Annotated in this window: 52 protein-coding genes (1 of these 52 only partly in view); 32 read left to right on the top strand and 20 right to left on the bottom strand. The window is 65.6% G+C overall.

The features are described 5' to 3' along the window. Positions 1 to 563: 563 nt before the first annotated feature. Positions 564 to 1,232, bottom strand: coding sequence for an LON peptidase substrate-binding domain-containing protein (locus HZB53_02165; protein ID MBI5876430.1), 669 nt, complete (start codon positions 1,230 to 1,232; stop codon positions 564 to 566). Positions 1,233 to 1,488: 256 nt separating this feature from the next. Here HZB53_02165 and HZB53_02160 point away from each other — a divergent pair, with 256 nt between their 5' ends. Both HZB53_02160 and HZB53_02155 read left to right on the top strand, forming a co-directional pair. Then, the gene (locus tag HZB53_02160) at positions 1,489 to 4,374 is read left to right on the top strand and encodes a PBP1A family penicillin-binding protein (GenBank protein MBI5876429.1); all 2,886 of its coding nucleotides are present in this window, start codon (positions 1,489 to 1,491) and stop codon (positions 4,372 to 4,374) included. 208 nt (positions 4,375 to 4,582) lie between these two features. Then, the gene (locus HZB53_02155) at positions 4,583 to 5,056 is read left to right on the top strand and encodes an Hsp20/alpha crystallin family protein (protein ID MBI5876428.1); all 474 of its coding nucleotides are present in this window, start codon (positions 4,583 to 4,585) and stop codon (positions 5,054 to 5,056) included. Positions 5,057 to 5,138: 82 nt separating this feature from the next. On the opposite strand, the gene HZB53_02150 is transcribed toward HZB53_02155, so the two are convergent. The 4 genes from HZB53_02150 to HZB53_02135 all read right to left on the bottom strand — a co-directional run bounded on the left by HZB53_02150 (position 5,139) and on the right by HZB53_02135 (position 9,146). Further along, positions 5,139 to 5,393 (bottom strand): NifU family protein, encoded by a 255-nt coding sequence (locus HZB53_02150; protein MBI5876427.1) that lies wholly within the window; start codon positions 5,391 to 5,393, stop codon positions 5,139 to 5,141. Between the two features lie 123 nt (positions 5,394 to 5,516). Continuing rightward, positions 5,517 to 7,274 (bottom strand): hypothetical protein, encoded by a 1,758-nt coding sequence (locus tag HZB53_02145; protein MBI5876426.1) that lies wholly within the window; start codon positions 7,272 to 7,274, stop codon positions 5,517 to 5,519. A 60-nt stretch (positions 7,275 to 7,334) separates the two neighbouring features. Beyond that, positions 7,335 to 8,105, bottom strand: a complete 771-nt coding sequence (locus HZB53_02140) for an SDR family oxidoreductase (protein MBI5876425.1) — start codon at positions 8,103 to 8,105, stop codon at positions 7,335 to 7,337. A 153-nt stretch (positions 8,106 to 8,258) separates the two neighbouring features. Beyond that, a complete protein-coding gene (locus HZB53_02135; protein MBI5876424.1) occupies positions 8,259 to 9,146 on the bottom strand; it encodes a hypothetical protein in 888 nt (295 codons plus the stop codon). Positions 9,147 to 9,449: 303 nt separating this feature from the next. On the opposite strand from HZB53_02135, the gene HZB53_02130 reads away from it, so the two are divergent. Further along, positions 9,450 to 10,118 carry a hypothetical protein gene (locus tag HZB53_02130; protein ID MBI5876423.1) on the top strand — a complete coding sequence of 223 codons (669 nt, stop codon included), beginning with the start codon at positions 9,450 to 9,452 and terminating at the stop codon, positions 10,116 to 10,118. A 662-nt stretch (positions 10,119 to 10,780) separates the two neighbouring features. Here the strand turns inward: HZB53_02130 and HZB53_02125 are convergent. After that, positions 10,781 to 12,124, bottom strand: a complete 1,344-nt coding sequence (locus tag HZB53_02125) for a B12-binding domain-containing radical SAM protein (GenBank protein ID MBI5876422.1) — start codon at positions 12,122 to 12,124, stop codon at positions 10,781 to 10,783. A gap of 49 nt (positions 12,125 to 12,173) precedes the next feature. Here HZB53_02125 and HZB53_02120 point away from each other — a divergent pair, with 49 nt between their 5' ends. From HZB53_02120 to HZB53_02020, 21 genes are all read left to right on the top strand, one after another. Next, positions 12,174 to 13,205: an LLM class flavin-dependent oxidoreductase gene (locus HZB53_02120; protein ID MBI5876421.1), complete on the top strand. Its 1,032-nt coding sequence runs from the start codon at positions 12,174 to 12,176 to the stop codon at positions 13,203 to 13,205. Positions 13,206 to 13,309: 104 nt separating this feature from the next. Beyond that, on the top strand, positions 13,310 to 13,681 hold the full coding sequence (locus tag HZB53_02115; GenBank protein ID MBI5876420.1) for a hypothetical protein: 372 nt from the start codon (positions 13,310 to 13,312) through the stop codon (positions 13,679 to 13,681). 212 nt (positions 13,682 to 13,893) lie between these two features. Beyond that, a complete protein-coding gene (locus HZB53_02110; GenBank protein ID MBI5876419.1) occupies positions 13,894 to 14,667 on the top strand; it encodes a protein phosphatase 2C domain-containing protein in 774 nt (257 codons plus the stop codon). After that, positions 14,664 to 16,574 (top strand): hypothetical protein, encoded by a 1,911-nt coding sequence (locus HZB53_02105; GenBank protein ID MBI5876418.1) that lies wholly within the window; start codon positions 14,664 to 14,666, stop codon positions 16,572 to 16,574. Before HZB53_02110 ends, HZB53_02105 begins: the two co-directional genes overlap by 4 nt. A 7-nt stretch (positions 16,575 to 16,581) precedes the next feature. Continuing rightward, positions 16,582 to 17,637: a potassium channel protein gene (locus HZB53_02100; GenBank protein ID MBI5876417.1), complete on the top strand. Its 1,056-nt coding sequence runs from the start codon at positions 16,582 to 16,584 to the stop codon at positions 17,635 to 17,637. Positions 17,638 to 17,642: 5 nt separating this feature from the next. Then, on the top strand, positions 17,643 to 18,635 hold the full coding sequence (locus tag HZB53_02095) for a thiamine pyrophosphate-dependent dehydrogenase E1 component subunit alpha (protein MBI5876416.1): 993 nt from the start codon (positions 17,643 to 17,645) through the stop codon (positions 18,633 to 18,635). Between the two features lie 60 nt (positions 18,636 to 18,695). Beyond that, complete coding sequence (locus tag HZB53_02090) at positions 18,696 to 19,586, top strand: DNA adenine methylase (protein MBI5876415.1); 891 nt, start codon at positions 18,696 to 18,698, stop codon at positions 19,584 to 19,586. Then, positions 19,514 to 20,635 (top strand): restriction endonuclease, SacI family, encoded by a 1,122-nt coding sequence (locus HZB53_02085; protein MBI5876414.1) that lies wholly within the window; start codon positions 19,514 to 19,516, stop codon positions 20,633 to 20,635. The genes HZB53_02090 and HZB53_02085 overlap by 73 nt, the downstream gene beginning before the upstream one ends. Before the next feature lie 33 nt (positions 20,636 to 20,668). Next, positions 20,669 to 21,652, top strand: coding sequence for an alpha-ketoacid dehydrogenase subunit beta (locus tag HZB53_02080; GenBank protein MBI5876413.1), 984 nt, complete (start codon positions 20,669 to 20,671; stop codon positions 21,650 to 21,652). 415 nt (positions 21,653 to 22,067) lie between these two features. After that, positions 22,068 to 23,351, top strand: a complete 1,284-nt coding sequence (locus HZB53_02075; GenBank protein MBI5876412.1) for a 2-oxo acid dehydrogenase subunit E2 — start codon at positions 22,068 to 22,070, stop codon at positions 23,349 to 23,351. Next, positions 23,344 to 24,606: a 2-isopropylmalate synthase gene (locus HZB53_02070; protein MBI5876411.1), complete on the top strand. Its 1,263-nt coding sequence runs from the start codon at positions 23,344 to 23,346 to the stop codon at positions 24,604 to 24,606. The genes HZB53_02075 and HZB53_02070 overlap by 8 nt, the downstream gene beginning before the upstream one ends. Continuing rightward, positions 24,603 to 25,409, top strand: a complete 807-nt coding sequence (locus tag HZB53_02065) for an MOSC N-terminal beta barrel domain-containing protein (GenBank protein MBI5876410.1) — start codon at positions 24,603 to 24,605, stop codon at positions 25,407 to 25,409. The genes HZB53_02070 and HZB53_02065 overlap by 4 nt, the downstream gene beginning before the upstream one ends. Before the next feature lie 60 nt (positions 25,410 to 25,469). After that, positions 25,470 to 26,336 carry a metallophosphoesterase gene (locus HZB53_02060; GenBank protein MBI5876409.1) on the top strand — a complete coding sequence of 289 codons (867 nt, stop codon included), beginning with the start codon at positions 25,470 to 25,472 and terminating at the stop codon, positions 26,334 to 26,336. 41 nt (positions 26,337 to 26,377) lie between these two features. Further along, positions 26,378 to 26,848, top strand: a complete 471-nt coding sequence (locus tag HZB53_02055) for a DinB family protein (protein MBI5876408.1) — start codon at positions 26,378 to 26,380, stop codon at positions 26,846 to 26,848. A gap of 13 nt (positions 26,849 to 26,861) precedes the next feature. Continuing rightward, positions 26,862 to 27,635, top strand: a complete 774-nt coding sequence (locus HZB53_02050) for an enoyl-CoA hydratase/isomerase family protein (protein ID MBI5876407.1) — start codon at positions 26,862 to 26,864, stop codon at positions 27,633 to 27,635. 77 nt (positions 27,636 to 27,712) lie between these two features. Continuing rightward, a complete protein-coding gene (locus HZB53_02045; GenBank protein ID MBI5876406.1) occupies positions 27,713 to 28,123 on the top strand; it encodes a hypothetical protein in 411 nt (136 codons plus the stop codon). A gap of 77 nt (positions 28,124 to 28,200) precedes the next feature. Beyond that, complete coding sequence (locus HZB53_02040; protein MBI5876405.1) at positions 28,201 to 28,926, top strand: class I SAM-dependent methyltransferase; 726 nt, start codon at positions 28,201 to 28,203, stop codon at positions 28,924 to 28,926. A 182-nt stretch (positions 28,927 to 29,108) separates the two neighbouring features. Beyond that, the gene (locus tag HZB53_02035; protein MBI5876404.1) at positions 29,109 to 29,657 is read left to right on the top strand and encodes a hypothetical protein; all 549 of its coding nucleotides are present in this window, start codon (positions 29,109 to 29,111) and stop codon (positions 29,655 to 29,657) included. 458 nt (positions 29,658 to 30,115) lie between these two features. Then, a complete protein-coding gene (locus HZB53_02030; GenBank protein ID MBI5876403.1) occupies positions 30,116 to 33,196 on the top strand; it encodes an AAA family ATPase in 3,081 nt (1,026 codons plus the stop codon). A gap of 254 nt (positions 33,197 to 33,450) precedes the next feature. Continuing rightward, a complete protein-coding gene (locus HZB53_02025; GenBank protein ID MBI5876402.1) occupies positions 33,451 to 34,032 on the top strand; it encodes a polyisoprenoid-binding protein in 582 nt (193 codons plus the stop codon). A 270-nt stretch (positions 34,033 to 34,302) separates the two neighbouring features. After that, the gene (locus HZB53_02020; GenBank protein MBI5876401.1) at positions 34,303 to 34,479 is read left to right on the top strand and encodes a hypothetical protein; all 177 of its coding nucleotides are present in this window, start codon (positions 34,303 to 34,305) and stop codon (positions 34,477 to 34,479) included. A gap of 300 nt (positions 34,480 to 34,779) precedes the next feature. On the opposite strand, the gene HZB53_02015 is transcribed toward HZB53_02020, so the two are convergent. The 9 genes from HZB53_02015 to HZB53_01975 all read right to left on the bottom strand — a co-directional run bounded on the left by HZB53_02015 (position 34,780) and on the right by HZB53_01975 (position 40,767). Further along, positions 34,780 to 35,049, bottom strand: coding sequence for an AbrB/MazE/SpoVT family DNA-binding domain-containing protein (locus tag HZB53_02015; protein ID MBI5876400.1), 270 nt, complete (start codon positions 35,047 to 35,049; stop codon positions 34,780 to 34,782). Between the two features lie 53 nt (positions 35,050 to 35,102). Continuing rightward, the gene (pdxH, locus tag HZB53_02010) at positions 35,103 to 35,738 is read right to left on the bottom strand and encodes a pyridoxamine 5'-phosphate oxidase (protein ID MBI5876399.1); all 636 of its coding nucleotides are present in this window, start codon (positions 35,736 to 35,738) and stop codon (positions 35,103 to 35,105) included. Positions 35,739 to 35,836: 98 nt separating this feature from the next. Then, positions 35,837 to 37,039 (bottom strand): aminopeptidase P family protein, encoded by a 1,203-nt coding sequence (locus tag HZB53_02005; GenBank protein ID MBI5876398.1) that lies wholly within the window; start codon positions 37,037 to 37,039, stop codon positions 35,837 to 35,839. A 620-nt stretch (positions 37,040 to 37,659) separates the two neighbouring features. After that, positions 37,660 to 38,223 (bottom strand): dihydrofolate reductase, encoded by a 564-nt coding sequence (locus HZB53_02000; GenBank protein ID MBI5876397.1) that lies wholly within the window; start codon positions 38,221 to 38,223, stop codon positions 37,660 to 37,662. A 1-nt stretch (position 38,224) separates the two neighbouring features. Continuing rightward, positions 38,225 to 38,794, bottom strand: coding sequence for a dihydrofolate reductase family protein (locus HZB53_01995; GenBank protein MBI5876396.1), 570 nt, complete (start codon positions 38,792 to 38,794; stop codon positions 38,225 to 38,227). Positions 38,795 to 38,825: 31 nt separating this feature from the next. Continuing rightward, positions 38,826 to 39,302 (bottom strand): SRPBCC family protein, encoded by a 477-nt coding sequence (locus HZB53_01990; GenBank protein ID MBI5876395.1) that lies wholly within the window; start codon positions 39,300 to 39,302, stop codon positions 38,826 to 38,828. Beyond that, positions 39,299 to 39,793, bottom strand: a complete 495-nt coding sequence (locus tag HZB53_01985; GenBank protein ID MBI5876394.1) for an SRPBCC family protein — start codon at positions 39,791 to 39,793, stop codon at positions 39,299 to 39,301. The genes HZB53_01990 and HZB53_01985 overlap by 4 nt, the downstream gene beginning before the upstream one ends. Positions 39,794 to 39,887: 94 nt before the next feature. After that, positions 39,888 to 40,418, bottom strand: coding sequence for an SRPBCC domain-containing protein (locus HZB53_01980; GenBank protein ID MBI5876393.1), 531 nt, complete (start codon positions 40,416 to 40,418; stop codon positions 39,888 to 39,890). Then, complete coding sequence (locus HZB53_01975; protein ID MBI5876392.1) at positions 40,402 to 40,767, bottom strand: winged helix-turn-helix transcriptional regulator; 366 nt, start codon at positions 40,765 to 40,767, stop codon at positions 40,402 to 40,404. The genes HZB53_01980 and HZB53_01975 overlap by 17 nt, the downstream gene beginning before the upstream one ends. A 382-nt stretch (positions 40,768 to 41,149) precedes the next feature. Here HZB53_01975 and HZB53_01970 point away from each other — a divergent pair, with 382 nt between their 5' ends. The 8 genes from HZB53_01970 (at position 41,150) to HZB53_01935 (ending at position 50,142) form a co-directional block, all read left to right on the top strand. After that, positions 41,150 to 42,376, top strand: coding sequence for an MFS transporter (locus HZB53_01970; protein ID MBI5876391.1), 1,227 nt, complete (start codon positions 41,150 to 41,152; stop codon positions 42,374 to 42,376). Between the two features lie 97 nt (positions 42,377 to 42,473). Further along, positions 42,474 to 43,838: an aminotransferase class III-fold pyridoxal phosphate-dependent enzyme gene (locus HZB53_01965; GenBank protein ID MBI5876390.1), complete on the top strand. Its 1,365-nt coding sequence runs from the start codon at positions 42,474 to 42,476 to the stop codon at positions 43,836 to 43,838. Between the two features lie 101 nt (positions 43,839 to 43,939). Further along, on the top strand, positions 43,940 to 44,221 hold the full coding sequence (locus HZB53_01960; protein MBI5876389.1) for a hypothetical protein: 282 nt from the start codon (positions 43,940 to 43,942) through the stop codon (positions 44,219 to 44,221). After that, the gene (locus HZB53_01955; protein ID MBI5876388.1) at positions 44,218 to 46,287 is read left to right on the top strand and encodes a thioredoxin domain-containing protein; all 2,070 of its coding nucleotides are present in this window, start codon (positions 44,218 to 44,220) and stop codon (positions 46,285 to 46,287) included. The genes HZB53_01960 and HZB53_01955 overlap by 4 nt, the downstream gene beginning before the upstream one ends. 182 nt (positions 46,288 to 46,469) lie before the next feature. Next, positions 46,470 to 47,798 (top strand): exo-alpha-sialidase, encoded by a 1,329-nt coding sequence (locus HZB53_01950; GenBank protein MBI5876387.1) that lies wholly within the window; start codon positions 46,470 to 46,472, stop codon positions 47,796 to 47,798. Positions 47,799 to 47,823: 25 nt separating this feature from the next. After that, positions 47,824 to 48,498 carry a class I SAM-dependent methyltransferase gene (locus tag HZB53_01945; GenBank protein MBI5876386.1) on the top strand — a complete coding sequence of 225 codons (675 nt, stop codon included), beginning with the start codon at positions 47,824 to 47,826 and terminating at the stop codon, positions 48,496 to 48,498. Next, positions 48,491 to 49,348 (top strand): hypothetical protein, encoded by an 858-nt coding sequence (locus tag HZB53_01940; protein MBI5876385.1) that lies wholly within the window; start codon positions 48,491 to 48,493, stop codon positions 49,346 to 49,348. Before HZB53_01945 ends, HZB53_01940 begins: the two co-directional genes overlap by 8 nt. A gap of 86 nt (positions 49,349 to 49,434) precedes the next feature. Then, positions 49,435 to 50,142 carry a PIG-L family deacetylase gene (locus tag HZB53_01935; GenBank protein MBI5876384.1) on the top strand — a complete coding sequence of 236 codons (708 nt, stop codon included), beginning with the start codon at positions 49,435 to 49,437 and terminating at the stop codon, positions 50,140 to 50,142. 236 nt (positions 50,143 to 50,378) lie between these two features. On the opposite strand, the gene HZB53_01930 is transcribed toward HZB53_01935, so the two are convergent. The 5 genes from HZB53_01930 to HZB53_01910 all read right to left on the bottom strand — a co-directional run. Beyond that, positions 50,379 to 51,314, bottom strand: a complete 936-nt coding sequence (locus HZB53_01930; protein MBI5876383.1) for a pseudouridine-5'-phosphate glycosidase — start codon at positions 51,312 to 51,314, stop codon at positions 50,379 to 50,381. A 3-nt stretch (positions 51,315 to 51,317) separates the two neighbouring features. Beyond that, entirely contained in the window at positions 51,318 to 52,535 is a 1,218-nt protein-coding gene (locus HZB53_01925; GenBank protein MBI5876382.1) for a hypothetical protein, read from the bottom strand. Then, the gene (locus tag HZB53_01920; protein MBI5876381.1) at positions 52,532 to 53,773 is read right to left on the bottom strand and encodes an SPFH domain-containing protein; all 1,242 of its coding nucleotides are present in this window, start codon (positions 53,771 to 53,773) and stop codon (positions 52,532 to 52,534) included. Before HZB53_01920 ends, HZB53_01925 begins: the two co-directional genes overlap by 4 nt. Positions 53,774 to 54,443: 670 nt before the next feature. Then, positions 54,444 to 54,722 (bottom strand): DUF4404 family protein, encoded by a 279-nt coding sequence (locus HZB53_01915; protein ID MBI5876380.1) that lies wholly within the window; start codon positions 54,720 to 54,722, stop codon positions 54,444 to 54,446. Between the two features lie 41 nt (positions 54,723 to 54,763). Then, positions 54,764 to 54,895 carry the 3' end of a nuclear transport factor 2 family protein gene (locus HZB53_01910; protein MBI5876379.1) on the bottom strand. Its footprint extends 273 nt past the window's final position, so only the last 132 of its 405 coding nucleotides appear in the window; the start codon falls outside the window, past its right edge — the gene reads right to left on this strand; it ends in the stop codon at positions 54,764 to 54,766.

Below are 54,895 nucleotides of genomic sequence, written 5' to 3'. Positions count from 1 at the left end.
ATCTCGCCCCCTCCCAACGAAGTTGGGAGGGGGTCGGGGGGAGGGCAACGCCGCTTTCTTGGCGAGCCAGCATGCGTGACAAGCACCAGGGGGCCAGTTCATAGCAAGCCGGCATTGGAAAGTACCCGCCCAAGGCCAAAATGAGAATTGCTGATCCCGGAGGGACTTGTGGTTTCTAGCGCGCTGTGCAGCATAAACGGGCACGGGCGCAAAAGCATCATTGCGAGACGGCGTTAGCCGCCGAAGCAATCGCATGATTCGTGACATTGAGACAGCGAAGCGGTGCTTCAGCATTGCTTCGCGCCCTGTGGGGGCCGCTCGGGAACTTCGACACGCGAGGTTGTCATGCCGGCATGTCGTTAGCCGGCATCCACGCCAGCATCTGGCGCGCATGCTGGCCCGTGTTGCGCCCGCTTGGATTCCGGCCTTCGCCGGAATGACGGCTTGGATATTCGGCGCATGAGTTTGTGCACTCACGCATCCTGCGCGGCGGGATGGAATTCTCGCAATGACAGCCCCACGGGGCAGAGCATTTGCGTATCAGATACTTCTAATTAGACGCCTTAGTTCTGCGAGAACGGGCCGATCTTGCCGCCGGCCGCTCGTTTGCGCGACTGCTTGACGGCAGCCAGCAGGTGCAGGTGCTTGATCTCGCGGGGCAGGCGGGCGGCTTCCTCGCACAGGATCGCCTCAAGTGATTCGGCGGCGAGCAGGCGCTGCTTGACGCTGTTATCGGCTTCCAGCGCGGCGGCCACGGCGTACGCCAGTCCGGCCTCGTCATCGGGCACCTGCGCGGTGTTAAACTCGCCCGTGACGATCTGGGCCATCGCCGCCATATAGTCCGCGAACAGCCGGCGCACCCGCGCGGCCGTCTCGGCCACCTGCGCCGGCTCGCCCAGCGCGTGCGGTTCCAGCTCGACCCGGCCGACGAGGTACGGGCGCTGGCGCACCACCTCCATCAGCCGGAAGCGCTGCCGTCCGCTGGCGATGATGTTCATGCGGCCTTCCAGCAGCTTCTCGACGCCGATGACGTGCGCGGTCGTGCCGATGTCGTACGGCTCTGCCGGCATGCCGACCTCGCTGCCTTCGCGGATCAGGACGACGCCGAACGGCGACTCTGCGGCGATGCAACGACCGATCATTTGCTTGTAGCGTTCCTCGAAGATGTGCAGGGCCAGCGGCATCTGCGGGAACAGCACCGTGTTCAACGGAAACAGCGGCAATTCCATCATGGTAGTTGCTAGTCACTAGCTGCTAGTCGTTAGTTGGTAGTCGCCAGCGCCACGGAACTATCGAGCCTGCACTGGCGTCTTGTTAGTGATGCCTAAAGTGTACGGCGCTCCGCGCCGCGTGCATTCCCGGCCGCTAGCTACTAGCCGCTAGCTGCTAGTCGCTAGTTGCCAGTCGCTAGCCGCTAATCGCTAATTGCTAGTTGCTAGCCGCTAATTGCTGGTTTGACGCCGCCCATGCGCGGTGATAGCATTTCGTATGCGTTCCAATACCCCGCAAGACCCCAATTTGCAGGAACTGTATGAGTATCGCGGCGAGCCAGTCGGCTGCGGCTACCAGTCGGCGCGGCTGTTCTTTGCCGGCGTCGCACTGTTTGTCGGCCTGTTCTTCGTCGGTTCGTGCGGGGCGCTGTTTGGCTACTTCGCCATCGCGCGCGACCTGCCGCCGGCCAGCGAACTGCGCCAGCGCGCCTCGTCGTTCAACTCGACACGCATCCTGGACCGCAAGGGTCGCCTGATATACGAGTTGAACGACCCCGACACCGGCCGGCGCATCGCCGTGCCGATCCAGCAGATCCCGCCCGTCTTGATCCAGGCCACGCTGGCCACCGAAGACCCGTCGTTTTACACCAACCCTGGCTTCGACGTGATCGGTATCGCGCGCGTGCTGTATAACGTGCTGATCCGCGGGCGCGAGATCGGGGGCAGCACCATCACCCAGCAGCTCATCAAGAACGTCTACAAGCAGAGCGAACGGACGGCCGAGCGCAAAGCGCGCGAGATCATCCTGGCGCAGGAGTTGACGCGCACCTACCCCAAAGACACGATCCTGGAAATCTATCTGAACGAGATTTTCTACGGCAACTTTGCCTACGGCATCGAGGCGGCCGCGCAGACCTACTTCGGCAAGAGCGCGCGCGACCTGACGCTGGCTGAGGCGTCGTTCCTGGCCGGCTTGCCGCAAGCGCCGGCGCTGTGGGACCCGTACGACAACTTCGACGACGCCAAAGAGCGCCAGCGGCAGGTGCTGAACCTGATGGTGCAGCACGAGGTAGTCATCAACGCCAACGGTGACAGGCGAGTGCTGACCATCGAGGAAGCGACCAAGGCGTACGAGACACCGCTGAAGCTGGTGCCGCCAAAGATGGTCACCAAGATTCAGGCGCCGCACTTCGTCTACTACGCGCGCCAGCAACTGGAAGACAAGTTCGGCGCGCAGAACCTCTACAAGCTCGGGCTGGTCGTCACGACCACGATCGACCTCGACTGGCAGGCCGCCGCGGAGCGCATCGCCAAGACGCAACTGGACAAGCTGAAGGCGCAGAACGCGACCAACACGGCGCTCGTCGCCATGGACGCCGGCACCGGCGACGTGCTGGCGATGCTGGGCAGCATCGACTTCGACAGCAAGGAGATCGGCGGGCAGCTGAACGTGGCGTTGCGGCCGCGCCAGCCCGGCTCGTCGATCAAGCCGGTCACCTACATCGCCGCCTTCGAGAAAGGCTGGACGCCGGCGACGCCGATCCTCGACAACAAGACGATCTTTGCGACCAGGCCGCAGGCGTACGAGCCGCGCAACTACGACGACAAGTATCACGGGCTGGTCACCGTGCGCGACGCGCTGGCCAACTCGTACAATATTCCGGCCGTCAAGACGCTCGATTTCGTCGGCGTGCCCGATATGATCAAGATGGCGGAGAAGCTCGGCATCCGCTCGCTGTCGGGCAAGAACTACGACAACAACTATCTCTCGCTGACGCTCGGCGGCGGCGAGGTCACGCTGATGGAGCTGACCGGCGCGTACGGTGTGTTCGCCAACGGCGGCAGGCGGGTCGCGCCGCGCGTCATCGTGAAGATCACGGACGGCGCCGGCAAGCCGGTGGCGTGGGAACAGGCCGCGCCGGTCGACGCGGTGCGGCCGCAACTGGCCTACCAGATCACCGACATTCTGAAGGACAACGCGGCGCGCACGCCGATGTTCGGTACGAACTCGGTGCTGAAGCTGTCGCGCCCGGCGGCGGTCAAGACCGGCACCACTAACGACTACCACGACAACTGGACGATCGGCTACACGGCCGACGGGCTGGTGGTCGGCGTGTGGGTCGGCAACAACAACAACTCGGCGATGAAGGGCACGTCAGGCGTGGCGGGCGCCGCGCCAATCTGGCGCGACTTTGTGGAAGAAGCGCTGAAGAACACTCCGGCCAAGGAGTTTGCCGTTCCGGCCGATATCGCGCGCCGCGACATCTGCGTCGACACCGGCTTCCTGGCGACCGAGCAGTGCCCGCGCAAGCGCAGCGAGGTCTTCTATGCGCCGACGCTGGACAAGGTCGAGCGCGCCGACTTCGTCTATCGCACGTACGCCGCCGACAAGTTGACCGGCCAGCCGTATGACAGCCGCTGTCCGCCCAACGTGCGCGAAGATCGCCCGGTGACGGCGTTCGTCGACGAGGAATTCCGCAAGTGGGCGCAGGCCGCCTGGCAGTTCCGGGCCGGCTACAGCGCGGCGAACTTCTACCCCGGCGACGACCTGCGCGAATGGGCGCTTGCGCGTAATCTGGCGCAGCCGCCCAAGGCGCTGACGATCGCGCTCACTGAACCGGCGATTGACGGCGCGGTGCAGGGGCTGGTCAATCTGATCGGCTCGGTGGACATTCCCGATTTCGCGTCATACTACACGGAGTTTGGCGTCGGTCCCGACCCGATCGGCTGGGGCGCCGTCACGCCGCCGAACGGCACGCTGGTGCGCAACAGCGTGCTGGCGCAATGGGATTCGACGAAGGCGCCAAACGGGCAGTACTCGCTGCGCGTGGTGGCGACGGACAAGAAAGGCAACAAGACCGCCGCGTGTACGCGCGTCATGGTGGCGAACGCCGATACGCCGACGCCGGAACCGAGCGCGACGCCGACCGTTACCGCGACGCCGACGCCGCGCCCGACCGGCACGATTACGCCGACCCCGACGGCGACCGCCACCGGCACGGCAACGCCGACCGTGCGGCCATCCGTCACGGCGACCCCCACGCCGACGCTGACCCCTACGCGCGGACCGACGAGCACGCCGACGCCAACCAGCATCCTGCCGACCCTCATCGGGCCGAAGGCGACCTCCACCCTGCGCCCGTCGCAAACGCCGCGGCCGTAGGGCGGTACCCGCACGCAAGCGCACCAGCCGGTTGGCGACCCGAAAGGTTTTGGAAACCCTTCGGGTCTTTTGTTGCCCACCGTGCTATCTGTCGCGCGTCCCGCCGGGAATGGGACGAATGCCCCATGCGGACCGCGGCCGCATATGATACGCTCAAGGGCGCAGGCAGTTGCGTCCATGCGTGGTACGGCACTGAAAGGAGACCGCCATGCCGAATATTGTCCGCTGGGATCCATTCAATGAGATGACGACATTGCGCGACGCGTTTGACCGCGTGGTCGACGAGGCCTTCCTGGCCCCGCGCTGGATCACGCCGCTGCGCGAGGGCCTGTTCGATATGATCGCGATCGATTTGATCGAGCAGGACGACGCACTGGTCGTCAAGGCGTCGGTGCCCGGGTTCAAACCCGACGAGATCGACATCAGCGTGGTTGACAACATGCTGACGATCAAGGGCGAAACCCGGACGGAGAAGACCGAGAAGAAAGAAGAGAAGCCTAACTTCCTGCTGCGCGAGCGGCGCTTCGGCCTCGTTCATCGCCGTGTGCGTCTGCCGGCGATGGTGGAAGCCGACAAGGCACGCGCGGAGTTCGAGAACGGCGTGCTGACGCTGACGCTGCCGAAAGCTGAGGCCGTGAAGGCGAAGCACATCAAGGTGCTGGCGAAATCGTCCATCAGCTAGGAACGCAGGCTGCCCCGAAACGCACACACGCCGGCCCCGTGAGGCCGGCGTGTGGATTATACCTGTATCGTGTCAGAGCGCGTCAGACAATCGCCTCGACGCGCTTGAGGTTCGGGAAGAACGGCTTGACGGTGCCCTCGATCCAGCCGTGCAGCGTCACATCCGAAAGCGCGCAGCCGATGCAGTGGCCCTTGAGCCGCACCTTGAGCGTTTCGCCGTCGAACGAGATAATCTCGACTGATCCGCCGTGGAACAGTTCCATGTAACCGGCGATGTTATCGATAAGCGCCTTCATGCGCTCGCCATCGCTCACCGGTGTGGGGGTAGTGGTCGTCACGGTGCCCTCCTTGCGGGTCGCTAAAGTAAATGGGCGCGTGGCTGCTTGTGCCCCGCTGCGTAATATCTTAGCACAGTTTCCCGCACCGCCCGGGTCACGCAGACTTGTGCGGTGCCAGTTGTGTTATGCCGGCTGCGGCACGGTACGCGTACGGCGCGGCCAGCTGAAGCTGCCGAGCACCGACAGCACCAGCGCTGCCAGTCCGAGATAGGCCAGCCAGTCGCCGGTCTGCGTGTAGAACGTGCCCGGCTGGGCGGCCAGCGGCACGTCGGCGATCAGCACCTTCTGCTCGCGCTCGTCCCATTTCGTCGATGCGACCACGCGGCCGTACGGGTCGATGATGACCGAGCCGACGCGCCAGTCGGCGCGCACGATCGCCACCCGGTTTTCCGCCGCGCGGAAGATCGACTGAGTGTAGAAGCCCCATGCACCTTCCGGCCAGTCATGGTTTGATGACGTCAGCAGCCCGGCGTTCAGGCTGGCCAGCCGCGATGCAACATCAGTGTAGGCGTTGTCATAGCAGGTGAAGTTGCTCAGGCCGCCAAACGGCGTCTGGTAGACCGGGTATTGGCCCGCCGTGATCGAGTACTCGCCGATGTACCAGATTGGATGGTTCTTCGCATACGGGCCGAGCCACTCACCCTGCGGCGTCGCCGTGTAGACCTCGTTGCGCGAGTTCGGATCGTTCCACAAGTAGAACGTGAACGTGATGTACGCGCCGGTCTCTTTGGCGATGCGCGTGGCGCGGCTGACCAGCCAGAGGTTCTGCGCCGGGTCCACCCACAGCGCCGCTTCCGGCAGCGCGATCACCTTCGCGCCCTGCGCGGCCGCCTCGCGGATCTTCGGCTCGAAGTCGTCGAGCACCACCTCGCTCAGCGGACGCCACTCCCACGTGTTGACCGCCTCGCCCCAGTACTTGTACCAGCGAGTGCTGTCGCCGAGATCCTCGCCCATCTGGATCGCCGCCACGCGCACGGTCGGCCCCGGCGCCGGCGTGCCGATCAGTGCCAAGCCGAGCAGATGCCCCGCGAGCGCCACCGCCAGCGCCGCGACCGCCCAGCGCGTCTGCCGCGCGACCGCCTGCGCCAGATCGGCGTCGAGCCGCACGCGGCGCAGAACCAGCAGCGCCAGCGCATAGTTGGCGGCGACGACGATCAGCCCGACCAGCCACTGCCCGCCGAGCGTGGACAGTTGAATCAGCGGGATGTTCGCGTGCTGGGTGGCCGGCAGGCGCGCCCAGCCCTGCCCCAACTGCACCAGCACGCGCAACTGCTCCAGACCCATCCACGCCAGCGCCGGGCCGATGATGAAGTAGCGCAGCCCCGTGCGGCGGTGGAGCGCGAACGAGCCGGCCGGCAGGCCAACGAGGTACAGCAGATAGCAGACGAGCGCGACGGCTGGCACGACGTACCCGATCGCCGGGATCGGCAGGCCGACCATGGTCTCGATGCCGGTCGGCAGTTCCGGTGGGAAGACGTGCATGAACACCAGCGCATAGACGACGAACAGCATCAACGCCTGGTACAGGTTCGGCCAGTTGACACGCGACGGCCGCGCGCCCGGCGCGGGCGCGTAGCGGAACTGCGCGATAATCATCGGCACGAGCGCGACCCAGGCCAGCACACCGAGATCAAACGGCGGGAATGACAGGTACAACAGCATGCCGGAGAGGATCGCCAGTGCGAGGCCGGCGACCTGCGGCGCGCGATTGCGCCGCCACAAGAACAGCAAGACCAGCGCCGCGAGCAGGACGGCAAAAAGCCCGGACAGTTCGCCGGGCACCAGCACGGTGTAATATTGATCTTCGCCGCCGCCATGCGCCAGCGCCGCGGCCGGCAGCAACGCAACCAGGCCGGCAAACAACAGCACGACTTTCTTCATAGTACCCCGCAAAACCACGAGACCCTTCGGGTCTCAAAGACCCGAAGGGTCTGATCCAGTCTAGACGACGCCCGACATGCCGCCGTCCACGTTCACGCTCGCGCCGGTCACGTATGACGCAGCGTCTGAGGCGAGGAAGACGATGACGTTGGCCGCCTCTCCCGTCTCGCCAATGCGGCCGAGCGGAACGTTCTTGCCCAACTGCGCGTAGTGCTCGTCCACCGGCACGCCGCGCCGGGTCGCGCCGCGCGCCATCTGACCGCTCTTGATCAGGCCGACGCAGACCGTGTTGACGAGGATCTTGTCTGCCGCCAGGTCTTTCGAGAGCGCCTTGGTCAGCGCGATGCCGGCCGCGCGGCTGACCGTCGTCGGCACCGACTTCGCGCCGGGCTGCTTGCCGCCCGTCATCGTGATATTGATGATGCGGCCGCCGCCCTGCTTCTTCATGTGCGGGATCGCCGCGCGCGACGCCCGGATCGCGCCGAACAGCTTCAGGTCCAGGTCCTGCTGCCACACCTCGTCGGTCACGGACTCGAACGCGCCGGCGTTGGACGTGCCGGCGTTGTTGACGAGAATATCCAGCCGCCCGAAGCGCGCGACCGTCTCCGCGACGAACCGTTCGATCTCCTCACGCTTCATCGCGTCGGCCACGACCGCCAGCACGTTGCCGTGCTTGCCAATCTCGTCGGCGGCCGCTTGCAGCACGTCCGGCCGCCGCGCGCAGATGGCGACGCTGGCGCCTTCTTGCGCGAGCCGGATGGCCGTCACGAGTCCGATGCCTTCGCTGCCGCCGGTGATAGCGGCCACTTTACCTTTAAGTCCGAGTTCCATGGCAGGCTCCTGTCAGGGGATGGCTTGACGTCAAGCGCGTGTGCAACAGTTCGATTCTACCACAGACGAGAAGGGGCGCGAACCGCGCCGCGCTTTTAATTGCCTTTCGACAGGCTCAGGGCGCAGTTGCATTAGAAACGTAATCGCCCTGGTCTACAGCGGGTGCTTGCCCAGCCACGCCTTGAAACGCTGCTCCAGCTCGTAAGCGATGTTCTCGTGCGGGCTGCTGCGCATGTATTCGAGCGGCTCGCGCATGACAAAGCGCTTGGCGATCGTCGCCGCGCTGAGGCCGAAATAGCTGACGAGGAACGCCGACGGCCCGGCGAGGTACTGGCCGACATGCACCATCTCGTGCACGTACGTCTCGATGCTCAACTCGCCGCGCACGAAGATGCTGTGGTCGAGCGTCATCGCCTCGGCGTCGGTCTGCAAGTCGAGGATCCAGCCGCCACGGTAATATTGCGGACTGCGCAGGACGCCGGGCAGCAGCAGCGCGCCGTCGGCCGGCTCGTCCTTCATGTACTCGACCAGCTTGGCCTGCCACTCCTTCGGCACGTCGATCGGCGACGCCGACGCGATATTGGTCTGCACGACCGTGATGAAAATCTGCGCCAGCGGGTTGAGCAGGTTGCGCATGCGGTCTTCGCCGGTGCGCAGCAGGTCGGCCGCCTCGCCGAGCCAGCCGGCCACGCCGCCGGTCGCGGACGTCGTGCCGCTGACCATGCCCGCGGTGGTGCCGCCGAGCGCGCCCTTCGCGCCGGCCGGCCCCATCGCCTGCGCCGCGACGCGCTGGACGTACTGGTTGCCGACGTCGTTCTGCATGCGGTAGAGCATGCGCTCGCGCGTGCCGTCGTCGGCGCGGTACAGCGCCGAGACCACGCTCGACGGTGCCGGGTTCGAGCCGCGGATGAACGCCTCGCTGACGGGATCGGCGTCGGTCTCGCCGGGCGCGTCGTGAGTGTCCGGCCGCCGGTGGACGGCTGGATCCTGGTCGCCACGGCGCTTGCGACGCCGGCGCACACGGTACAGTTCGGTGGACATCGCTACTCCGGGGTTATGTATCACGCTCGTGCAGTCTCATCATACCGCGCTGTATCACGGCACGCAAGCGCTATGCGCTGTCCACCGCCCTACCCATTGGCGCACTTGCACAGGAATGGAGCCGGATACACTCTCATCTTCCTTTAGCCTGCTTATCAGGAAATTGTCACGCGATTCAATTAGCATTGCTAATGTATTGGCGAGAGGACGCCCGCTTGCCGGGCCCGGTGAGCGAGCGCGGTAGATAAAAGAGCAGGCAGTCGTACACCGTTCGTCTACGATTCTCATGGGAGGGAATCAAACATGCACAAGAATCTTACACTGTCAGCCAAAGTTGCGGCCGCCATGAGTGGCGCCGCCATGATCGTCGCCACGTTTGCGGGACACGCACTGGCCGCCAGCCCGGCACCGGGGCTGCTGGTCAAGAACTACTGGGGCGCGCCAGCCACAATCAATATCGCGGACACGGAGTACACAGTGCCGTCAGACGGTCAACTGTTCATCGCGCTCGCGCCGGGTGAATATGACCTGTCGGTCAACGTGGACGGCGCGGACAATTCGGCGGACAGCGCGCAGGTGGAAATTCCGGCCAGCCAGGCAGTGCAGATGTCGTACGCGGCAACCGGTGTGTTCTTCGCGCCGCTGACGGCACCGGCCGCATCGACCCGGTCCGCAGCGAATCAGCCCGCAGGGCAGCCGCCGTCGTCGATCCAGCCGCCCAGCGCGCCGGTGCAGTCCACGACCACCCCGACCGCCAGGACCGGCGTGACAGTCCAGAACTACTTCGGCGATACGCTGACGTTCAACGTCATGGACACCGAGTACAGTGTGCCCGCCAACGGGCAACTGTTCATCGCGCTGGCGCCGGGTCAGTACACCTACTCGGCCAGCGTGGCCAGCACCGACGCGGGCACCCGCTCGGATACGCTGACGATCATGGCCGGCCAGACCGTTACGGTCGCCGACTACTAACAACACGGTTCGTGCCGCACGCGGAGGGCGACTGCCCGCCGCCGCACCGCCTGCCGAGGCAGGGGAAAACGACATCCGAGGCCATCATGAACCTCGGATGCCGTTTTGTCAATATTCACGGTGCGCGCGCGAAGCATCTTAAATCGGAAGGTTCCAAGACCATGCAGTGTACCACAGCAATTCGCATTTTGGAGTCGGCCGCCAATATGCCCCCTCATCCCCTGGCCCCTGCTCCCCCGCGCGCGCGGGGGAGCAGGGGGAAAAGCTAACGGGGAGGTGCGCGGCGGCGCAGCCGCCGCGCACCTCCCCTTAGAAAGTCGCCCCCTCCCAACTTTGTTGGGAGGGGGTCGGAGGGAGGGCAACGCCGCTTACTTGTCGAGCCAGCGTGCGTGACAAGCACCAGAGGGCCAAGTTCATAGCAAGCCGGCATCGGACAGTACGCGTCCAAAGCCAAATTGAGAATTGCTGAGTGTACCGGGCCTCTTGCATCGTCTATGGTACTGTGGTGCGCATCGTCGGCAACAGATGCAGCGCGCGCACAGCGTACCGTCTGGCGATGGCCTTGCCGTCGTGTTCAACATGACAACCAGTTGGTCGATGTGTAGCAAAAAGCGGCGGGGCTCATAAGCCTCGCCGCTTCGTCTTTGTTGCCGCGCGCTCGCCTACGCGTAGCGCCAGTCGTACGTCTTCTTGTAGCCGATGTCGGTGCTGAACGACGAGAAGAACTTCGCGCGCGCCTTGCTCAGCGGGTAGCGCCGGAACGTGCGCAGGCCGCGCTGTCCGATCGAGAGCGGGTTGTAAAGCTTCTTGCAGATCCAGTCGTAGCCGGCGAACAACTGCGCCGGCGTCATCTGCTTCGGCTGGAAAGTCACGTGCGAGACGTCGTACTTGCGCCAGCCGTCATTGCGCTGGTCGAACAGCCGGCCCTCGTCGATCAACTGCTGGCGCTGGGGCGTGCCGGGGTACGGCGTCAGGATCGTGACGCTGACCGAGTCCAGTTCGCTCTCGCGCACAAAGTCCCAGGTGTCCTGGAAGACTTTCGGCGTGTCGCCGTCGAAGCCGAAGACGAACAGGCCGACCACGCTCAAGCCGTGCGCGTGCATCGTCTTGATCGTGCGCTTGTACTCCTCGATCTTGCCGTGGCTCTTGCCGCCCAGCTCGCGGCTGTTCGCCATGTTCACCGACTCGAAGCCGATGAAGAACTTGTCGAGGTGCGCCTCGCGCGCCATGTCGAGCAGGTCCGGGTAGTTGCCGACCAGCAGCTCGGCCTGCGCCGTCCAGGAGTGCAGCTTCTCGCGGCGCAGCGTCTCGAACAGCTCGGCGCAGTAATCGGGATCGGTGCGGAAATTCAGGCCGAAGTTGTCGTCGGTCAGGAAGAAGCGCTTGAGGCGCCGGCGGCGAATCTCATCCACCACCTCCGGGATCGGCCGGTGGCGCATGATCTTGCCGCTGACGCGGATCGCCGTGCAGAACGAGCAGTTGCGCGGGCAACCGCGCGTGATTTCCAACATCGGCGTCCAGTAGTTGCGATGCTCGCCGACCATCTCAATCACGCGGTCGCTGATCGGCGCGACGCCCTTCAGGTCCGCCCACTCCTCGTCGGTGTAGCGCTTCTTCAGGCTGCCCTGGTCGAAGTCGTGGATGATCTGCGGCCAGGTGCGGTACGCCTCGCCGACAACGACCGCGTCGGCCCACTGCTCGACCTCGTCCGGCACGAGCGTGGCGTGCGTGCCACCCACGACCACTTTGGCGCCCTGCTGGTGTATAATCTGCGCGTGCTCTTTAACCTGGTCGATGCCGAGCGACATCGCTGACGCGCCGACCAGGTCGTTCGGCCCGAGCGTCTCCAGCGGCAGGCGCATCAGGTTCTCGTCCCAGATTTCAACCGGGATCGCGTCGGGCACCAGCGAGGCCAGACGCATCAGCGTGTATGGCGCACCGGCCGCCTTCATCAGAATGCGCCCGTCACGCTTCGGGTAAATCAGTACGACTCGTCGAATACTCATACAATCTCCCTTTACAACGTACAGACGATTGTAAGAGGCGGTATGTGGAATGTCAAATAGCGCTACGCTTCGGCTCAGCATCGGCATAGCAGGCGGCAAGCCGCTCGGCGACTATGTCGCGCTGGCGCGCATGGCCGAGGCGTACGGTTTTCACACCTTCAGCATCTTCGACGATCTGATGTTCAAGCCGGCGTGGCCGATCCTGTTCGCCGTCGCGCCGCACACGCAGACGATGCAGATCGGGCCGTCGGTCTGCAACCCGTACCTGGTACACCCGGCGATCCTGGCTGGCAACGCCGCTCTGCTCGACGAGCAGACCGGCGGGCGCGCCTATCTCGGTATTGGGCGCGGCGCGTTCCTCGATTTTGTCGGTGTTGAGCCGTCCCACCCGCTGACCGCCGTGCGCGAGGCCGTCGCGCTGATCCGGCGGCTGTGGTCCGCCGACCGCGCGCCGTTTGAGGGCAAGCTCTTCCGCGCGACGCCGGATGCCTACCTGCAATGGACGCCTCTGCGGCCGACGGTCCCGGTCATGATTGGCACCTGGGGCATGCAGATGTGCCGCCTGGCTGGCGCGATTGCGGACGAAGTGAAGGCCGGCAGCATGTGGAGCGCGGACTACGGCCGCCGGATGTGGGCCGCCATCGCGGACGGTGCGCGGGCGGCCGGGCGCGATCCGGGCGCGGTACGGCTCGTCTTTGGCCCGCTCACCTCGATCAGCGCGGATCGCGCCGAAGCGCGCGCCCATGCGCGGCGCACGCTGGCGTTCTATCTTCCGTACCTCGCGCCGATGCCGGAAGCGGTTGGCATCGGGCCGGACGTGGTAGCGGCGGTGCAGGCGGCGACAGCGCGCGGCGATTACGATGCGGCGGCCGTGCTCGTGCCCGACCTGGCGCTGGACAATTTTGCGCTTTGCGGCACGCCCAACGACGTCATCGAGAGCATCGAGCGGATGTGCGCGGAAACGCCGGTCGGGCGCGTCGAGTTTGGCATGCCGCACGGCCCGCGCGGCAGCGTCGAAGCGATTCACCTGCTCGGCAAGCATGTGCTACCGCATTTCAATAACAAAGCGATCCGCGAATAACGCGAATCTGCACTAATCTTTGTCCACGAAGATACACGAAGAAACACAAAGGTAAGGTTTATAGTTCGTGTTGCTTCGTGTGACTTCGTGGAGAACGGTGTTCTATGAGTTTCCTTGAATTTGAAACGTGGCGCGTCGCGTCGGGCAACGAGGCCGCGCACGACCAGATGATCCGCGACTGGTTCGACTACGTCAAGTTGCACCACGCCGACCTGTTCGCGGAGTGGAAGTCGGCGCGTTACTACCGGCAGACCGACCGCGACGGCAAACCGACCGGCACATACATCATGCTCTTCGAGTTCTACAGTATCGAGGGGCACCACGCCTACAAGGAGCGTCGTAAGGACTGGGACGGCCCGTACGAGGAATACAAGCGCTTCGACCCGTACCAGTTCTTCGAGGACGGCACGGTCAGCACGTTGTTCTGGCAGCCGCAGGACACCGGCAAGTGGTTCGAGATGCCGGACACGTCGTAACGTAGGGGCGCGTTGCACGCGCCCGCGGGCGCGCGGAATGGCACCGGGGCACATGGGCGCGCGGAATGGCACCGGGGCACATGCAATGTGCCCCCTACGCGATTTCATTCGCGCCGATTCGCGTTATTCGCGGATAATCGTTTTGGGATCTGGAAATTGGGAGTTGGGATTTCTCTCGGTACGCGCCGGTTGACGCATGGCGGTTGCTCAGAATGAATCTATCAGAGTGGCATGTGGTCGGCGCGTCGGTGCAGGGCTCCGCGCATACACGGCAGGGTGCGCCATGCCAGGATGCGCATGGCTGGCGCGTACTGCCCGACGATATACTGATACTGGCCGTTGCCGATGGCGCCGGGTCGGCACCGCGCTCGCTGGAAGGCGCGCAGGCGGCGGTCGGTGCGGTACTGGCGACGCTGGCCGACGGCTTCGCTGCGCCGGAACCACTTCCGCCGGATGTGTTGCTGCGCGACGCGTTCGCCCGCGCGCGCGAGGCGCTGGCCGTTCTGGCTGCCGAGGCCGGCGTGCCGCTGGCGCAGTTCGCCAGCACGCTCACCTGCGCCATCGCCGGCGCGAATGTGCTCACCGTCGCCAGCCTCGGCGATGGCGCGGTTATCGCGGAAACCGGCGGCGAACTGCGCCTCGCTTCCGCCCCGCCGCAGAAGGGCGAGTACGCCAACGAGACGCACTTCCTGACGCAGGACGACGCACGCGATTGCGTGCAGATCGCGCGGGTGGACGGCACCGCGCGCGCCGTCGCTGCAACGACCGATGGGTTGCTGCGGCTGGCGCTGCGCCTGCCCGACTACGCGCCGCATGCGCCGTTCTTCCAGCCGCTGTTCGCCTTCGCCGCGCAAGCGCATGCCGATGCGGATGTCGAACTCGCCGCGTTTCTCTGCTCCGAACGCGTCACCGCGCGCACCGACGACGACAAGACGCTGGTGATCGCCGTGCGCGTCGAGCCGCAGTTGACGGCCGAGCCGGCATGACGACCACGCTCGTGCGCACGCCGCGCGGCCAGCGCCTCTCCGTCGGCGATATCATCGCGCAGGGCGGCGAGGCCGAGGTGCGTCACGTCCTTGACCACCCCGACTGGCTCGCCAAAATCTACACCGTCCGGCGCGACGACTACGCCGACAAGCTGCGCTGGATGGTGGACAACCCGCCGGAGGACCCCAACGCGCAGATCAGCCACCCGTCGATCGCGTGGCCGCGCGACGTGCTGTTCGACGCGCGCGGGCAGTGCGTCGGCTACCTGATGCCGCGCATCCTGGGCGCGTACCGCCTGCTCGAAGTCTTCAACCCGCGCCTGCGCGCGCAGACGCTGCCCAGCTTCGACTGGCGCTACCTGCACCGCGCCGCGCGCAACCTCGCCTCGGCGCTGGTTTCCCTGCACGGTCACGACTACGTGATTGGCGACCTGAACGAGAGCAACGTGCTGGTCAAGCCGAACGCGCTCGTGACGCTGATCGACACCGACTCGTTCCAGGTGCGCACGGACAAGCGCGTGTTTCCCTGCCCGGTGGCGCGCTGGGAGTACCTGCCGCCCGAACTGCACGGCCGCGCGCTGGACACGACGACCCGCGCCCCCCAGCACGACGCCTTCGGGCTGGCCGTGCTGATCTACCAACTCTTGATGGACGGCAGTCACCCGTTCCGCGCGCGCTGGCTCGGCGCGGGCGATCCGCCGGAAGTCGGCGAGCGCATCCGACAAGGGCTGTACCCGTATGCGCCGGCATCGCACGGCCGTGTCGCGCCGCTGCCGAACGTGCTGCCGCTCGACGCGCTCGACCCCGCGCTGTCGGCGCTGTTCCGGCGCGCGTTCGTGGATGGCTACCTGAGCCCGGCGGCGCGGCCCATCGCCGATGAGTGGAAGTACGCACTCGACGCCGCCGAGCAGAACCTCGTGCCGTGCGCGCACCGCCATTACTACGCGCGGCAACTTGCGGAGTGCCCGTGGTGCGTGCTGCAGCGCGCAGCCGCTCAGCCAGTGAGCGCACGCGCTTCTGCGTCGCCGCCGCCGACCGGCGCATCCTACACGCAAACGGGCGGTACGAAAGTTCGTCCACCGCGCGCGCGCCGGACGCGCTCACGCCGCTCGTCACCCATGCCAGGCATCGTGCGCCTGCTCGTCATGCTCGCTTCGCTCGTTCAACAGGGCACGGGCGGCATCCAGCAGGCGTTTCAGTCGCTTCCGGATGCCGTGCGTTTCCTGCTGATGCTGGCCGGGCGCTCCGGCCTGGTGGTGGCGCGCACCATTCGTTTTGTGATCGACACGCGCGGCGCACTGCTTGGCGAGGCGATCAGCACCATCGGCATGGCGTCTATCGCGATGGGAGCGATTTGGGCTATAATCGGTGCGGCGGGAGGCACGGCGGTGCTGGCGCTCGCGGCGTACGCGCTCAACGATACACTGCTGCAGTCTGATCTGAATGCGGCGCTGCAAACGTACGCGCTGATGGGCGCCGCAGCGGCCGGTGCGCCTGCGCTGGGGCTCGGCGCGCTGCTGATGGGCGCCAGCCGCTATCGTGACGTGGGCGGCGCGTACATGGGCATGCTGGCCGGGGCGGCGGTGGTGCTTTCGGCGCGCCCGCTGGCCTGGGGCTGGTTCCTCGCGCTCGGCGCGGCGGCCGGCCTGCTCTTCGGCATGGCGGCGCTGGCGGTCGCGTGGCCGCTCTCGCGCTACGGCGTCCCGTTCACCTTTGAGGCCATGGGCCGGATGGCGCGCGAGGTACGGCGGCGGCGCAACTGGCGCACGCTGTTCGTGGCCGTCCTGTGGGGATTGACCGCTGCCCTGTTTGCGAAACTGCTGGTCGCCAGCCTGCCGGTCGCGGTCTTCGTCGGCGCGGCGCACGGCTTCCTGGGCGGCGTCGCGGTCGCGATGCGGAAACCGTAATCACGCCATGCGCATGCCTCTGTCCGAGCAGCTCAAGCGGATCGCCGTGCTTGTCCTGCTGCTGTTCACGGCGAGCGTCACTGGCTACATTGTGATCGAGGGCTTCTCGCTGGTCGACGCGGTATACATGACTGTGCTGGCCGTGTCCACGGTCGGTTTTGGCGAGGTGCACCCGCTTTCGCCGGTCGGCCGCGTGTTCACCATTGGGGTGATCGTCGCCGGCGTCGGCACGGCGGCGTACCTGTTCAGCCTGTTCACCGAGTATGTCATCGCCGGCGAATTGGCCGGTACCTTGCGCCAGGGGCGCATGATGCGCGCGATCAGCCAATTGCGAAATCACTATATCGTGTGCGGCTTCGGCCGCGTGGGCGAGCAGGTCGCCAGCGAAATGGCCGCGCTCCACATGCCGCTCGTCGTCGTCGAGCGCGAGCCGGCGGCCATCGAGCGGCTGGAGCGGCGCGGCCTGCCGTATGTGCGCGGCAACGCCGCCGAGGATGAGACGCTGATGGCCGCCGGCATCGAACACGCCGTCGGGCTGATCACCGTGCTCAACGCCGATAGCGACAACGTCTTCGTCGCCCTCAGCGCGCGCGCCCTCAACAAGGATCTCCAGATCGTGGCGCGCGCCACCACCGAAGCGGCCGAGCGCAAGCTGCGCCAGGCCGGCGCCGACCGGGTCGTCTCGCCATACGTCATGGCGGGCAATCATATCGTCAGTCTGCTGGTGCATCCTAACGTCGTCGAGTTCCTGCACACGACGATGCGCACCCCGCAGTACGAGTTGTGGCTGGAAGAGATCACGATTGCGCCGGATTCGCCGCTGGTCGGCAAGACGCTGCACGAGATGGCCTTGCGCGAGACGACCGGCGCCAACGTGCTGGTCATCCTGCGCGGCGCAGAGCATCAGACCGTGGACTGGTCGCCCGAGTTGGCGTTGGCGGCGGGCGATGTGCTGATTGTCATGGGCCGGCAGGAGCAATTGCAGGCGCTGGCGCGCCTGGCGCGCGATACGCGCGGCACGCGCCCCTCACGCCTGCGCGAATTGGTCACCCAAGTGGAGTAACGCAAATGAGTCTGAACAAACATCAGGAACTCGGCCTCAACGACGAGGACATGGCGGAGATGTGGTACAAGATGCGGCTGACGCGCGCCGTGGAGGAGCGGATCGGGCAACTGAACCGCCAGGGCCACGTGCTGATCACCGGCACCGGCCGGGGGCATGAGGCCGCGCAGATCGGCAGCGTGTACGCGCTGTCGCCCGCCGACTGGATTGCGCTGGCATACCGCGAGCAGGCCGTCGCCATCGGTCGCGGCATGCCGCTGCGCGACATCTTTGCGTTCGCCATGCACCGCGACACCGATCCGAACTCGCGCGGGCGCCAGTTGCCTGGGCATTACAGCAGCCCGGCGCTGCATATCCTGAGCGCGTCGAGCCCGGTCGGCACCCAGTTCCTACACGGGGTCGGCAGCGCCTGGGCCAGCTATTATGAAGACCGGCGCGAGGCGACCATCACCTACGTTGGCGACGGCGCGACCTCCACCGGCGATGCGCATGCCGCGCTGAATATCGCCGCCGTTCACAAGCTGCCGGTTATCTTCTTCTGCCAGAACAACGGCTGGGCGATCTCGGTGCCCAACCGTCTGCAATTTGCGGCCGAGAGCCTGGCGGCGCGCGCTGCGGCATACGGCATGGCTGGCGAGGTCGTGGACGGCGCCGACCTGCTGGCGGTCTACGCGGCGACGAAACGGGCGCTGGCGCGCGCTTACGATGGCGGCGGCCCCACGTTCATCGAGGCGCGCATCCGGCGGCTGGGCTCGCATACGTCCGAGGACGATCAGCGCCGCTACCGGAGCGCCGAGGACATCGCGGCCGATCTGGCCTACGATCCGCTGCCCAAAGCGGAGGCGTACATGCGCGAGGCCGGGCTGCTGGACGATAGCTTGAACCAACAGATCACCGACCGGATCACGGCCGAGATCGACGACGCTCAACAATATGCCATGGCGTCGCCGACGCCGAAGCCGGAAGACGTCCTGACGCACATATACTCGCATGAATAACGTCTCAAACAGCCGGCGCACATTATCCGCGTCCATGTACGACCAGAAGGCGAGAGATCATTGGGAAAGCTAATTGCGTTTGGGTGGTACGGGGGAAAATACTCACACCTCGAATGGCTGCTACCACTACTCCCAGAGGCGCATCACTATTGCGAGCCGTTCGGCGGCTCTGCGGCGGTTCTGCTGAACCGACAGCCCGCGCCGGTAGAGACGTACAACGATATCGACGGCGAAGTCGTGAACTTCTTTAGAGTTCTGCGTGACAATAGCGATTCCTTGATACGCGCGATCGGTTTGACGCCTTTCTCACGCAAAGAATTGACCATTGCATGTGAACGTCGGCAGGACCTCGCTGATCTGGAACGGGCGCGCCGGTTCTTTGTTCGCGCGCGCCAGGTCAGGACGGGGTTGGCACAAACCGCTTCACCGGGTCGGTGGGCGCATTGCACTATGACGAGCCGCGCGGGCATGGCTGGCGCGGTGTCGCGTTGGCTGGGATCGGTGGAGGGTCTCTCTGAGCTTGTGCAACGATTGGTCCGAGTTCAAATTGAAAGTGCTCCAGCCATTGAGGTGATTGAAAGGTATGACTCGCCGGAGACGCTATTTTATTGCGATCCGCCCTACCCGCATTCTACACGCGGTGATAGCAAAGCCTACGCGTATGAGATGACGGATGACGAGCACCGCGCACTGGCGCGCACACTTCATCAGTGCAAGGGGAAAGTCGCTTTGTCATCGTATCACTGCGACCTCATGAATGAATTGTATGCTGATTGGAACCATGTTGAGGCGCCGGAACGTCTGGTGCACTCGGTCAAGCAACCGCGCACCGAGGTGCTGTGGATAAACTACGAACTTCACGAAAAAGGGAAGATGGTATGGCCACGCCGGACCAAATCCTTGAAAAAGCCTACGACCGAGCAGCAAAGCAGTTATCTCGACCATTTGTAAAGAAGGTAAGGCAGGCGAAAATCGAAAGCGTGGTACGCACCAAGAGCAACCGCGCCGGGACGCGCTTGCTATTGTGCAGTGCGTTGGCGAAGATTCATAATCCGGCTCTGGACATCCGTAAACCCTATACGGAAATCGGCGACGACGATGCGTATTCGGGTCGGAGCTATGACGAAAGTTTTGTAACTGGTTTCATCAATGCTCATCATTTGCCCGTGAACCAGACGACGGCTTTTCTGACGCCGGCCTTTAGGAACCGCGATGCCGTGCTCGCACCCGGCGTGAACCTGGTGGGACGACCGGCGTCGATGTATGTAGCCATTCTCGAATTGCTTGATGATGTTCACCGTAAGCGGATTTCTGCATCGGATTTGCTAACTGAAACGATTCGCATTCTCATCACCATGAAAGAAGAAGACGAGCATGCTCTGCGTGTGTTGCTTCAACAGCAACGAGCCAATGAGCAAGTTGTGCTGTCGGCAGAGCAAATCGTCGTGCTGATCGAACAGCATCTTCGCTTGCCCAATACAAGTCGGCTGCCAGTCCTCGCGGTGGCAGCCGCCTACGATACTGTTTCACCCATGCTGGGCGAACACGCGCGGTCTCTACAAGCGCACAACGCCGCCGACCGACAATCGGGGGCGCTGGGCGACCTTGATCTGACCTTGATTGGCGAGGATGATGTGGTGGCCAGTTATGAGATGAAAACCCGACGCGTATCACGTGATGACATTGACGCGGCGTTACACAAAATAGCATCCGCACCGAAGCGCATCGACCATTATGTTTTCATAACCACGGAGCGAATCGATATTTCAGTGCAGGAATACGCGTCCACGGTCTACGCGTTGACCGGTGGAACTGAGATGGTCGTTCTCGATTGCATTGGTTTCGTAAGACACTTCCTGCATTTGTTCCACCGCTTTCGATCTCCATTCCTGGACCGCTATCAATATCTGGTGATGAATGAGCCGGCGAGCGCCGTGTCGCAGGAATTGAAGCAGGCATTCCTGGCGCTGCGCAATGCGATGACGAGCGCGGCTGGATAACCGCGCACAATATCCGAAAAGCGAGCAACTGCCATGCCACTCAAAACGATGATCGAAGCGATCCGTGACGCTATGGATCTGGAGATGGCGCGCGATCCGCGCGTGTTCGTGCTGGGCGAGGATGTCGGCATGAAGGGCGGCGTCTTCCTCGCCTCGGACGGCCTGCAAAAGAAGTACGGCGCGAAGCGTGTCGTCGACATGCCGCTCAACGAGATCGGCATCGCCGGCATGGCGATCGGCGCGGCGATGCGCGGCCTGCGGCCGGTGGCCGAGATGCAGTTCGCCGAATACTCGCTGCCGGGTCTCGACCAGATCGTGAACGAGGCGGCCAACATCCGCTGGCGCACCGCCGGCGCATTTAGCTGCCCGCTGGTCGTGCGCGCGCCATACGGCGCCGGCGTGCATGGCGGGCTCTGGCACTCGCAATCGGTGGAGATGCTGTACGCGCACCGCGTCGGCCTCAAGGTCGTCATCCCGGCGACGGCCTATGACGCCAAGGGGCTGCTGATCAGCGCGATCCGCGACGACGACCCGGTCGTCTTCTTCGAGCACAAGAAGGCGTACCGCTCGATCAAGGACGACGTGCCCGACGGCGAGTATACGGTGCCGATCGGACGGGCGCGCATCGCGCGCGAGGGCGCCGACATGACGGTCGTCAGCTACGGCCTGATGCTGCACCAGTGCCTTGAGGCGGCGCAGACGCTGGCGGCCGAGGGCGTGAATGCCGAGGTCATCGATTTGCGCACGCTGTTGCCGCTCGACCGCGAGACCATCGTTGGCTCGGTGCGCAAGACCGGCAAGTGCCTGGCGGTGACTGAGGACACGCGCAGTTACTCGTTCACCGGCGAGATCGCGGCGACGCTTAGTGAGGAAGCGTACGAGTATCTCGATGCGCCAGTCATGCGCGTGACGACGCCCGACGTGCCGGCCATGGCGCATGATCCGGGTCAGGAGCAGTGGCTGCTGCCCAACCCGCAGAAGATCGCCGACGCGATGCGCAAGCTGGCGCGGTATTGATAACTATGTCACTCTGAGCGCGAAGGTCGAATCAAGCGCTTTCACGATCGCCTCGCGCGCGAAGAGCCTGAAATCTGCGTGTGCCAAGCATCGGGACGAGCCTATAGCGGTTTGCGAAATGATCCGATATAGTGCTGCACGACGCATGTAGGGACAGGCCTTTGGCCTGTCCGCTGGGCAGGTCAAAGACCTGCCCCTACCCGGCGAACCGCATGGCGTGCCCGATGTTTCTACAAAATGCTCTAGATGCTTCACGCGCACAGTTTCAAGAAATTCGCAGGCCTTGCGTTCACGTTTCATCCTGTGCCCGCCGCTTTGCGGCGGACGGCGGCGAAGCCGCCGTGCACAGGACATGCATGACAAGTTCGTTGGGGCATTATCAAGTCGAAAAAGAAGTAAACGTGGAGACGCTGACATGGCAACACAGGTGAAGATGCCGCAACTGGGCGAATCGGTGGTCGAGGGCACGGTCGGCCAGTGGTTGAAGCGCGCGGGCGACCGCGTGATGCTCTATGAGCCGCTCGTCGAGGTGATCACCGACAAGGTGAACACCGAGATTCCGTCGCCCGCGGCGGGCGTCGTGCTGGCTCTGCTGGTTGCCGAGGGCGAAACCGTGCGCGTCGGCACGCCGATTGCCGTCGTGGGTGAGCCGGGCGAGCAGGCGCCTGGTTCTGCGTCATCCCCGGTAGCGACCGCTGCCCCGCGTGCTGCCGTGCCTGCCGTGGCCGCCGCACCCGCGCCGGTGGCTGCGCCCCGCTCGCGCGCGACCTACCTGTCGCCGGTCGTGGCGCGTCTCGTCGCCGAGCACAGCATCGACATGTCGCAGCTCAAGGGCACTGGCGAGGAAGGGCGCGTCACCAAGCGTGATGTCGAGGCATACCTGGCGCGTGCCGCAGTTCCGGCCACGGCCCCTGCGCCAAGCGTACCACCACTCGCTGCCGTGTCGCCCATTCCGGCCTCCGCGCCCGTCGTGCGCGAGGCCACTCCCGCGCCGGTTCCGGCTCCCGCCGCGCCGACTGCCGGCGAGGACGAGTTCGTGCCGCTGTCGCCGATGCGCCGCGCCATCGCCGAGAACATGCTGAAGAGCGTGCAGACTGCGCCGCACGTGACCTCGGTGTTCGAGATCGACCTGTCGCGCGTGGCCGCGCACTATGCTGCCAACAAGGATGCGTTTGCCCGCCAGGACGCCGATCTGACCTACACCGCCTACTTCGTGGAAGTGGCGGCCCGCGTCCTGCGCGAGCAGCCGCAGGCCAACAGCAGTTTCTCCATGCAGGGCATGCTGCTGCACCGCGCCATCAACATCGGCATCGCCGTGGCGCTGGAGGATGGCCTGATCGTGCCGGTGCTCAAGAATGCTGACGAGTTGAGCCTGCTCGGCATTGCCCGCGCGGTGAACGATCTGGCGCGGCGCGCGCGCGACAAGCGCCTGCGCCCCGACGACGTGCAGGGCGGCACCTTCACCATCACGAACCCGGGCCGGGGCGGCGGGCTGTTTGGCACGCCGATCATCGTTCAGCCGCAGGTGGCGATCATGGGCGTCGGCGCGATTGCCAAGCGCCCGATCGTAATTGACGACGCCATCGCCATCCGCCTGACGGCCAATGTCGGCCTGACCTTCGACCATCGCGCGCTCGACGGCGCCGACGGCGACCGCTTTCTCGCGGCGGTCAAGCGCCGGCTGGAGACGTATGCCTGAGGCCGAGTCCGCGCTGATCGCATCGCGGGCGCGCGACCTGATTTACGACTGGAACACGGCCGGGCAGACGACTACTTACCCGGCGGTGGTGGAACTGAACGACGAGACGCTGCGCGACGGCCTGCAGTCGCCGTCGGTCGTCAACCCGCCGGTCGAGCAGAAGATCGACCTGCTGCGGCTGATGGGCCGGCTCGGCATCCACTGCGCGAACATCGGCTACGCCAGTTCGTCACGCCAGGCCCAGCAGGACGTCGTCGCGCTGGCGTGCGCCTCGGTCGGGCTCGACATTCATGTCAACGTCGCCGCGCGCACGACGCTCGCCGACATCGTACCCGCCATCGAGTGCGCCCAGCAGTCCGGCGTGCCGGTGGAGGTCGCCGTGTTCGTCGGCAGCTCGCCGATTCGCCGGCTGGCCGAAGACTGGGACTTCGAAGACCTGGTCATGCGCGTGCACGAATCGGTCGACTTCGTCGTCAAGCACGGCCAGTCGTGCATGTTTGTCACCGAAGACACGACCCGCGCCGACCCGGAATCGCTGGAGCGGCTGTACAGTGTCGCTATCGGGTGCGGCGCGCGCCGCATCTGCATTGCCGATACGACCGGGCATGCGACGCCCGACGGCGCGCGCAACGTCGTCACCTACGTCCGGCGCATCGTGCAGCAGTCGGGCGCGGCGGTCGCGGTGGACTGGCACGGCCACTCCGATCGCGGCCTGGCGGTGGCGAACTCACTGGCGGCGATCGCGGCGGGCGTTGACCGCGTGCACGCGACCGCGCTCGGCATCGGCGAGCGGAGCGGGAACACGCCGATGGACACCCTGCTCGTCAATCTCAAGCTGCTCGGTGTGCTGCCGCACGACATGACGGCGCTGAACGACTATGTGCGCCGCGCCTCGCACATCCTGCGCGTGCCGATCCCGGCGATGTGGCCGGTCTTCAGCCCGGACGCCTTCCGCACCGCCACCGGCGTGCACGCCTCGGCAGTCAGCAAGGCGCTGGCGCGCGGCGACCAGTGGCTGGCCGATCACGTCTATTGCAGCGTGCCCGCCGAGTGGTTCGGCCGCCGGCAGATCATCGAGGTCGGTCCGCTGAGCGGCGCCAGTAACGTCGTCTTCTACTTGAAATCGCGCGGCATCGATCCGGTGCGGCCGCTGGTCGATCGCGTGCTGGCCGCCGCCAAACGCTCCCACCGCGTGCTGCGCGAGGACGAGATCATGCGGATCGTCAATCGCCGCGGCCCGGAGGATTTGCCATGATTAGCGTAACGGGACTCTACATCTATCCGATCAAATCGTGCCGGGGCACGGCGGTCAATCGCACGCAGGTCACCCCGCGCGGCCTGCAGGACGATCGGCTGCTGATGGTGGTGGATGATGACGGGCTGTTCCTGACGCAGCGCGAGTACCCGCGCCTGGCGCTGATTGCCCCGGAACTGGCGGGCAACTGTCTGACTGTCCGCGCGCCGGGGAAGTCCGACCTGTCGCTGACGGTCGGCAACGACGGCCCCCGCAGCAATGTCGGCATCTGGCGCGACACCTGCGCCGCAGTCGACCAGGGACGCGAGGCCGCCGCCTGGTTCAGCGACTACCTCGGCGCGTCGTGCCGCCTGGTGTGCATCGCCGACGAGCACACGCGCACCGTCGACCCGGCGTTTGCGCGCCGCGCCGACGACCAGACCGGCTTCGCCGATGGCTACCCGTTCCTGCTCATCTCGCAGGAATCGCTGGACAACCTGAACACCCGGCTGGCGCAGCCACTGCTGATGAACCGCTTCCGCCCGAATATCGTCGTGGCGGGCGGTGCGCCGTTCGTGGAGGATGGCTGGTCGGACGTGGTCATCGCCGGCGTGCGCTTCGGCGTCGTCAAGCCGTGCGCCCGCTGCGCTATCACGACCACCGACCAGGCGACCGCAACGGTCGGCGCCGAGCCGCTGCAAACGCTCGCCGGCTTCCGCCACAGCACCGACCCGCGCCCCGGCGTCTACTTTGGGCAGAACCTCGTCAGCGGCCAGACCGGCATGATCGCGCTGGGCGATCCGGTTGCCGCGACGGCGCGGTAGCAGCGGCGTGTATTGCAGGTTGTTTGCGGCATTACGCAGTCCCGCTTAACATATACGCAGATGACGACGCTCGCGGTTCTGTCGGATATTCACGGCAACCTGCCCGCGCTCGAAGTGGTCCGGCGCGACATGACGCAGTTCCCGATAGACCGGATCGTGGTGGCGGGTGATCTCGTCAACTGGGGGCCGTTCTCCGCGCAGGTGATGGACGTGGCTGCGCGCGAAGGGTGGGCGCTCATTCGCGGCAATAACGAGTTCTACGTGCTCGACTACAACACGCCGCGTGCGCCCGCCGAGTGGGGCGATCCGTCGCGCTTCCCGCTGTTGCCGTGGCTGGCCGAGCAGTTGCAGGGGCACTGGCACCGCACCATCGCCGCCATGCCGGATACGTTGAGCCTGCGCTTTCCCGATGCGCCGCCGATCCGGGTCGTGCATGGCTCGCCGCGCAGCGCGTGGGAATCGCTGTTCCCCGCAATGACCGAAGCCGAGCTGGAACCGCTGCTGGCTGGCATCGAGGAGACGACGATCATTGCCGGCCACACGCACCTGCCGATGGACCTGCGGGCCGGGCGCTGGCGCGTGCTGAATCCGGGCACGGTCGGCGCGCCGGTCAATGGCACAACGGATGCGCGCTACATGCTGCTGCGGGCTGTCGATGGCACATGGGTCGCGGAGTTCCGGCACGTGCCGTACGACACGGCGACGCTCTGGGCCGAATTTGAGCGGCAGCGTTTCCGCGAACGCTGCGGTGTTATCGGCGAGTTGGTCTGGCGCGAGTTTGCCACGGCAAGATTGTGGGTTCTCCCATTCGTGCGGTGGCGCGCCCAGTACCATCCCGACGCACCAACCGATCAGCGCCTGCTCGCGGCGTTTGACGCCGTTGATCCGTGGCCATACATTCCGGCCGCTTACCATCTATTTCGTTGACCAGCGCGCTAACGCGCATCCAACTCACGAGGAGATCACCTATGAATGCACAACACACTGAGATTGTCCGGCGCATCCGCGCCGCGGGAAAGGCGCTGGGGGAGTCCGTAAACTCGGTGCCGGCCGACAAGCACGCGACCGCGCCCAAAGCGGGCGAGTGGTCGATGCGGCAGGCGCTGATGCACACGCGCGACGTGGCGGTCTTCGCCTACGGTCTGCGCGCGCGCCGCCTGATCGCCGAGACCGAGCCGGTCTTTCAAACGTACGACGAGGACGAGTTCCGCAAGTCACACCCGGACGCCGGCGAAAGTGCGTCCGATATCGCCAGCCTGATCGCCAGCGAGCACGAGATGATGGCGCGCCTGCTGTCGACGCTGTCCGACGCCGACTGGCAGAAGACGGGCAGTCATCCCGAGTTCGGCACGCGGACGCTGGAGTTCTTCGCCCAGCGGCTGGCCGAGCACGGCGAGGAGCACGCCGCGCAGATCGCCGCGATCGCAAAAAGCCTGTAGCAAGGAGCGCGTCATGCCCTACGAAACGATCATCACGAGCATCGAGGACCGCACCGGCATCATCCATCTCAACAGGCCGCAGGCGCTGAATGCGCTGAGCGCGCAGTTGCAGCGCGAGGGCGCCGAGGCGCTGCAGGCGTTCGACGCCGACCCGCAGGTGCGCTGTATCATCGTCACCGGCAGCGATCGGGCGTTCAGCGCCGGGGCCGACATCAAGGAGATGAGCGATCGCTCGCCGGCCGAGATGCTGGACCGCTTCAACGTCTCGATGTTCGCGGTCATTCGCCGCGTGCGCAAGCCGGTCATTGCGGCGGTCAGCGGCTACTGCTTTGGCGGCGGCTGCGAAGTCGCGCTGGCTTGCGACATGATCGTCGCCTCCGAGACGGCGCAGTTTGGCCAGCCGGAGATCAAGATCGGCGTGATCCCGGGCGGCGGCGGCACGCAGCGTTGGACCCGCATCGTCGGCAAGGCGCGCGCCATGGAGATCATGCTCACCGGTGACCCGATCCCGGCGGCGAAGGCGCTGGCCTGGGGCATCGTCAACGCCGTCGCGCCGCTCGACAGCTACCTGGCGGAGGCTAAAAAGCTGGCCGCGCGCGTGGCGGGCCAGGCGCCGCTGGCTGCGCGTATGGCCAAGGAGGCGGTGCTCAAGGCGCAGGATGTGGCGCTGGAGCACGGGCTCGACTACGAAAACCGCCTGTTTACGGTGCTGTTCGGCACGGACGACCAGAAGGAAGGCATGCGCGCCTTTGTCGAAAAGCGCAAGCCGGAGTGGAAGGGCCGCTAGGGGTGCGCATTTGCCAGCCCGCGCCAACACCGTGTTATAATGGGAACAGCCCTCCGACGAGAAAGAAGCGCCGTTTCATGAGCAATCCGAACAAGCCCGAACTGACCGAGCCCGAGTTGATCTCCATCATCGAAGGCCCGCCGCCGCAATTTGAACTTGAGGGGCGTGAGTCCTGGATGTCGTATCCGGATACCCCGCGGCCGTTCGAGCTGGCGCGCTGCGACACGCGCACCTTCAACGGCCCCAAGATGATCGCGCGCTGCCGCAACGCGTGGTCCGAGCAGCGACCGGTCATGCTCGAGTACAAAGACATGGACGGCCTCAAGCAGCGCGTCGAGATCTGCGGCATCCGCTTCGATGAACTGGACGAGGGGACGCTGCTGCAGATCTGGGTGCGCCTGCCGGTCGAAATGCACATGATCAGCCTGATGGATAACGAGGACGACGAGGGCGCAGCAACCGCAGACTTCGACGGCGACGACGATTAGCCGCCGCGCTGTGAACCCGCTCAACCAGGCGCGCATGACTCATGCGCGCCTTTTTGCTGCGGCAAGGAGTTGAAACCGTGACTGCTGTGCCATCCGCGTGGCGCTCGGTGCCCCTGTCAACGAGCGAAGTGCCGTCCGTCGTCAGCGGCATGCAGGCGTATTACGATGACCGCGCCGGCGAGTACGACGACTGGTACCTGCACGTCGGCATGTACGACGACCCGCCGCACAACGAGCGCTGGCAGGTCGAGGTTGGCATCATGACCGGCTGGGTGCAAGCATTCGCACACGGCCGCCTGCTGGAGATCGCCAGCGGCACCGGCTGGTGGACGCGCCGGCTGGCCCGCCGCGCGCAGGTGACCACGCTCGACTATTCGCCAGCTATGATCGGCGTGCTGCGCGCGCGGCTGGCTGCGGAGGGCGCGCGCGCCGACGTATCGCGCGGCGATGCCTACCGCCTGCCGTTCCGCAGCGGCGGGTTCAACGCCTGCTTCTTCGGCTTCTGGCTGAGCCACGTGCCGTCGCCTTTGCTGGACGGCTTTTTCGCGGAGGTGGCGCGCGTGATACAGCCCGGCGGTGCGGTGCTGATCGTGGACTCGAAACCGTTTCGCGGCGAAGCGCCGGGCGTCGAGTTGAAGCAGGAGCGCATCCTGAATGACGGCTCGCGCCACGCGATCGTCAAGGTCTACCACACGCCGGAGACGCTGGCCGGCCTGCTGTCGCGCTACGGCGATGGAGTGGATACCTGGTCGAGCGGCTCGTATTTCACCGCCGGGGTCTACCGGCCGGTATTGCACGAATAGCGCCGTCGCAGCGCCTGCATCCGCGCAAATCCAACGCCCTTTCCAGACCGGAAGGGGCGTCGTTGTTCGGTCATACAGAGCCAATAGCGGCCCATGCCCCGGTTGAAACTTTGCGCGCCTTTCATTCGTCTATGATAATGAAGCGTACAGCGCATCTGCGCTGTTCATGCAGAGGAGGACAAATGGTACGTCAATTCACTATCATGGTCGCGCTGTTCGCACTGCTGGCGCTGACGGCGTGCAATGCCGGGCCCGTCGCACCGTGCCAGGTCGCTGTGTCGAAGCAGGCGGCCGATCAGTTCGTCCAGCGCGCCGCGCAGGCGTTCACGGGTGGCAAGAGCGCGACGCTGACGGCCAGCAACGACGAAGTCTCGTCGCTGCTGTCACTGTACCTCGACGATTTCAAGAAACGCAACCCGGAAGATTTCATCCCGATCAGTAACGCCATCGTCTGCTTCGACAGCGGCAAGGCCGACCTGTTCGGGCAAATCGAGTGGGGTAAGGGCAACCCGGTGGCCGCGCTGATCACGCTCTCGGCAGCGGCGTCGGGCGGCAAGCCGGTCTTCACCGTTTCGCAGATCCAGCTTGGCCCGGTGCCGGTGCCGGCCGATCTGAACGCGCAACTGACGCGCACCATCAACCGCACAATCGCGGCGTACCTCGACCGCATCACCATCGCGGAGATCAAGTTATCTCCGGGGCAGTTCTCTATTACCGGGCAATTGCGCTAGTCGCTAGCTGCTAGTTTGGGATAACTTGGGATAACTCTTGGGATATAACGGGATATAAATAGTCTAGTTACAAGGGGGCCGATCGGCGGCCGCGCCAAGACGAAAATCCAAGCGTCTGGAACACGAAAGGCACGATAGGGGGGCGAAAAACGCGAATCGACACCATAGAGCGTTTTCCAGAAATAATCGATACGCGACCTGTCACTGCGAGAATCCATGTCGGGGTGCGGCATACGCGGCCGGCAAGGTTTCTCAGGCACTGCGTGCCTTCGAAATGACAGTGCGCGCGGTTTCGTCATTTCGAAGCCGCGCAGCGGCTGAGAAATCCTGGCCTCGACTCGCCGCCCATTGATCGTATCAGGTTACTGGTGAAAATGCTCTGGTTCGCGTTTTTTCGCTCACTTTCGCGTCCCTCGTGTTCCCAGCGCCTGATCCCTACTCCCTGACCCCTGACCCCTATGCTCTCCATTCGCCTGCTCGGCGCGCCGGAACTCCTGCTCGACGGCCGGTCGCTGGCAATCAGCCGCCGCAAGAGCCGCGCGCTGATCTACTACCTCGCCGCGCAGCAAAAGCCGGTCAAGCGCGAGCGCCTGCTCGCCTTCTTCTGGCCCGACGCCGACCGCGCCTCGGCGCAGCAGACACTGCGCGCCACGCTGTACGGCCTGCGCAAGGCGCTCGGCGATGCGCTGGCGATCGACGACGAGCAGGTTGGCATCGCCGCCGGTACCACGGTCGACACGCACGATTTCGAAGCCGCGCTGCAATCGCCCGGCGCGGATACCGCTGCACTGTCTGACGCGGTCGCTCTGTATCGCGGCGAGTTCCTGGCCGATTTCGGCCTGCCCGACACGCCGGAGTTCGACGACTGGGTCGCCGCCGAACGTGAACGCTACCGCCGCTTGATGGTGCGCGGCCTGACGGCGCTGAGCCGCCGACACGAGCAGGCGCAGGATTACGCGGGTGCGCTGGCCGTGCTCGACCGCGCGCTGGCGTTCGACCCGTTGCAGGAAGACGTGCAGCGGGCCGCCCTGCGCCTGCACTACTATGCGGGCGACCGCGCCGGCGCGATCCGCCGCTACGAGCAGTTCCGGCGCCTGCTCGACGACGAGATGGGCGTGCCGCCGATGGCCGAGACGCGCGCACTCTACGACGCGATCATTACCGACAAGCTGCCACAGCCGGCCGCGACGCCGGCCGTCGCCGCACCGCGCGCGCCGCGCATTGCGATCTCCGGCCTGTTGCCGTTCACCGGCCGCGCGCTGGAGTTGGAAGCGCTGCGGCGGCTGACTGTCACGCACAAGGTCGCGCTCATCGAAGGCGAGGCCGGCATCGGCAAATCTCGCCTGATTGACGAGTTGATCGCCACCTCCGGCTGGCTGCCAGTGGTCGGGCGCGCGCGCGAACTGGAAGGCGCGCTGCCTTACCAGCCGGTCATCGAGGCGCTGCGCGATCTGACCGTCCGCCCGGACTGGCCCGCGCTGCGCGAGCGCATCCGCCTGGCGCCGATCTGGTGCGACGAGGTCGCCCACCTGCTGCCGGAACTGTCGGCGTCGCACCGCTGGGCGAATGTCGTCAGCGCGCCGGTCACGATCAACGACGAGTCGCGCCTGTGGGAGGGCGTCTCGCAGTTCCTGCTGGCGTTGGCGCAGGAGCGCCCGCTCGTCTTCACGCTCGACGATGCGCACTGGGCCGACGCCTCCTCGCTGGCGCTGGTCGGCTACCTGGCGCGGCGCGTGGCCGCCATCCACATGCCGGTTGCCCTGATCATCGCCACGCGGCCGATCGAGGCGCGCTCGCCGCTGGCCGTGCTGCGGCAGGCGCTCGTGCGCGACGGTCAGGCCGAGCCGCTGCACCTGCGGCGCCTGACGGCGGACGACACGGTCGAGCTGGCACGGCACCTCAGCCGCGACTATGCACAGCCGCTGGCCCACTGGCTGGCGCGCACGTCGGAAGGCAACCCGTACATCCTGAGCGAACTCGTGCGCGAGGCGCGCGAGCGGCAGATCCTGCGCCCCGACGGCGTGGTGAACCTGACCGAGCTGTCGCAAGCGCCGCCGGTGCCGCGCAGTGTGTACAGCCTGATCGAGTCGCGGCTGGCGCGCCTGTCGGACAACGCGCGGCGCGTGGTCGATGTCGGCGTGGCGGTCGGCCGCGAGTTCGAGTTCGACATCGTCGCGCGCGCGGCGGGCCTGTCTGAGGCGGCGGTGCTGGACGCCGTCGACGAATTGCGATCGGCGCACCTGATCGGCGAGGCGCACGACGCCGACGGCCGCGCATCGTACCTGTTCGATCACTCGCTGACGATGGAGGTCGCCTACGCCGAGGTCGGTGAGGCACGTCACCGCCTGCTGCACCGCCGCGTGGCCGAGGCGATCGAGCAGGTGCATCGCCAGCAACCCGATGCGGTCGCCGGTCTGCTGGCCTGGCACTATGCGGAAGGCGGCGAGCCGGAGCGGGCCGCGCCGCACGCCTTCCGCGCCGGGCAACTGGCCGCGCGCCTGCCGGCCTGGAAGGAAGCGATCGCGTTTTACGAGCAGGCGGCGCGCAGTGAGCGCGACCCCGAGCGCAGCCGGCGCATCTATATTGCGATGGGCGAGGCGTGCTACCAGTCGGGCGCGGTTGCCAAGGCGATCGACGCCTACCGGCGGGCGCTGTCGCTGGCGCGCGGTCCCGACGCCGACGATGCGCGGATCGCGCTGGCGCGCGCGCTGATGACGCTCGGGCAGTTCGCCGAGACGATTGCGCTGGCACAGGCGGTGCTGGACAGCGACACGCCGGACAAGCGCGCCGACGCCGAGTTCACGCTGGGCACCGCGCTCTCGGTCGAAGGCGCCGACCTGGCGGGCGCGATCGAGCACCTCCAGCGCGCCGCCAGCATGGCGCCGCCCGGCGGCATCCTGCAGGCGCGCGTGCGCTTCGAGATGGGCAGTATCGAGGCGCAACTGGGCAACCTGGAGCGCGCCATCGAACTATATCGCGCGTCGCTGGATGCCGTTACGAGCGCCGATCCGTCCGACGAAGAGTCGATGCTCTGGCGCATCTTCGCGCACAACAATCTTGCCTATCACCTGCATCTGCTGAGCGACCCGCGCGCGGCGGAGTTTGCGCTCGACGGGTTGCGCATGGCACAGGAACGCGGCATGTTGACGCTCATGATGTTCCTGCTCTCCACGCTCGGCGAGATCGCGCTGGCGGCGGGCGATCTGGACCAGGCCGAGACGCGCTTCACGGAAGGCCTGGCGCTCGCCGAGCAGTCGGCAGTGCCGGAACGTATCGCCGGACTGACGGCCAATCTCGGCCGCGTCGCGCAGGCGCGCGGCCAGTCCGGGCTGGCGATTCACCGGCTGTCGACGGCGCTGGCACGCGCCGAAGCGCTCGGCTTGCAGCATCTCGGCGCGCAGATCCACATCTGGCTTGCGCCGCTGTTGCCCCCCGCTGAAGGGCGCGCTCACGTGGCCGCTGCGCGCGCCATCGCCGAGAGCGGCCGCCGCAAGCGCCTGCTGACCGAGGTCGAAGTGCTCGAAAAGACGCTGGCGTAGCCCACTGAAGAAAAACCGCCAACCGCAAAGCACGCAAAGAGCGCAAAGAAGACACAGGCCACTTTAGATTGGCGTTGCTCCGAGTTACTAGCGGGAAGCAAAGTTTTCTCTGCGCTCTCTGCGGTTAATTCTTTCGCGTGCGTGAACAAACCGGCCTGTTCACGCTCCCGTTCACGCTCCTGTCACGCTGTCGCGGTATCCTATTCACAGTGAAGCGAACGTAATTGATACCACGAGCAAACAGGAGAAAAGCCATGACCCATTGGAAGCCGGATTACAGCCACACGCAGATTATGTTTTCGGTCAAGCACATGATGATCTCGACGGTGCGCGGCCAGTTCGACAAATTCACGATCGATGCCGATATCAACGAGCAGGACGTCGCGAAGTCGTCTCTGACGGTCGTGATCGACCCGGCGAGCATCAACACGAAATTCGAGCAGCGCGATACGCACCTGAAGTCGCCGGACTTCTTCCACACCGACGTGCACCCGGAGATCGTGTTCAAGAGCACGAAGGGCGTTCACATCAGCGACACGCATGGCAAGTTGATCGGCGACCTGACGATCAAGGGCGTGACCAAGCCGCTCGAACTCGACGTGGACTTCCTGGGCCGCGTGAAGACCCCGTGGGGCACCGAGAGCGCGGGCTTCAGCGCCAAGGGCAAGATCAACCGCGCAGAGTGGGGCCTGACCTGGAACGCGGTGCTGGAAGCCGGTGGCATGATGGTCGGCGAGGACATCCTGCTCGACGTCGAGGCCGAGTTCGCCAAGCCGGTCGTGCAGCCAGCCGCGGCCGATTCCACCAAGCCGGTTGCGCAGCCCGTCGCGGCGTAAGCGTATCAGTTTAGCAATCAGCAACACACGGGGAGTGGGGAAAGACGACCTGACAGGCCCAACCTGTCGGGTCGTTGTTTTTTGCAACGTTCAAGCACTGCGCCGTCGGACTGCCGGGCGTATTACCTGCTGACGCTGACGACTGACTTGCGCGCCAGGCGGGAACCATCATGCCAGCCACATCGCATAGCCACGCGCGCCACCAGGTACGCATCGCGGCCCTGAACGGCAGCCTGCGCGAGGGCAGCTATACGCGCAAGGCGCTCGAAATTGCGCTGCGCGGCGCGCGCGGTCGGCGCGCATGTGCGCCTGTTGGACGTGGGGCGCACGGTGGCGCGCTTCGCGTTCCTGCACACGTCGGACAAGACGCGCGACTTCCTTGCCGCGTGGGAGCGGGCGATGCCGAACCCCGGCGGCGGGCATGAGGTCGAGGGCGGCGAGGAGTGATACTGATTCAAGCTGTTCATGTCCTATTTTGTCATGCCGAGCGCGAAGGTCGATCTTGCGGCCTGGCGTACGCTACACGCGCGAGGCATCTTTAATGCAGCACTTCAGATGTCTCGCGCGCGGGGCGGGCTTCCAAAGGTACGGTCTTGCCTGCGCGCTCGACATGACCATTTAGGACATGGTCAAATTGAAACAGTATGAGGGTGACGGAGCGACAAGACGACAGGATGACAAGATGAAGAGATGAAAGAATGACCGGAAGGCGGTTGATGCCTTCCGGTCATGTTGTTTGCCTGAGTATCAGACGCGTTCCTTCTTGCGGTCTCCGTCTCGCGCTTGCATCCATGCCTTCAGCAGGCCACGATCTTTGTATTTGCCTCTCAGCCTATGGATGCGGGCGCGCGTGATTGGCGTCAATACGATGCGGCGCGATTCTTCGACCACCTCGACTGTGATCAGCGTGTTCGGCACGATTCCCAATTGGCGCCGAATTGGCTCCGGTATTGTAATACGGCCGTGACCGTCAATGCGTGTATGCATCGCGGTCAGGTACCTTTGGCCGAGTCGCAAGGTGCGTTACCCAGTCGCCTTGTCATCCCATCATCCGGTCATCTTGCCATCAGCTATGGCGACAGCCGCTCGATGCGCCAGGCGCCGCCGGGCTCGCGCAGGTAGCGCACCCGGTCGTGCAGCCGGTACTCACCGGCCTGCCAGAACTCGAACATCTCCGGGTTCACGCGGTAGCCGCCCCAGTGATCCGGCCGCGGCGCGTTGTCGCCGTGCTGCGCCTGCAGCGCGCGGACGCGCTCCTCGATCACCGCGCGGCTTTCCAGCACCGCGCTCTGCTGCGAGGCCAGCGCCGAGATGCGGCTGCCGGCCGGGCGGCTCTGGAAGTACTCGTCGGATTCGGCGGCCGTGGTCCGCGTGACTGTGCCGTCGATCCGCACCTGGCGGTGCATGGGCGGCCAGTAGAACAGCAGCGCGGCGTGCGGGTTCTGCGCCAGTTCGCCGCCTTTGCGGCTCTGGTAGTTCGTGTAGAAGACGATGCCGCGCGCGTCCATACCGCGCATGAGCACCATGCGCGTGGAGGGGCGCCCGTCGTGTGTCGCGGTCGCGACACTCATGGCGTTGGGCTCCTCAATGCCGAAGGCAAACGCCTCGTCAAGCCATCGGTTCAGTTGCGCCAGCGGGTTGGGGTCAACTTTGCTAACGTCGAGGGGGTTGCTGGGTGTGTTGGTCATCGTGCGATCTCGCTCCATATCACCACAGAAACACGGAGGCACAGAGAAACTTCGAACTTTAGCATAGGTTCTCAGTGTCTCTGTGTCTCCGTGGTGGGTTTGGTTTTATCTTTCCCCTACCCCGCGATCGTCAGGCTCTCCAGGTCGCGCGGGTAGTAGGTCATCATCTCAATGCCGCCGGCCGTGATGGCGACCGTGTCGGAGTGACGGTAGCCGCCGAGCTCCGGCGCGTACAGGCCCGGCTCGACCGTGAAGACCATGCCCTCTCTCAGCACCGTGTCGTCGCCGATGTCGAGGAACGGGCCCTCGTGGTAGCGCAGACCGATCGCGTGGCCGCTGTGGTGCTTCCAGTACGGCTTGAGGTCGTTGTCCTCGTAGAATTTGCGCACCGCGCGGTCCACGTCGCTGCACTTGACGCCCGGCTTCATCGCATTCAGCGCAGTCTGCTGGGCCTGCAGCATGTGGTCGAAGAACAGCCGCTGGTCGTCGCTCGGCGCGCCGATGATCATCGTGCGCTCCAGTTCCGACTGGTAGCCCCACATCGGGCAGCCCGCGCCGGTCACCAGCACGTCGCCCGCCTGGAAGACGATGTTATTCGCCAGCGCATGCGGGATCGCCGCGTTGCGCCCGATCTGGCCGCGGTAGCCCGCGCTGGGTCCGCTGCGGCCATAGCCGAGCGCGCGGTAGATCGGTCCGATCGTGTCCATCATTGCCAGCGTCGCCTCGTTGCCAGCCCGCAGGCTCACTTCGGTCTCGGTCACGCCGACCTTCGTATAGCGCTGCAAGAGCACGTGCGCCAGGTGCCCCCACTTGACGCTCTCGCGGATCAGCGCGAGCTCGGCCGGGCTCTTGAGCGCCATCATGTCCTCGACGAACGGGTTGACGTTGACGTAGGTGCAGCCGAGCATTTCGGTCAGCGCCGGGCCGCGATAGCCAAGGATCCACGGGTAGCCGTCGTTGTCCGCGCCGACGCGGCCGCCGAAGCCCATCTCGGCCAGCATCTGCTTGAACAGCGTCATCGGGTGCGGGTTGTCGGGGTATTCGAGGTAGTTGTCCACCCGGCCGCCCTGCACGTTCGCCTTGGCGTGCTCCAGTTCCAGGCGCGGCACGAACATGCCCTGCTCGCCCTTTGCGTTCATCATCCACGCGATCGGCCGCTCGGTGGGAATAAACGCGAAGCCGGAGTAGTAGAGAATGTGGTAGTTGTCGAACAGGGCGACGCCAGACAGCTTTTCCTGCTGGATATAGCCCTTCAACTGCTCCGCGCGCGTGCTGAACTCGGCGCGGTCGATCTTGATCGATGTGCTGGCAATAGCCATGCGGGCTCCTCGGGTGTATAAATGGGTTGGACGTATGACTCAGACGCTCACCCCGGCATTATACCATGAAGGAGCCATGCCGGAGGGCGGGTATACCGCCAAACTGTTGGAGGCGCAGCCGATCGTCATGCCGGCATGGTGTTAGCCGGCATCCACTCCAACCGGAATCTGATACTGTTTCAAATTGAAAATGTCCCCATGTGCATGTCGCATGAGCACACGGCACACCGCCAAATTCTGCCCTCCCCCCAGCCTCCTCCCAACTTCGCTGGGAGGGGGAGCAAGTCTCCGGGGATTGGCGCGGCGGCTACGCCGCCGCGCCAATCCCCGGTAGTTTTTCCCCTTCTCCCCCGGGCGCGGGGGAGAAGGGGCCAGGGGATGAGGGGGCGGCAGTTGCGTCTGCGCAATCGCTATGAGGACATGGCCAAGTTGAAATAGTATGAGGCTGTTGCGGCGCTCGGTTTGGGTGGATTCCGGCCAAAAACGTGCCGGAATGACGGACTGGCTGGCCGTGCGATCCCGATACTTTTGTGGTATACCCTGGAGGGCGGCATGCCCACAACAACGAGCCAGCTCGCGCTTGTGCGCGGGCTGGCTCAATCGCTTCGCACGCCTTGCGATCAGACTAGACTGGCGGGCGCATAGGTAAGACAGACGAGACCCGATCTGAAGACCCTGCTGCTGCGCAATGCCAGCGTATGTCGCTCCGTGATGCCGGCAAACAACGGTTTGCCCCTACCGAGCACGACCGGAGTGATAAAGATGCGGTATTCGTTGATCAGGCGGTCGGGCATCAGCGCCAGCGCCAGATCGGAACTGCCGAAGATCGCGACGTCCTTGCCAGGCTGTTGCTTGAGTCGCGACACTTCGGCGGCGGCATCGGTTTTGACCAGCCGCGTGTTCTGCCAATCGGCGCGTTCCAGCGTCCGCGAGAAGACGAGCTTGGGCAGGCTGTTCATTCGGCGCGCCACCTGCGGGTCGTCCTCGAGAGCGGCCGGGGTGGGCCAGTAGCTCGCCATCAGTTCATACGTCACGCGCCCGAACAGCAGCGCGTCAACGCGGTTCAGCAGGTCGATCGCATAGGCGTTGAACTCGTCATCCACCCGGTGCCAGTCAAGCTCATGGTGCGGCCCTTCGAAGTAACCGTCGAGCGACACCGCCATTTGAAAGATGACGTTGCGCATGTCACGCTCCCGGCCGGTACGTCAGCACGACGACGCCCTTGCCGAGCGTTTTCGATTCGACCAGTTCCATAGTCTGCCGTGCGAGGCCGTCGCCGAAGACGCGCCTGCCGCCGCCGACGACCACTGGGTGAATCATCAACCGGTACTCGTCAACCAGATTGTGCTTCGCCAGCGTCTGGATCAGGCCGCAGCTTCCGAATACCAGGATGTCCATGCCGGGCTGCTGCTTGAGCGCGGCGACCGCCGCGGCCACGGCGCCCGCGATCCGCCGCGAGTTGTTCCAGGCGAATTCCGTCAGCGTCGTCGTCGCGACGTACTTCGGCAGGTTGTTCATCCGGTCACCGTAGCCGCCGTCGCCGCCCATCGCCGGCCAGGCCGCCGCAAAGCCCTGATAAGTGACGCGCCCCAGCAGCAGTGCATCTGCGGCATAAAACTCGTCGGTCTTGTATTTGGCGATCTCGTCGTTCCAGAACGGCATGCTCCAGCCGCCGTAGGCGGACTTATCCGCGCCGCCGGGGTCTTCCATCACGCCATCGATGGTGACAAATTCGGATACGATCACTTTACGCATTGGTTGCTCCCTCTCCCTTGTGAATTGTGCGTCACCGACTCGCCGCCAGGTAGGCTGCCAGCCGTCCCAGTGTCTGATTGCCGCCCTCGATGGCGTTGTGTTCCCTGACCACGCTGTCGCGCTCCGCAGCCGTCTTGAAAAGAGCGCGCATCGTCAGCACGGTCTTGCCAGACTGCTCGGCAAACGTTACGGTGGTCACAAACTGCCTCGGCTCGTTCTCGTCGCCCGAGTCGTGCTTGTAGACCAGTTTGCCCGGCCGCTCGATCACTGCATAGACGATCCGGTTCGGGTAGTCGGTGCCGTCCGGGCCGTGCATCACGAACACCCACTCGCCGCCGGGGCGCACATCCATCCGCTCGGTCGTGATCGTGAAGCCGTTCGGGCCCCACCACTGCCCGATGTGCTGCGGGTCGATCCACGCCGCGAATACAATGTCGCGCGGCGCGTCGAAGATGCGCGTGGTGACGATCTCGCGCTCGGCGATGCCTGCGTGGGTGGATATGCTCATCGGTTCCTCCCGGCCGGCGCCCCCATCGTCAGAAGCAGTTCGGCCATGCGATCCGTCGATTCGCGCACGCCAAGTTCCATGCCCTCGGCGACCATCCCGTCGCGGTCGGCGACGGACTGGAAGACAGATTGCTCAATCACGCGGGTGCGGTCGCCCAGATCTTCCAGCACGAGCGTTTCCATCGCCACGTGACCCGGCACGCCCTCGTACTCGAACGTCTGCACGGTTCCCCGGTCCGGGGTGACGGCGTGATAGACGCCGTGGAAGGCGTGCACGCTGCCGCCCGGGGCGCGCTGCACGAAGCGCCACTGCCCGCCGGGCCGCACGTCCATCTGCTCGACGGTGGTCGTCAGGTAGCGCGGCCCCCACCAGTGCGGAATGGCCTGCGGGTCGGTGAACGCTCTGTAGACGAGCGCGAGCGGCGCGTCAAGTTCGCGAATCATAATGATCTCGTGCTTGCCCGGTTCAACCTTGATCTCGGTCATGCTCATATGGAGCCCCCTCCCTGGGGTGCGTTTCCTACTTCGTTCCCGGCTTGTGTGCTGTGCTCTTCGTGGGTCTTCGTTCCGGCGTATCGCCGTGTCGTCAGGCTGTGCGCAACGAAGCCAGATAGGCGTCCAGTTGGCCGTAAGTGCCCTTGAAGCCCGCCTCCATGGATTTGCTGGCCGCTTCGAAGATCCGGGCCTCGGTCTCCGTCGCGTTGAACGGAACACTGGTGCTGGTGAGGACGGTCTTGCCGTCATGCTCGCTGAACGTCAGGGTGGACAGCACTTCCAGCGGCCAGTTCGGCTCCATCGGATGCCGGATCGGAGTGCCCGCCGCATCGGTAAACGAGTTGATGAAGACGATCCGTTCTGGCGACACAATCTCGCGGAACACCAAGCGGCCCCACATTTCGGCGCCGTTCGGCGCGCGCATGCCGTAGCGGAAGAGTCCGCCCGGCCGCAGATCGACGTCGCAGGCCAGCATGACGAAACCTTTCGGACCCCACCAGTGGAACAGGTGCTCGCGCTCGGTGAACGCCCGGAAAACGAGTTCGCGCGGCGCGTCGAAGACGCGGGTCAACTGGAACGCCTGCCCGTCGGTCGGTGCGGCGCCTTTACTTACTGTGCTCATCCTTCTTCTCTCCCTCGGATTGGATTTTCTTCAGATAGTCGTCCAACCGGTCGAAGCGCTCTTCCCAGTTGCTGCGGTACCGTTCGACCCAGTCGGACACATCTTTCAGCGGCTCGGCCTTCAGGCGGCAGGGGCGCCACTGCGCCTCGCGGCCGCGCTCGATCAGACCGGCGCGCTCCAGCACCTTCAGGTGCCGCGAGATCGCAGGCAGGCTCATCGCGAACGGCTGTGCCAGCTCGGTGACGGTCGCTTCGCCGGTGGCCAACCGCTCCAGAATCGCCCGGCGGGTCGGATCGGACAGGGCGGCGAGCGTGGAACTCAATGAATCAACGGTTATTGTGGTTAACATAGTAGTTAATTAACAATATGGTTAAATATATAACACAAATAGCCGCCTGTCAAGGGGTCTGGGCAAAATTCAGCAATTCTCAATTTGGAGTCGGCTACCAATATGCCCCCTCATCCCCTGCCCCTGCTCCCCCGCGCGCGCGGGGGAGCAGGGGCCCAACGAAGTTGGGAGGGGGTCGGGGGGAGGGCAGCGCCACTTTTTCGGCGGGCCAGCTTGCGTGACAAGCGCCTGAGAGCCAGCGCATCGCAAGCGGCATTGGAAAGTACCCGTACAAAGCCAAATTGAGAATTGCTGGGCAAAATTCACGGGGCAATTTCGTCGCAACCCGCTGCCCGGTGATTTGCCTATCCCTGCCGCCAATGACATAATCTCATCAAACCCCATGACCGTTCCGACCGCTCCACCGCCGACGTTCGCCGCTACGTTCCGCTCGCTGTTGCGCCGCGATGTGCTCGCCATATGCTATCTGATCTTTATGGCCGACCTCGTCGCCGGCATGCTCTCGTCCACCTTCTCGCTCTACGCGCAGAGTCTGGGCGCGACGTTTGCCGTTATCGGCGCGCTCAGCAGCGTGGTCGGCATCACGCAAATGTTCATCTCGGTGCCGATCGGGCTGGCTTCGGACCGCAGCGGGCGCAAGCGCGTGCTCGTGCTCGGCATGGCGGTCATGGGCATCGCGACCGCGCTGTTTGCCGCCGCGCCCGACGTGCTCTGGCTGTTTGCGGGGCGCATCCTGCTCGGCGTCGCATTCGTCTCGACGTTTCAGATCGGCGTCGCCGCGCTCGGCGACGTGGTGACCCCGGCTGAGCGCGGACTGGCGTACGGCATGTATACGACCACGATGGGCGTGGGGTTTGCGCTGGGGCCGCAGGTCGCCACGCTGATCACGGCCCAGGCCGGGATGCCGGCGGCCTACGCCTTGGCGTCGCTGGTGTCGGTCGCCGGCGCACTAATCGGCTGGCGGTTGCTGCCCGAACCGCAGCGGCCCAGTGAAATCGGCACCCTGCGCGCGCCGGTTTCGATGTGGGATGCCATGCGCGCCATGCTGGCTAACCCGCACCTGGTGGCGGGCAGCCTGGCCAACCTGCTGATCAACACGATCTTCAACGGCGCGGTGAGCAACTTCTTTCCCGTCTACGTCGCCGAGATGGGATCGACCCAGGCGGCGGTCAACACGATGTTCTCGGCGCGCGCCGTGGGCTCGACCTGCGCGCGCTTCCCGAGCGGCGCGCTGACGACGCGCATCGCGCCGCGCCGCATGATTATGGCGGCGCTGTTTATCGCCCTGGGGGCGGTCGGCCTGATGAGCATCGGCGCCGATCCGTGGCTGCTTGGCCTGCTGCTGGTCGCGGAAGGCGTCGCGTTCGGCATGCACCTGCCGTCGGGGCAGGCGTTCTGTGCCGAGCAGTCGACGGCGGCGACGCGCGGACAGGTCGTCGGTGGCTACAGCATGACCGGCAGCCTGGGCAGTGCGCTGGCGCCGCTTGTCATGGGTTTGGTCGCGGAGTGGTGGGGCGTGCGCGCCGTCTTCCCGTTCACCGCCGCGCTGATTGTCGGCGGCCTCGTGCTTATCTTCGTGCTGTTCCGCCGCCCGGCGCCCAACGCCTGACGGCGACCGGAACTTTCCGTTCACGTTCGTGTTATAATCCCTCGGGCGCAGTATGCCCCGCTTCGTCGCCACGCATTTGCATACTCGTGAGGACGCCATGACCCAGCCCAAGCTGCATGAAGCCGTTGCCGACCATACCTGGCTGCATTTCTACCAGATGCAGAACCTGATCGACCAGCCGCCGCTCGTCATCACGCGCGGCGAGGGTTCCACCGTGTATGACCAGCACGGCAAAGCGTATATCGACGCGCTGGCCGGCCTGTTCTGCGTGAACGCCGGCTATGGCCGCAAAGAGATCGCCGACGCCATGTACGCGCAGGCGCTCAAGATCCACTACGTCTCGTCGTTCAGCTATCCGAATGAGCCGGCCGTGCAGGTGGCCGAGCAGTTGGCGGAGCGCGCGCCGATCGTCGGCAACCGTGACGCGCGCGTGTTCTTTGTCAGCGGCGGCAGCGAGGCGGTCGAGTCGGCGCTGAAGATCAGCAAGCAGTACCAGCGCGCGCGCGGCTTCGCGGGGCGCTACAAGACGATCTCGCGGCGGCTGGCCTACCACGGCACGACGATGGGCGCGCTGTCGGTGACCGGTCTGAGCGGCGTGCGCGCACCGTTCGAGCCGCTGGTGCCCGGCGCGCGGCACGTGCCGATGGCGCTGGAGTACCGCTGCCCGTACTGCGCGCGCGAGTCGCAGTGCAACCTGTCGTGCGTGCGCGAGATCGAGGCGCTCGTCGAGCAGGAGGGCGCCGAGACGATCGCGGCGATCATCCTGGAGCCGGTGCAGAACTCCGGCGGCTGCATCGTGCCCGCGCCCGACTACTACCGCCGCGTGCGTGAGCTGTGCGACCGCACCGGCATCGTCATGATCATGGACGAGGTCATCTGCGGCTTTGGCCGCGTTGGGCACTGGTTCGGCACCGAGCACTGGAACGTCAAAGCCGACATCATCACCTGCGCCAAGGGCCTGACCTCGGGCTACTCGCCGCTCGGTGCGGCGATCGTGCGCAAGGATATCGCCGACACGTTCCTGGGCGCGGAGTCGAAGAAGTTCATGCACGGCATCACGTTCGGCGGGCATCCGGTCAGCGCGGCCGCGGCGCTGGCCAACCTGGCAATCATCGAGCGCGAGAACCTGCCGCAGCGCGCGCAGGAGTCCGGCGCGTACCTGATCGGCGCGCTGCGCGAGGCGCTCGACCACCAGAAAATCGTGGGCGACATTCGCGGGCTGGGCCTGTTCATCGGCATCGAACTGGTCAAGGACAAGGCGACCCGCGAGTCGCTGCACGGCGAGGCCAACATGGCGTGGCTGTCCGACCAGTTGCTGGCGAACGGCGTCATCTGCCGCGCCGACGACCGGCTGGATCCGGTGATCCAGTTGTCGCCGCCGCTGGTCATTACGAAAGAGGAGATCGACCGCGTCGTCAGCGTACTCGACGACGTCATCGGCCGCCTGGAGACGCGCGTCTGATACGGCGATCCGCGAATAACGCGAATCAACGCTAATCAAAACTCATTCGCGAAGATTCGCGTTATTCGCGGATACGATGTTTCCGCGCGGAATATCTAACTGTGAACGACTCAACCAAGAATGATAACGATCTACCGGCCAGCCGCAAGCGCATCCCCGGCAGCAGCATCATCATGGCGACGTTCGGCTTCCTGATCGTCGGGTTCGCTTTCACGGTCGGCTGCACGATCTGGAGCCTGACGCGCGCCGGGGAGCACCCGGAACGCGAACTGGAGATGGCGCTGTTGTGGCTGGGCGTGCCATTGCTGGCGGCCGGGCTGCTGTTGTGGGGGGCCGCGGCGCGTTATCGCGCCGCCAACCGCGCGAACCTGAAGGACGGATGAGCGACACGCAATTCACCAACCGGCTGGCCCATGAGACCAGCCCGTATCTGCGCCAGCACGCGCACAATCCGGTCGACTGGTACCCGTGGGGGCCGGAGGCGTTGGAGCGCGCGCGCCGCGCGGACAAGCCGATCCTGTTGAGCATCGGCTACGCGGCCTGCCACTGGTGCCACGTCATGGCGCACGAGTCGTTCGAGGACGAGGCGACCGCGCGTTATATGAACGAGCACTTCGTCAATATCAAGGTCGACCGCGAAGAGCGTCCCGACATCGATGCCATCTACATGCAGGCGGTGCAGACGATCAGCGGGCACGGCGGCTGGCCGATGACGATGTTCCTGCAGCCGGACGGCAAGCCGTTCTACGGCGGCACCTACTACCCGCCCGCGCCGCGCCACGGCTTGCCGTCGTTCCGGCAGGTGCTGGAGAGCATCGCCTCCGCGTACGAGAAGCGCAAGGAAACGGTCGCGCAGACGGCGGCCGAGCTGATGCAGCGGCTGCAGTCACAGGCGCAGGTCCAAATGAAACGCGAGGATCTGAACCGGCTGATTCTCGACGATGCGGTGGTGTCGTTCGAGCAGAGTTTCGACCGCGTGCATGGCGGCTTTGGCGGCGCGCCGAAGTTCCCGCAGCCGATGAACCTGGAGTTCATTCTGCGCGCGCATCACCGCACGCGCTATCCCGGCGCGCTGGCGATCGTCGAGCAGACGCTGCAGGGCATGGCGCGCGGCGGTATGTACGACCAGATCGGCGGCGGGTTCCACCGCTACTCCGTGGACGCGCAGTGGCTGGTGCCGCACTTCGAGAAGATGCTGTACGACAACGCACAGTTGGCGCGCGTCTATTTGCACGCGTTCCAGGCGACCGGCAATCCGTTCTACGCGCAAATCGTCGCCGAGACGCTCGACTACGTGGCGCGCGAAATGACGCACCCGGACGGCGGTTTCTACGCGACGCAGGACGCCGACAGCGAGGGCGTCGAGGGCAAGTTCTACGTCTGGACGCCGGATGAGATCGCGGCGGTGCTCGGGCGCGACGACGCGCGCATTGTGTGCGCCTACTACGACGTGACGGAGGCCGGCAACTTCGAGGAGCACAACATCCTGAATGTCCCGCAGGACGCGGAGGCCGTTGCGCGCGAGTTGAAACTGCCGGTCGAGCGGCTGCGCGCGGTGGTCGCCGCGGCGAAGCCGAAGCTGTACGCGGCGCGCGCGCAACGCATCTGGCCCGGCCGCGACGAGAAGGTGTTGACCGCATGGAACGGCATGATGCTCTGCGCGTTCGCCGAGGCATCGCGCGTGCTGGATCGCGCCGACTACCGACAGATTGCCGAGCGCAATGCGGAGTTCGTCTTGCGCACCCTGAGTGCGCCTGGCGATGGCCCGCGCCGGCTGCTGCGCACATGGAAGGATGGGCAGGCCAAGCTCAACGCCTACCTTGAGGACTACGCCAATCTGGCGGACGGTTTCATAACCTTGTACGAGGCGACGTTCGATGCGCGCTGGCTGGCCGATGCGCGTTCGCTGGCGGCAGCGATGATTGCGCGCTTCTGGAGCGACGCGACCGGCGGCTTCTATGACACCAGCGACGATCATGAAACGCTGATCACCCGCCCGCGCGACCTGTTTGACAACGCCACGCCATCGGGCGGCTCGGTGGCGGCGGGCGTCCTGCTGAAACTGGCTGCGATCGACGGCGATGAGGATGCGTCGCGTCGCGTTGTCGAGTCGCTGAAGGGCGTCAGCATGTTGATGCGCCGCTACCCCAGCGGGTTCGGGCAGTGGCTCGGCGTGCTGGACTTCTATCTCGCGCAGCCGCGCGAGATCGCCTTGCTGGGCGACGCCGGCTCTGCCGCGCTGCAGTCGCTGGCGGCGGCCGTGTTTCGGCCGTATCTGCCGAACCGGATCATCCTGCACGCGCCGGATGAGCAGGGCGCAACGGCATACCCGTTGCTGGAAGGCAAAACATTGTTCGGAGGCCGCGCAACGGCTTATGTCTGCGAGCACTACGTCTGCCAGGCGCCAGTGACCGACCCGCGCGAACTCGAAGAACAGTTGCGTGCCTGATGGTCAATCGTTGGCCGTAGAGTCTCAGGGGTTTTCAATGACGGAATTGGCCCTCTCCCTAACCCTCGCCCGCGACGCAAAAACGGCGTCGCAGGCGAGGGAACTTGCTTTCTGTATTTCATGTGCTCTGATCGTGCCGCTGTTTGGGATTTGGATTTTGGGACTTGGGATTTAACTCGCTCATGTTTCGTTTGCTTGTTCACGGGCTGCTGGCGCTGACGGTGCTGTCGAGCGCCTGCGCGCCCACGCCATCTTCGGCCGGGCCGGCCGCGACCGCCTCGTACGAAACGACGGTTGCGCCGCTACCTTCGCATACGACGTTTCCGTCCACCGTGCCATCGCCGCAGCCATCACCGCCGGCGGCGCCCGGCTCGACGACGGCGCCCACTCGCGTGCCGACGGCCGCGCCCGAGGCGGCACGACCCACCGCGATTCCTGCGCCCAACTGCTCCACTACGGCGCCGCCCCCGGTTGCTGCCAGCGGCGAATATGTGACGGCGGTCGCCGCCGCGCCGGAGCGCGCCTGGGCGGCCGTCTACTCGCCCGCGCTGACGCGCACGACGATCTACATCTCCGACGATGCAGGGCGCACCTGGGCGAGCGCGCGCTTCTCTAACGAGTACGTCAACGACATTGTGGCGTCGCCCGTGTATACCCGCGATGCCAGCGTCTTCGCGGTCGGCTCGGGCGGCGTCTATCGCTCGTTCAACGGCGGCACCAGTTGGGCGGGTCTGACGCCGAGTGGCTGGTACACGACGGGCATTGTCTCGCGGCATTTCGCGCTGTCGCCGTCGTTTGGCACCGACCGCCTGATGCTGTTCGCCAGTGCGTCGGCCCCGCGCGGCGTGTATGCCTCGTTCGACGGCGGCGCATCGTGGCGCGACTGGCTGGTGGACGCCGTGGATGGCCTGTTCGTCTCGCCGAACTACGGCATCGACCGGGCGGTCTGGGCGTCGCGCAATGACGCTCTGACCTTCCGTCGCGATGTGATGGTGACGACCACGCAGGGCGATACCTGGGAGTTCGTGCATGCCGGGTCGGCGTTCCCGGCCGGGGTTTCGCCGGCGTACGCGCAGGACAGCACGATCTTCTGGCGCGACCTGGCGGGCGCGCTGTACGTCTCGCGCAACAGTGATCGCGTTTTCCCGTCAATCGCAAAAGCGCGCGCGGAAGCGCTGGCGATCTGGCAGCGCATGCCGGGGCAGGGCTGGGTTACGGCCGGGGACTACCCGGTGCGCGCGGTGGCGTTCTCGACCGGTTTCGGCCGCGACCGCACGGCGTTCGCGCTGGCCGACTCGGCGCCACTGGTCACGCGCGACGGCGGCCTGACCTGGCAGCCACTGTGCTACTGGAGCGCCGACCCGCAGGCGGCTGGCGCGCCGCGCTTCAACCGTCTGGCCGTCTCGCCCGATTCGGGGGCCAGCCCGGTGCTCATCGCCGGCGGGACGGGCGCGCGGGTCGCTGTCTCTCGCGATGGCGGGCAGTCCTGGTCGCTCGTCGCGCTCAAATGAACGGCGCTTGTGCTATAATGCGAGCGTGCCGGCGTTGAATAGCCTGCGCCTGCGGTTCCTGCGCTGGGCCTTTTATCACTTTTACAACTCGTTCGCATTCACGTACGATTTCGTCAGCGCCGTGATTTCGCTGGGACACTGGCGGTCCTGGTGCGATGCGGCGATCCCGCACCTGCGCGGCGCGCGCGTGCTGGAGATCGCCTTCGGCACGGGCAGCCTGCAGCTCGACATGCGAGCAGCGAACATCGAGCCGTTCGGAGCGGACCTGTCGCTGGAGATGGCGCGCATCACGGCGGGCAAACTGCGCCGCGCCGGGCATCGCCTGCGGCTGGCCCGCGCGAGTGTGCTGGCGCTACCGTACCCGGCCGGTACATTCGACTCGCTGGTGCTGACGTTCCCGCCGAACTTCCTGCAGTCGCCGCAAGCGATCACCGAGATGGCGCGCGTGCTGGCGCCCGGCGGGCGCATCGTCATAGTGGACGCCGGATGGCTGGACGGGCCGCCCGCGCTCGGCGCGCTGATCAATCTGGCGTTTCGCTTCACGGGCACGTCCGACATTGGCGACGAGCGCGCCCGGCCGCTGCGCCAGGCCGGCTTTGACGTGCAGGTGCTGCGCACCGGCGATGCGCGCAGCCATGCGCAAGTTCTGATTGCGACCAAAAACAACCCTATACCGCTCAAAGGAGGCAATGATGCCTGACCGACCGATTGACAGCGATACCGGCAATCCCATGAGCCTGCGCGACATTTCCGCGTACGGCGCGTCGATTCAGCGCGCCAGCGGCCTGCCGCCCGGCACCCGCTACTGGAAGATTGTCGACGCCTACCATTTGAGCGGCCGCCAGAACCGTGGCAACCGTAACCTCAACGTGGACGTGCTCGCCATGGACGGCACGCGCCGTTATGGCGCCAAGTGCCGCCTGGTCTGGGCCGGGCGCAGCGCCGACCTCACGATCGACAAGCCCGGCAACGAGCCGGGCACCAGCACGCCGATGTATGCCGGGAACTTCTACGACATTGAAGCGCTGGGCATGCCGTCGGACAAGGCGGTCGGCTTCGGCACCGAGCACCCCGACGAGGAAGCCGGCAACACCTTCGGCCACCACTCCTTCATGGTCGTCTTCCGCGAGGCGCTGTTTGAAGGCGACGCCGCTCCGGCCAACGGCTCGATTCGCGGCACGCTGACAAACGGCGCGGGACGGAGCGTCTTGCTCGCGGGCGGCAACGTCAACACCAGCGCAATAGCCGGCGCGGATGGGGCGTTTGCGTTTGATGACGTGCCGCCCGGCGCATACACGCTGACCGTGGCGGGCACGGCGGTCAGCGCATCCGTGACGGTCGTCGCGGGGCAGACGGCCAGCATAACGCTGACGGTGCCCGCCGATATACCGCCACCCGATGACACGGCCGACCTGCAGCGCCAGATCGCGGAGTTACAGGCGCAGGTTGCGTCGCTGACCAGCCAGTTGGCGGCGGCCAACGATGCGCATGCCAAAGCGGCCGGCGTGCTGGCCCAGATCAAGCAGGTCATTCAGAACGCGGGCATGTAGACGCGGTCCGCCGGTTTAGTCCGATCAGCAGACACGCCCGTGACACCCGTCACGGGCGCATCTATTCACCCTGGGGAGGGGATCCGATGCCCAAGCGCAAGCAACCGTGGCCATTCGAGGACGTCAAGCGGCTGATCTTCGTCGCCGCGCACCCCGACGATCTGGAGACGATCGCCGGCGGGTCGATTCACATGATGGCGCAGCGCGGCGTCGAGGTGATCGAGGTGCTCTGCACCGACGGCAACATCGGTACGCATGACACGAAGCGCTACACGCGCGCGTCGCTGGCCCGCACGCGCCGCAAGGAGGCGCGCGCGGCGGCCGCGTACCTGGGGATCAAGGACGTGGTGTTCCTCGGGCACGACGACGGCGAACTGGAGCCGTCACTGGAACTGCGCGCGCAGATCGCGAAGCAGTACCGCATCTTCCAGCCGGACACGCTGATGACGTTCGACCCGCAGGTGGGCGGCCATCCCGATCACCGCGCGGCGGGCCGGGCCGCGATGGATGCGCTCATTCCGGCCTCAATGCCGCTCTATCGCCCGGAGCAGCTCAGGCGCGGCGTCCGCCCGAGCCAGGTCAAACGCCAGTTCCTGTTTGGCGGGCGTGCCGGCGCGCCCGAAGAGCTGCACGTGGATGTCTCGCACCTGTGGGATGTGCGCATGAACGCGATGCGCCTGCATGAGTGCCAGTTCGGCCACCCGGAGTTCAATTTCGACTGGCTGGAGAATTGGATGCAGGCGCAGGGCAAGCCGATCGGCGTGAAGTACGCGGAGAAGTTCTACCGAGCGTGAGATTTAAACCCTTCGGGTCTTCAAGACTCGAAGGGTAATATTGTTTTGTGATGAGTATGTCCCCAAGCGATTGTTGTATGTTTCAGCACTATATAGCAATCGCCGCCCTCCCCAATCCCCAATCAGCTTTTCCCCTTCGCCCCGCGCGCGGGAGAGAAGGGGCCAGGGGATGAGGGGGTGACAACCGCACTTGCTACCAGTTCTGGGGGCATGCTCAAACTGAAACAGTATAATCCCTAACGCGGGAAGCCCATCGGCGCCATGCGCGGTTCCATCGCGCGCGCAATCTGTGCGGCCGTGCGCGCGTTGTTGTCTAGCAGCGCGATGTTGGCGCGCAGGGTTGCGCCGTCGCTGAACTCGGCGAGGCGCGACAGCAGGAACGGCGTCAGCGCGCGCCCCGTGATGTTCTGCTGTTCCGCCTCGGCCAGCGCCCGATCGAGCGGCCCCTGCAGTTGCTCCATCGGGATTTCCGCCTCCGGCGGGACCGGCACGGTCACCAGCACCGCGCCGTGCATGTCCAGCGCGCGCCGCGCGCGCAGGATCGCAACGACATCCTCGGGCTTGTCGGCGCGCACGTCGACCGGCAGGCCGCTGCGGCGCGAGTAGAACGCCGGGAACTCGTCACACTGGTAGCCGACGACCGTCACCCCGTACGTCTCCAGCCATTCGCGCGTGGCCGGCAGGTCGAGGATGATCTTGGCTCCCGAGCAGACGACCACCATCGGGATGCGCGCCAGCTCGGGCAGGTCGGCGGAGATATCCGGCAGATGCCCGCGATGCACGCCGCCAATGCCGCCGGTGGCGAACACCGAGATGCCCGCGCGCGCGGCGATCCACATCGTCGTCGCCACGGTCGTGGCACCGTCCTGGCCGCGCGCAACCGCCACGGGCAGGTCGCGCCGGCTGACTTTGCGGATGCCATCATCGTTAGCCAGGTGCTGTAACTGCGCGTCGGTCAGTCCGGCGTGCAGGCGGCCGCCCAGAATGGCGACCGTGGCCGGCAGGCCGCCTTCGGCGCGCACAACCGCTTCCAACCGCCGCGCGGTCGTCAGGTTCTCCGGGCGCGGCAGGCCGTGCGCGATGACGGTCGATTCGAGTGCCACCACGCCGCGGCCGGCGGCAATGGCCGCCAGCAAGTCGGCCGGGACCTGGATCGGGAAGCGAGTAGGCATAGTTCAGGCGGCTGAGCCGTTCTCTGGTGAAGTGTTGTCGCCGTCGATAGCGCCCATCTCGCGCAGCAGCGCGTAGACTTCCTCCGGCATGAAGCGATATGCGCGCGGGTCAAGCGCCATGCGCTCCATCGCCTCGATGGCGCGCAGCATCGGCATGGTCTCGCGGCCGGCCGGCGTCATCGAGATATTGTCCAGGAAGCGCAGGAGCGGCGCCAGCTTCGGCACCTGCGCCTCGGCCCGCGCAGCGCCCTCCGCCTCGATCGCGTTCGTGGTTCCTTCCGCCAGCGCCAGCCGCAGCACGTTGTCCCAGTGTGCTTGCCAGTTCTCGAAATGCTGGTCGAGGATGCCTTGCGCCTCCGGCATATCGAATCTGAACGACGAGAAGCGGAGTCCGAGTAGTTTGGCGCCATTGCGCGCCAGGACGGTTTCGGCCGCAGTCGTCGCCTCGCGCTGCACGCGGCGGCGCATCGAGCGCTCCAGACGCGGCCCGGCGCTATCAGGCTCGCCCGGCAGGCAGATTTCATCGAAGCGGCAACTGGCGATGACGGCGTCGATTTCGCCCATGCCCTGCCGCACAATCACGTCGCTCCAGCGCGACTGCTCGCCGTTCTCCAGCACGGTCAGCGGGTAAACGGCCAGCCGCACCGCGTCCGGCGAGAACACGTAGCGCGGCAGCGACTGGTGGGTGCGCGGCTCGGTGAAGCGCTCTAAGAACTTCTCGATCGCGCTCGGCCGCACGATCGCCGCGCGCGGCACGCTGGGGTCGCCGATGATGCGGAACTCGATCTCGACCTCGTACTCGACCGGGATGCCATCGCGCGTGAAGACCCGCGAGGTCGTGGTGCGCACCTGCCGGCGTAGATCGGCCACACCGGCCACGCGTTCGCAGCGGTCCAGCAGGTATCCGCCAACGCCGACGGCGCGCGTGAAATGGCCGAAGCGGTCGAGCACGGCCGCGCTGTGCTCATCCACCATGAGCACGGCCGGTCCGCCCATATGGATCGCGTGGGCGGACGAATCCTGCGTGATGGCGCCGTTGACCACGCGCACGAAGCTGGCGGTGCTTTCTCCGTCGGCGCTATTGCGATGCAGCGCAAACAACAGCGTGTTGAACGTGCCGGCCAGCATGAACGGCAGGCCGATCAGAACCACGATGGCGGCGACGGCCGCGAACGGCGCAACGGTCTGCAGCAGTTGGAGGGTGGCGGTCGGTTCCATCACGAGCCCCCCTGCCCGGTCGCGGCATCCGGCCTGGGAGCCGCCGGCGGCATGCCCGCCCGGCGCGAGAACATCATTTCCAGCGCCGTCGCCAGGCGCAAGGCGACGAGCATGCGGCGGTTGCGCTCGTCCACGCTCTTGAGGCCGGTCAGCATGCCGGCCAGGATGCCCAATTGCGCCTTGCTGCGCGCCACATCCATCTGCTGCTCGACGAGCGCGGTCGCCTCGGCCGCTTGCGTGGTTACAACGGTTTGCCGCGTGGCGCGCCAGTTCAGCACCCGCTGCTGCGTCACCCGCACATCGGCCGGCATGATCTTTGTCACGCCCGCTGCGATCAACTGAATCCCCTTGCCCTTGAGCGGTTCGCGGATCGCTTCGGCGATCTCCGCGCCAAGCTTGCGGCGCATGTCCATCGGGTGGAAGCCGTCGCTGTCGCCGCGCGGTGCGTACAACTCGTCGAGCGTGTAGGTCGAAATCGCCTGGAGCGCAGCATCACGCCCAAGCGTCACGGGCAGCGTTGTCCAGTCGTGCGTCTCGCCCTGTTTTGCGCCGACGCGCTCGGCCATGACGGCGGCGTACACGGACTGCTCGTAGAAGCGGAAGAAATTGTGCTCGTCCAGCGCCGGGTCCGGATCGCGATCGATCTGGAAGATCGTCCAGAGATTGGCATTGACGAACAGGCCGTCGCGTGTCTGCGCCAGCAGCGCCACCGAGCGCATCTGCCGCCGCAGGTCGATCGCCTCGTGCACGCGCGCCGGCTCGCCGCCGTCGCCGTATACCGGCACGGACTCGAGCGCCTGCGTGAAGTGTACGCCGGGGCCCAGCACGCGATGGTGGTAGGAAAACTGTTTGGTGACCAGCACGCTGTGGCCGTCTACCAGCACGATACCGGGCAGCAAACCGGCGCCGCTCGGGATCGTGCGGCGCGTCGTGACATTCTCGATGAGGTATGAACTGCGCTGCCAGCCGAGGAGCCAGCCGATGAAGGCCATCCAGCCATAGATGCGGTCTGACCGCGTGGCATACGGCAGGCGCACCATATACAGTGAGGCGGCAAATGACGCGAGCACGAACAACGCCGCGCCCGCCGCCAGGATGCCAAGCCCCAGCAGGAACGGCGAGGTGAGCAGCGCGGACACAGCCAGCGCACCGAGCAGTCCCCAAATCACCCCGCCGCGGCGGCCTGTGTCGGCCAGCGGGCCGGCATGGTGGGTCACAATCCTGTTAATCTTTCGTTTCATGGGCAACCAGGTGCCGGTCCGACCGGCGCGGGCGTGCACAATGCGCTCTCCGGCCGCTGCGGTGCATCGCGTCAAGGCGGCGAAACGCGGCCGATTACTGTCCTGATTCTAGCGTGTTTTACGGGCGGCTTCAAGTGCTGCAGCAATTCTCATTTTGGCCTTGGGCGGGTACTTTCCATTGCCAGCTTGCTATGAACTGGCCCCCCTGGTGCTTGTCACGCATGCTGGCTCGACAAGAAAGCGGCGTTGCCCTCCCCGTTAGCTTTTCCCCTGCTCCCCCGCGCGCGCGGGGGAGCAGGGGCCAGGGGATGAGGAGGCCACCTGGCGGCCGACTCCAAAATGAGAATTGCTGCAAGTGCTGGCTGTGAGACGCACGCGGTATACCGACGAACTGTCGGAACTCTGCAGTCCGTCATGCCGGCGTGTAGTAAGCCGGCATCTATATCCGCATGTGGCAAACGTCCAGGCCGTGGTTGTCCAGACGGGATTCCGGCTAAAATCGCGCCGGAATGACGGGTTGTCATGCCGCGGCTGGCTTCTTGCCCTCCGACAGTTTTCCAGTATACCTCATGCTACTGACCAATACACAATAGAGCGCAAAGCACGCACCACGGGGCACCCTCATCCGAGGGTGCCCCGTGGTCGTTCTCTGTGCGGCGTCCGTCGCGCGTTACAGGCCGATGGCCGCCAGGTTGTCCAGCACCTGCCCGATCGCGAGCGTCAACTCTGCATGCTCGTCTTCAAAGTGCTCAATCGCCGCCGTCAGTTGCTCGCGCAGTCCGTGGACGTGCTGCGCTTCCGGCGCGCCGGGTTGGGCGAGCGTCGCCTGCACGCCCGCCTGCAGGTCGGCCAGTGCCTGCTGGGCCTTCTCGCCGTTCGGCTGAGTCTCCGCGGCCCGGTCACGCAGATTTTCCAGCGACTGGCGCAGCGGGTTCTGTGGTTGGCTCATGGCGTCGTCCTTTCCATCGAGGCTGGCGGGCCGTCGTCGCGCTACCAGGGCTCGAAGCAGTCGTAGTTGCGCTGGCGGGCAATCCGGCCATCGCGAAATTCGAGAAAAATTGCGAAGTGGGCGCGCAGGCTGCCGCCCGCGGGGAGCGTGCCGAACGGTATGGCCAGAATGCC

Source organism: Chloroflexota bacterium, from assembly GCA_016235055.1.
Classification (GTDB): domain Bacteria; phylum Chloroflexota; class Anaerolineae; order JACRMK01; family JACRMK01; genus JACRMK01.
This window is presented reverse-complemented; position numbering and strand designations above follow the sequence as displayed.

Excerpts from the sequence above, each read along its gene's own strand:
- HZB53_02165 (MBI5876430.1), bottom strand. The coding sequence starts at position 1,232 with ATGATGGAATTGCCGCTGTTTCCGTTGAACACGGTGCTGTTCCCGCAG.
- HZB53_02160 (MBI5876429.1), top strand. The coding sequence starts at position 1,489 with ATGCGTTCCAATACCCCGCAAGACCCCAATTTGCAGGAACTGTATGAG.
- HZB53_02155 (MBI5876428.1), top strand. The coding sequence starts at position 4,583 with ATGCCGAATATTGTCCGCTGGGATCCATTCAATGAGATGACGACATTG.
- HZB53_02145 (MBI5876426.1), bottom strand. The coding sequence starts at position 7,274 with ATGAAGAAAGTCGTGCTGTTGTTTGCCGGCCTGGTTGCGTTGCTGCCG.
- HZB53_02140 (MBI5876425.1), bottom strand. The coding sequence starts at position 8,105 with ATGGAACTCGGACTTAAAGGTAAAGTGGCCGCTATCACCGGCGGCAGC.
- HZB53_02135 (MBI5876424.1), bottom strand. The coding sequence starts at position 9,146 with ATGTCCACCGAACTGTACCGTGTGCGCCGGCGTCGCAAGCGCCGTGGC.
- HZB53_02130 (MBI5876423.1), top strand. The coding sequence starts at position 9,450 with ATGCACAAGAATCTTACACTGTCAGCCAAAGTTGCGGCCGCCATGAGT.
- HZB53_02125 (MBI5876422.1), bottom strand. The coding sequence starts at position 12,124 with ATGAGTATTCGACGAGTCGTACTGATTTACCCGAAGCGTGACGGGCGC.
- HZB53_02120 (MBI5876421.1), top strand. The coding sequence starts at position 12,174 with ATGTCAAATAGCGCTACGCTTCGGCTCAGCATCGGCATAGCAGGCGGC.
- HZB53_02115 (MBI5876420.1), top strand. The coding sequence starts at position 13,310 with ATGAGTTTCCTTGAATTTGAAACGTGGCGCGTCGCGTCGGGCAACGAG.
- HZB53_02110 (MBI5876419.1), top strand. The coding sequence starts at position 13,894 with ATGAATCTATCAGAGTGGCATGTGGTCGGCGCGTCGGTGCAGGGCTCC.
- HZB53_02105 (MBI5876418.1), top strand. The coding sequence starts at position 14,664 with ATGACGACCACGCTCGTGCGCACGCCGCGCGGCCAGCGCCTCTCCGTC.
- HZB53_02100 (MBI5876417.1), top strand. The coding sequence starts at position 16,582 with ATGCGCATGCCTCTGTCCGAGCAGCTCAAGCGGATCGCCGTGCTTGTC.
- HZB53_02095 (MBI5876416.1), top strand. The coding sequence starts at position 17,643 with ATGAGTCTGAACAAACATCAGGAACTCGGCCTCAACGACGAGGACATG.
- HZB53_02085 (MBI5876414.1), top strand. The coding sequence starts at position 19,514 with ATGGCCACGCCGGACCAAATCCTTGAAAAAGCCTACGACCGAGCAGCA.
- HZB53_02080 (MBI5876413.1), top strand. The coding sequence starts at position 20,669 with ATGCCACTCAAAACGATGATCGAAGCGATCCGTGACGCTATGGATCTG.
- HZB53_02075 (MBI5876412.1), top strand. The coding sequence starts at position 22,068 with ATGGCAACACAGGTGAAGATGCCGCAACTGGGCGAATCGGTGGTCGAG.
- HZB53_02070 (MBI5876411.1), top strand. The coding sequence starts at position 23,344 with ATGCCTGAGGCCGAGTCCGCGCTGATCGCATCGCGGGCGCGCGACCTG.
- HZB53_02065 (MBI5876410.1), top strand. The coding sequence starts at position 24,603 with ATGATTAGCGTAACGGGACTCTACATCTATCCGATCAAATCGTGCCGG.
- HZB53_02060 (MBI5876409.1), top strand. The coding sequence starts at position 25,470 with ATGACGACGCTCGCGGTTCTGTCGGATATTCACGGCAACCTGCCCGCG.
- HZB53_02055 (MBI5876408.1), top strand. The coding sequence starts at position 26,378 with ATGAATGCACAACACACTGAGATTGTCCGGCGCATCCGCGCCGCGGGA.
- HZB53_02050 (MBI5876407.1), top strand. The coding sequence starts at position 26,862 with ATGCCCTACGAAACGATCATCACGAGCATCGAGGACCGCACCGGCATC.
- HZB53_02045 (MBI5876406.1), top strand. The coding sequence starts at position 27,713 with ATGAGCAATCCGAACAAGCCCGAACTGACCGAGCCCGAGTTGATCTCC.
- HZB53_02035 (MBI5876404.1), top strand. The coding sequence starts at position 29,109 with ATGGTACGTCAATTCACTATCATGGTCGCGCTGTTCGCACTGCTGGCG.
- HZB53_02030 (MBI5876403.1), top strand. The coding sequence starts at position 30,116 with ATGCTCTCCATTCGCCTGCTCGGCGCGCCGGAACTCCTGCTCGACGGC.
- HZB53_02025 (MBI5876402.1), top strand. The coding sequence starts at position 33,451 with ATGACCCATTGGAAGCCGGATTACAGCCACACGCAGATTATGTTTTCG.
- pdxH (MBI5876399.1), bottom strand. The coding sequence starts at position 35,738 with ATGGAGCGAGATCGCACGATGACCAACACACCCAGCAACCCCCTCGAC.
- HZB53_02005 (MBI5876398.1), bottom strand. The coding sequence starts at position 37,039 with ATGGCTATTGCCAGCACATCGATCAAGATCGACCGCGCCGAGTTCAGC.
- HZB53_02000 (MBI5876397.1), bottom strand. The coding sequence starts at position 38,223 with ATGCGCAACGTCATCTTTCAAATGGCGGTGTCGCTCGACGGTTACTTC.
- HZB53_01995 (MBI5876396.1), bottom strand. The coding sequence starts at position 38,794 with ATGCGTAAAGTGATCGTATCCGAATTTGTCACCATCGATGGCGTGATG.
- HZB53_01990 (MBI5876395.1), bottom strand. The coding sequence starts at position 39,302 with ATGAGCATATCCACCCACGCAGGCATCGCCGAGCGCGAGATCGTCACC.
- HZB53_01985 (MBI5876394.1), bottom strand. The coding sequence starts at position 39,793 with ATGAGCATGACCGAGATCAAGGTTGAACCGGGCAAGCACGAGATCATT.
- HZB53_01980 (MBI5876393.1), bottom strand. The coding sequence starts at position 40,418 with ATGAGCACAGTAAGTAAAGGCGCCGCACCGACCGACGGGCAGGCGTTC.
- HZB53_01975 (MBI5876392.1), bottom strand. The coding sequence starts at position 40,767 with ATGTTAACCACAATAACCGTTGATTCATTGAGTTCCACGCTCGCCGCC.
- HZB53_01970 (MBI5876391.1), top strand. The coding sequence starts at position 41,150 with ATGACCGTTCCGACCGCTCCACCGCCGACGTTCGCCGCTACGTTCCGC.
- HZB53_01965 (MBI5876390.1), top strand. The coding sequence starts at position 42,474 with ATGACCCAGCCCAAGCTGCATGAAGCCGTTGCCGACCATACCTGGCTG.
- HZB53_01955 (MBI5876388.1), top strand. The coding sequence starts at position 44,218 with ATGAGCGACACGCAATTCACCAACCGGCTGGCCCATGAGACCAGCCCG.
- HZB53_01950 (MBI5876387.1), top strand. The coding sequence starts at position 46,470 with ATGTTTCGTTTGCTTGTTCACGGGCTGCTGGCGCTGACGGTGCTGTCG.
- HZB53_01940 (MBI5876385.1), top strand. The coding sequence starts at position 48,491 with ATGCCTGACCGACCGATTGACAGCGATACCGGCAATCCCATGAGCCTG.
- HZB53_01935 (MBI5876384.1), top strand. The coding sequence starts at position 49,435 with ATGCCCAAGCGCAAGCAACCGTGGCCATTCGAGGACGTCAAGCGGCTG.
- HZB53_01930 (MBI5876383.1), bottom strand. The coding sequence starts at position 51,314 with ATGCCTACTCGCTTCCCGATCCAGGTCCCGGCCGACTTGCTGGCGGCC.
- HZB53_01920 (MBI5876381.1), bottom strand. The coding sequence starts at position 53,773 with ATGAAACGAAAGATTAACAGGATTGTGACCCACCATGCCGGCCCGCTG.
- HZB53_01915 (MBI5876380.1), bottom strand. The coding sequence starts at position 54,722 with ATGAGCCAACCACAGAACCCGCTGCGCCAGTCGCTGGAAAATCTGCGT.